This window comes from Rhizobium sp. 2YAF20 (genome assembly GCF_052114685.1).
In the GTDB taxonomy this organism is placed as follows: Bacteria; Pseudomonadota; Alphaproteobacteria; order Rhizobiales; family Rhizobiaceae; genus Rhizobium.
The window spans coordinates 456493-512677 of the sequence record NZ_JBFRFF010000001.1 but is presented as its reverse complement, the minus strand read 5'-3'; the positions used below and the strand labels follow the sequence as shown (position 1 = coordinate 512677).

Annotated in this window: 58 protein-coding genes and 1 pseudogene (2 of these 59 running past the window's edge); 30 read left to right on the top strand and 29 right to left on the bottom strand. The window is 60.5% G+C overall.

Translation table 11 applies throughout. The features are described 5' to 3' along the window. The 3 genes from AB4Z52_RS02465 to AB4Z52_RS02455 form a co-directional block, all read right to left on the bottom strand. On the bottom strand, window positions 1–1200 hold the 5' portion of the coding sequence (locus tag AB4Z52_RS02465) for a formate--tetrahydrofolate ligase (RefSeq protein ID WP_442216299.1). The gene continues 480 nt to the left of window position 1, outside the view; 1200 of the gene's 1680 nt are visible here — the first part of the coding sequence; the start codon lies at window positions 1198–1200; its stop codon lies beyond the left edge, outside the window. 157 nt (window positions 1201–1357) lie between these two features. Beyond that, window positions 1358–2383, bottom strand: a complete 1026-nt coding sequence (locus AB4Z52_RS02460) for a hypothetical protein (RefSeq protein WP_442216298.1) — start codon at window positions 2381–2383, stop codon at window positions 1358–1360. 128 nt (window positions 2384–2511) lie between these two features. Continuing rightward, window positions 2512–2646, bottom strand: a complete 135-nt coding sequence (locus tag AB4Z52_RS02455; RefSeq protein WP_442216659.1) for a hypothetical protein — start codon at window positions 2644–2646, stop codon at window positions 2512–2514. Between AB4Z52_RS02455 and AB4Z52_RS02450 the strand changes: the two are divergent. After that, window positions 2643–3048: pseudogene (locus tag AB4Z52_RS02450) on the top strand (response regulator transcription factor); the annotation flags it as partial. The gene AB4Z52_RS02455 and the pseudogene AB4Z52_RS02450 sit on opposite strands and share 4 nt — an antisense overlap. A gap of 35 nt (window positions 3049–3083) precedes the next feature. Here the strand turns inward: AB4Z52_RS02450 and AB4Z52_RS02445 are convergent. From AB4Z52_RS02445 to AB4Z52_RS02435, 3 genes are all read right to left on the bottom strand, one after another. Further along, a complete protein-coding gene (locus AB4Z52_RS02445; protein ID WP_442216297.1) occupies window positions 3084–4214 on the bottom strand; it encodes a DUF2333 family protein in 1131 nt (376 codons plus the stop codon). A 154-nt stretch (window positions 4215–4368) separates the two neighbouring features. Further along, complete coding sequence (locus AB4Z52_RS02440; protein ID WP_442216296.1) at window positions 4369–5388, bottom strand: hypothetical protein; 1020 nt, start codon at window positions 5386–5388, stop codon at window positions 4369–4371. 84 nt (window positions 5389–5472) lie between these two features. After that, window positions 5473–5859, bottom strand: coding sequence for a c-type cytochrome (locus tag AB4Z52_RS02435; RefSeq protein ID WP_442216295.1), 387 nt, complete (start codon window positions 5857–5859; stop codon window positions 5473–5475). Between the two features lie 251 nt (window positions 5860–6110). On the opposite strand from AB4Z52_RS02435, the gene AB4Z52_RS02430 reads away from it, so the two are divergent. The 7 genes from AB4Z52_RS02430 to ade all read left to right on the top strand — a co-directional run bounded on the left by AB4Z52_RS02430 (window position 6111) and on the right by ade (window position 13841). Continuing rightward, entirely contained in the window at window positions 6111–7055 is a 945-nt protein-coding gene (locus AB4Z52_RS02430; protein WP_442216642.1) for a choline ABC transporter substrate-binding protein, read from the top strand. A gap of 176 nt (window positions 7056–7231) precedes the next feature. Next, complete coding sequence (gene choW / locus AB4Z52_RS02425; protein ID WP_442216294.1) at window positions 7232–8074, top strand: choline ABC transporter permease subunit; 843 nt, start codon at window positions 7232–7234, stop codon at window positions 8072–8074. Next, window positions 8071–9126 (top strand): choline ABC transporter ATP-binding protein, encoded by a 1056-nt coding sequence (gene choV, locus AB4Z52_RS02420; protein WP_442216293.1) that lies wholly within the window; start codon window positions 8071–8073, stop codon window positions 9124–9126. Before choW ends, choV begins: the two co-directional genes overlap by 4 nt. A gap of 51 nt (window positions 9127–9177) precedes the next feature. Further along, window positions 9178–9927 carry a HugZ family pyridoxamine 5'-phosphate oxidase gene (locus tag AB4Z52_RS02415; protein ID WP_442216292.1) on the top strand — a complete coding sequence of 250 codons (750 nt, stop codon included), beginning with the start codon at window positions 9178–9180 and terminating at the stop codon, window positions 9925–9927. A gap of 34 nt (window positions 9928–9961) precedes the next feature. After that, window positions 9962–10267 carry an ArsR/SmtB family transcription factor gene (locus tag AB4Z52_RS02410; RefSeq protein ID WP_442216641.1) on the top strand — a complete coding sequence of 102 codons (306 nt, stop codon included), beginning with the start codon at window positions 9962–9964 and terminating at the stop codon, window positions 10265–10267. 307 nt (window positions 10268–10574) lie between these two features. After that, a complete protein-coding gene (locus tag AB4Z52_RS02405) occupies window positions 10575–11903 on the top strand; it encodes an aspartate aminotransferase family protein (protein ID WP_442216291.1) in 1329 nt (442 codons plus the stop codon). A 240-nt stretch (window positions 11904–12143) separates the two neighbouring features. Then, window positions 12144–13841, top strand: a complete 1698-nt coding sequence (gene ade / locus AB4Z52_RS02400) for an adenine deaminase (protein WP_442216290.1) — start codon at window positions 12144–12146, stop codon at window positions 13839–13841. 20 nt (window positions 13842–13861) lie between these two features. On the opposite strand, the gene bglA is transcribed toward ade, so the two are convergent. Further along, window positions 13862–15514, bottom strand: coding sequence for a beta-galactosidase BglA (bglA, locus tag AB4Z52_RS02395; RefSeq protein WP_442216289.1), 1653 nt, complete (start codon window positions 15512–15514; stop codon window positions 13862–13864). Between the two features lie 292 nt (window positions 15515–15806). On the opposite strand from bglA, the gene AB4Z52_RS02390 reads away from it, so the two are divergent. The 7 genes from AB4Z52_RS02390 (at window position 15807) to AB4Z52_RS02360 (ending at window position 23553) form a co-directional block, all read left to right on the top strand. Next, on the top strand, window positions 15807–17387 hold the full coding sequence (locus tag AB4Z52_RS02390; protein ID WP_442216288.1) for a peptide ABC transporter substrate-binding protein: 1581 nt from the start codon (window positions 15807–15809) through the stop codon (window positions 17385–17387). A 51-nt stretch (window positions 17388–17438) separates the two neighbouring features. Continuing rightward, window positions 17439–18362, top strand: a complete 924-nt coding sequence (locus AB4Z52_RS02385) for an ABC transporter permease subunit (protein WP_442216287.1) — start codon at window positions 17439–17441, stop codon at window positions 18360–18362. Further along, on the top strand, window positions 18359–19276 hold the full coding sequence (locus AB4Z52_RS02380) for an ABC transporter permease subunit (protein WP_442216286.1): 918 nt from the start codon (window positions 18359–18361) through the stop codon (window positions 19274–19276). Before AB4Z52_RS02385 ends, AB4Z52_RS02380 begins: the two co-directional genes overlap by 4 nt. 1 nt (window position 19277) lies before the next feature. After that, window positions 19278–20285 carry an ABC transporter ATP-binding protein gene (locus AB4Z52_RS02375; RefSeq protein WP_442216285.1) on the top strand — a complete coding sequence of 336 codons (1008 nt, stop codon included), beginning with the start codon at window positions 19278–19280 and terminating at the stop codon, window positions 20283–20285. Then, on the top strand, window positions 20278–21264 hold the full coding sequence (locus AB4Z52_RS02370) for an ABC transporter ATP-binding protein (protein ID WP_442216284.1): 987 nt from the start codon (window positions 20278–20280) through the stop codon (window positions 21262–21264). The genes AB4Z52_RS02375 and AB4Z52_RS02370 overlap by 8 nt, the downstream gene beginning before the upstream one ends. A gap of 91 nt (window positions 21265–21355) precedes the next feature. Then, complete coding sequence (locus AB4Z52_RS02365; RefSeq protein ID WP_442216283.1) at window positions 21356–22285, top strand: sugar kinase; 930 nt, start codon at window positions 21356–21358, stop codon at window positions 22283–22285. Window positions 22286–22488: 203 nt separating this feature from the next. After that, window positions 22489–23553 carry a glycosyltransferase family 4 protein gene (locus tag AB4Z52_RS02360; protein WP_442216640.1) on the top strand — a complete coding sequence of 355 codons (1065 nt, stop codon included), beginning with the start codon at window positions 22489–22491 and terminating at the stop codon, window positions 23551–23553. 24 nt (window positions 23554–23577) lie between these two features. Here AB4Z52_RS02360 and der read toward each other — a convergent pair whose 3' ends face one another. The 3 genes from der to AB4Z52_RS02345 form a co-directional block, all read right to left on the bottom strand. Continuing rightward, complete coding sequence (gene der / locus AB4Z52_RS02355; protein ID WP_442216282.1) at window positions 23578–25002, bottom strand: ribosome biogenesis GTPase Der; 1425 nt, start codon at window positions 25000–25002, stop codon at window positions 23578–23580. Between the two features lie 15 nt (window positions 25003–25017). Next, window positions 25018–25701 (bottom strand): tetratricopeptide repeat protein, encoded by a 684-nt coding sequence (locus tag AB4Z52_RS02350; protein ID WP_442216281.1) that lies wholly within the window; start codon window positions 25699–25701, stop codon window positions 25018–25020. 120 nt (window positions 25702–25821) lie between these two features. Further along, window positions 25822–26409 (bottom strand): NnrU family protein, encoded by a 588-nt coding sequence (locus tag AB4Z52_RS02345; RefSeq protein WP_442216280.1) that lies wholly within the window; start codon window positions 26407–26409, stop codon window positions 25822–25824. Window positions 26410–26534: 125 nt separating this feature from the next. Here AB4Z52_RS02345 and AB4Z52_RS02340 point away from each other — a divergent pair, with 125 nt between their 5' ends. Then, a complete protein-coding gene (locus AB4Z52_RS02340; protein ID WP_442216279.1) occupies window positions 26535–27536 on the top strand; it encodes a polysaccharide deacetylase in 1002 nt (333 codons plus the stop codon). A gap of 128 nt (window positions 27537–27664) precedes the next feature. Here AB4Z52_RS02340 and sbmA read toward each other — a convergent pair whose 3' ends face one another. Continuing rightward, window positions 27665–28930 carry a peptide antibiotic transporter SbmA gene (gene sbmA, locus AB4Z52_RS02335; protein ID WP_442216278.1) on the bottom strand — a complete coding sequence of 422 codons (1266 nt, stop codon included), beginning with the start codon at window positions 28928–28930 and terminating at the stop codon, window positions 27665–27667. A gap of 426 nt (window positions 28931–29356) precedes the next feature. Between sbmA and AB4Z52_RS02330 the strand changes: the two genes are divergently transcribed. Further along, a complete protein-coding gene (locus AB4Z52_RS02330; RefSeq protein ID WP_442216277.1) occupies window positions 29357–29929 on the top strand; it encodes a PadR family transcriptional regulator in 573 nt (190 codons plus the stop codon). A 21-nt stretch (window positions 29930–29950) separates the two neighbouring features. Here AB4Z52_RS02330 and map read toward each other — a convergent pair whose 3' ends face one another. The 6 genes from map to AB4Z52_RS02300 form a co-directional block, all read right to left on the bottom strand. Next, window positions 29951–30703 (bottom strand): type I methionyl aminopeptidase, encoded by a 753-nt coding sequence (map, locus tag AB4Z52_RS02325; protein WP_442216276.1) that lies wholly within the window; start codon window positions 30701–30703, stop codon window positions 29951–29953. A gap of 67 nt (window positions 30704–30770) precedes the next feature. Continuing rightward, window positions 30771–31808, bottom strand: a complete 1038-nt coding sequence (locus tag AB4Z52_RS02320; protein WP_442216275.1) for an LLM class flavin-dependent oxidoreductase — start codon at window positions 31806–31808, stop codon at window positions 30771–30773. 163 nt (window positions 31809–31971) lie between these two features. Further along, complete coding sequence (locus AB4Z52_RS02315; RefSeq protein ID WP_442216274.1) at window positions 31972–32430, bottom strand: DoxX family protein; 459 nt, start codon at window positions 32428–32430, stop codon at window positions 31972–31974. Further along, the gene (locus AB4Z52_RS02310) at window positions 32391–32867 is read right to left on the bottom strand and encodes an SRPBCC family protein (RefSeq protein WP_442216273.1); all 477 of its coding nucleotides are present in this window, start codon (window positions 32865–32867) and stop codon (window positions 32391–32393) included. The genes AB4Z52_RS02315 and AB4Z52_RS02310 overlap by 40 nt, the downstream gene beginning before the upstream one ends. Window positions 32868–32972: 105 nt before the next feature. Further along, complete coding sequence (locus tag AB4Z52_RS02305) at window positions 32973–34232, bottom strand: RNA polymerase sigma factor (protein WP_442216272.1); 1260 nt, start codon at window positions 34230–34232, stop codon at window positions 32973–32975. Next, complete coding sequence (locus AB4Z52_RS02300; protein ID WP_442216271.1) at window positions 34229–34603, bottom strand: YciI family protein; 375 nt, start codon at window positions 34601–34603, stop codon at window positions 34229–34231. Before AB4Z52_RS02300 ends, AB4Z52_RS02305 begins: the two co-directional genes overlap by 4 nt. 163 nt (window positions 34604–34766) lie before the next feature. Between AB4Z52_RS02300 and AB4Z52_RS02295 the strand changes: the two genes are divergently transcribed. Continuing rightward, entirely contained in the window at window positions 34767–35264 is a 498-nt protein-coding gene (locus AB4Z52_RS02295) for a cytochrome b (protein ID WP_442216270.1), read from the top strand. Between the two features lies 1 nt (window position 35265). Here the strand turns inward: AB4Z52_RS02295 and sigJ are convergent, their stop codons facing one another. Then, entirely contained in the window at window positions 35266–36135 is an 870-nt protein-coding gene (sigJ, locus tag AB4Z52_RS02290; protein WP_442216269.1) for an RNA polymerase sigma factor SigJ, read from the bottom strand. 148 nt (window positions 36136–36283) lie between these two features. Here sigJ and AB4Z52_RS02285 point away from each other — a divergent pair, with 148 nt between their 5' ends. Next, window positions 36284–36742 carry a carboxymuconolactone decarboxylase family protein gene (locus AB4Z52_RS02285; protein WP_442216268.1) on the top strand — a complete coding sequence of 153 codons (459 nt, stop codon included), beginning with the start codon at window positions 36284–36286 and terminating at the stop codon, window positions 36740–36742. A 133-nt stretch (window positions 36743–36875) separates the two neighbouring features. After that, window positions 36876–38081: a TIGR03862 family flavoprotein gene (locus AB4Z52_RS02280; protein WP_442216267.1), complete on the top strand. Its 1206-nt coding sequence runs from the start codon at window positions 36876–36878 to the stop codon at window positions 38079–38081. 59 nt (window positions 38082–38140) lie between these two features. On the opposite strand, the gene glpK is transcribed toward AB4Z52_RS02280, so the two are convergent. Beyond that, window positions 38141–39634, bottom strand: coding sequence for a glycerol kinase GlpK (gene glpK, locus AB4Z52_RS02275; protein ID WP_442216266.1), 1494 nt, complete (start codon window positions 39632–39634; stop codon window positions 38141–38143). A gap of 204 nt (window positions 39635–39838) precedes the next feature. Here glpK and AB4Z52_RS02270 point away from each other — a divergent pair, with 204 nt between their 5' ends. From AB4Z52_RS02270 to xdhC, 4 genes are all read left to right on the top strand, one after another. Beyond that, window positions 39839–40612: a 3-hydroxybutyrate dehydrogenase gene (locus tag AB4Z52_RS02270; RefSeq protein ID WP_442216265.1), complete on the top strand. Its 774-nt coding sequence runs from the start codon at window positions 39839–39841 to the stop codon at window positions 40610–40612. 41 nt (window positions 40613–40653) lie between these two features. Further along, window positions 40654–42120 (top strand): xanthine dehydrogenase small subunit, encoded by a 1467-nt coding sequence (gene xdhA / locus AB4Z52_RS02265; RefSeq protein WP_442216264.1) that lies wholly within the window; start codon window positions 40654–40656, stop codon window positions 42118–42120. Between the two features lie 148 nt (window positions 42121–42268). Then, window positions 42269–44605, top strand: a complete 2337-nt coding sequence (xdhB, locus tag AB4Z52_RS02260) for a xanthine dehydrogenase molybdopterin binding subunit (protein ID WP_442216263.1) — start codon at window positions 42269–42271, stop codon at window positions 44603–44605. 368 nt (window positions 44606–44973) lie between these two features. Then, window positions 44974–45786, top strand: a complete 813-nt coding sequence (gene xdhC, locus AB4Z52_RS02255) for a xanthine dehydrogenase accessory protein XdhC (protein WP_442216262.1) — start codon at window positions 44974–44976, stop codon at window positions 45784–45786. Here xdhC and AB4Z52_RS02250 read toward each other — a convergent pair. Further along, window positions 45762–45965, bottom strand: coding sequence for a hypothetical protein (locus AB4Z52_RS02250; RefSeq protein ID WP_442216261.1), 204 nt, complete (start codon window positions 45963–45965; stop codon window positions 45762–45764). The two genes, xdhC and AB4Z52_RS02250, sit on opposite strands and share 25 nt — an antisense overlap. 81 nt (window positions 45966–46046) lie before the next feature. On the opposite strand from AB4Z52_RS02250, the gene AB4Z52_RS02245 reads away from it, so the two are divergent. Beyond that, on the top strand, window positions 46047–46964 hold the full coding sequence (locus tag AB4Z52_RS02245) for a LysR substrate-binding domain-containing protein (RefSeq protein ID WP_442216260.1): 918 nt from the start codon (window positions 46047–46049) through the stop codon (window positions 46962–46964). Window positions 46965–46974: 10 nt separating this feature from the next. Here the strand turns inward: AB4Z52_RS02245 and AB4Z52_RS02240 are convergent, their stop codons facing one another. After that, window positions 46975–47307: a hypothetical protein gene (locus AB4Z52_RS02240; RefSeq protein ID WP_442216259.1), complete on the bottom strand. Its 333-nt coding sequence runs from the start codon at window positions 47305–47307 to the stop codon at window positions 46975–46977. A 240-nt stretch (window positions 47308–47547) separates the two neighbouring features. Between AB4Z52_RS02240 and AB4Z52_RS02235 the strand changes: the two genes are divergently transcribed. From AB4Z52_RS02235 to AB4Z52_RS02215, 5 genes are all read left to right on the top strand, one after another. Continuing rightward, window positions 47548–48789: a urate hydroxylase PuuD gene (locus tag AB4Z52_RS02235; RefSeq protein WP_442216258.1), complete on the top strand. Its 1242-nt coding sequence runs from the start codon at window positions 47548–47550 to the stop codon at window positions 48787–48789. Beyond that, on the top strand, window positions 48786–50108 hold the full coding sequence (guaD, locus tag AB4Z52_RS02230) for a guanine deaminase (RefSeq protein WP_442216257.1): 1323 nt from the start codon (window positions 48786–48788) through the stop codon (window positions 50106–50108). Before AB4Z52_RS02235 ends, guaD begins: the two co-directional genes overlap by 4 nt. 83 nt (window positions 50109–50191) lie before the next feature. Next, complete coding sequence (locus AB4Z52_RS02225) at window positions 50192–51331, top strand: alpha-hydroxy acid oxidase (protein ID WP_442216256.1); 1140 nt, start codon at window positions 50192–50194, stop codon at window positions 51329–51331. Window positions 51332–51394: 63 nt separating this feature from the next. Then, window positions 51395–51571, top strand: a complete 177-nt coding sequence (locus tag AB4Z52_RS02220) for a type II toxin-antitoxin system HicA family toxin (RefSeq protein WP_442216639.1) — start codon at window positions 51395–51397, stop codon at window positions 51569–51571. Between the two features lie 12 nt (window positions 51572–51583). After that, window positions 51584–51988 carry a type II toxin-antitoxin system HicB family antitoxin gene (locus tag AB4Z52_RS02215; protein WP_442216255.1) on the top strand — a complete coding sequence of 135 codons (405 nt, stop codon included), beginning with the start codon at window positions 51584–51586 and terminating at the stop codon, window positions 51986–51988. Between the two features lie 7 nt (window positions 51989–51995). On the opposite strand, the gene AB4Z52_RS02210 is transcribed toward AB4Z52_RS02215, so the two are convergent. The 8 genes in view from AB4Z52_RS02210 to puuE are tightly spaced (at most 32 nt apart) and all read right to left on the bottom strand, a layout consistent with a single transcriptional unit that may run on beyond the window. After that, window positions 51996–52736 carry a metallophosphoesterase family protein gene (locus AB4Z52_RS02210; protein ID WP_442216254.1) on the bottom strand — a complete coding sequence of 247 codons (741 nt, stop codon included), beginning with the start codon at window positions 52734–52736 and terminating at the stop codon, window positions 51996–51998. A 4-nt stretch (window positions 52737–52740) separates the two neighbouring features. Next, complete coding sequence (uraH, locus tag AB4Z52_RS02205) at window positions 52741–53097, bottom strand: hydroxyisourate hydrolase (protein WP_442216253.1); 357 nt, start codon at window positions 53095–53097, stop codon at window positions 52741–52743. Then, on the bottom strand, window positions 53094–53594 hold the full coding sequence (locus AB4Z52_RS02200; protein WP_442216252.1) for an ureidoglycolate lyase: 501 nt from the start codon (window positions 53592–53594) through the stop codon (window positions 53094–53096). Before AB4Z52_RS02200 ends, uraH begins: the two co-directional genes overlap by 4 nt. Before the next feature lie 6 nt (window positions 53595–53600). Continuing rightward, window positions 53601–53963 carry a HepT-like ribonuclease domain-containing protein gene (locus AB4Z52_RS02195; RefSeq protein ID WP_442216251.1) on the bottom strand — a complete coding sequence of 121 codons (363 nt, stop codon included), beginning with the start codon at window positions 53961–53963 and terminating at the stop codon, window positions 53601–53603. Continuing rightward, window positions 53960–54253, bottom strand: a complete 294-nt coding sequence (locus AB4Z52_RS02190; RefSeq protein WP_442216250.1) for a nucleotidyltransferase family protein — start codon at window positions 54251–54253, stop codon at window positions 53960–53962. Before AB4Z52_RS02190 ends, AB4Z52_RS02195 begins: the two co-directional genes overlap by 4 nt. A gap of 32 nt (window positions 54254–54285) precedes the next feature. Beyond that, window positions 54286–55305 carry an allantoicase gene (alc, locus tag AB4Z52_RS02185; protein WP_442216249.1) on the bottom strand — a complete coding sequence of 340 codons (1020 nt, stop codon included), beginning with the start codon at window positions 55303–55305 and terminating at the stop codon, window positions 54286–54288. Further along, window positions 55306–55803 carry a 2-oxo-4-hydroxy-4-carboxy-5-ureidoimidazoline decarboxylase gene (gene uraD / locus AB4Z52_RS02180; RefSeq protein WP_442216248.1) on the bottom strand — a complete coding sequence of 166 codons (498 nt, stop codon included), beginning with the start codon at window positions 55801–55803 and terminating at the stop codon, window positions 55306–55308. A 1-nt stretch (window position 55804) separates the two neighbouring features. Continuing rightward, window positions 55805–56185, bottom strand: the 3' end of a protein-coding gene (gene puuE, locus AB4Z52_RS02175) for an allantoinase PuuE (RefSeq protein ID WP_442216247.1). 543 nt of this gene lie beyond the right edge of the window; 381 of the gene's 924 nt are visible here — the last part of the coding sequence; the start codon falls outside the window, past its right edge — the gene reads right to left on this strand; it ends in the stop codon at window positions 55805–55807.

Sequence of the window (56185 nt, the reverse complement as noted above, 5' to 3'; positions counted from 1 at the left end):
TGACACATAGGCCTTGATGGCGGCGACTTCCGCCTGGGTATCCGAGGTGAAATGATTGATCGCGACCACCACGGGAACGCCGAACTTGCGGACATTGTCGATATGCCGCCCGAGGTTGACACAGCCCTCGACCAGCGCGCCGACATTCTCCTTGCCCAAATCCTCCCTTGCCACGCCGCCGTTCATCTTCAGCGCGCGTATGGTCGCGACGATAACGGCCGCGTCCGGCGAGAGACCGGCCTTGCGGCACTTAATGTCGAAGAATTTCTCGGCGCCGAGATCCGCCCCGAAGCCGGCCTCGGTCACTACGTAGTCGGCAAGCTTCAAGGCGGTGCGCGTGGCGACGACCGAATTGCAGCCATGGGCAATATTGGCAAACGGCCCGCCATGCACAAAGGCCGGATTGTTCTCCAGCGTCTGGACGAGATTGGGTTGCATTGCATTCTTGAGCAGCACCGCCATCGCGCCGTCCGCCTTGAGATCGCGGGCAAATACCGGCGTCTTGTCGAAGCGATATCCCACAATGATGGCGCCGAGCCTGCGCTCCAGGTCTTTGAGATCGGTCGCCAGGCAAAGGATCGCCATCACCTCCGATGCGACGGCGATGTCGAAGCCGCTTTCGCGCGGAAAGCCGTTGGCAGCACCGCCGAGCGAAACGACGACGTTGCGCAAGGCCCGATCGTTCATATCAAGCACCCGCCGCCAGGTGACGCGCCGCATGTCGATGTTCTGGGCGTTGCCCCAGTAGATGTGGTTGTCGATCAGCGCCGCCAGCAGATTATGGGCCGAGGTGATCGCATGGAAATCACCCGTAAAATGCAGGTTGATGTCTTCCATCGGAATGACCTGGGCATAGCCGCCACCCGCAGCTCCACCCTTTTGGCCGAAACAGGGCCCGAGCGAAGGCTCGCGGATGCAGACGACGGCCTTCTGTCCGATACGGTTGAGCCCGTCGCCAAGACCGACCGTCGTCGTGGTCTTGCCCTCGCCGGCCGGCGTCGGGTTAATCGCGGTGACGAGGATCAGCTTGCCATCTTTCCTGAGCATTTGCGCCTCGATGAATGCCGCGCTGATCTTCGCCTTGTCATGGCCGTAGGGGACCAACTCCTCCTGTGGGATACCGAGCCTTGCGCCGATCTCGACGATCGGCACCTTAATCGCCGCACGCGCTATTTCGATGTCGGATCTTGCAGTCCCCATTCGACCAGGCTCCCTCTTGCTCGGCACAACCGGCTGAGCGGGATTTACCGCAACGGCGGGGAACTGTGAATAGAACCGGCGCAAAGACACGACCGAATGTCGGATATCGCACCCCAACTCGAGCGGATCGTGACCAAGGCCAGGCAAGCCAAGGAAATTAGGCGGTCCGGGTAAATGTCCCCAGATGGCCAGCTTCTGGCATTGCCGCCTGCTGCACGGTCGGCGTCGGCATGCCGGGCTCCGGCGTATCCGGCAACGGTGGAGATTGGGGCGCAATGGTTGGCGCGGGCGGAGCAACAGGCGCCAACGGAGCAATCGGCGCAGTGCAGGTTGCAAGCGTCCTGCCAGCCGGGCACGCTTCCGCAAGCACAAGCTGGTCGGCGGTGGCCAGTTCGGTGGTCATCCCAAGATCGAGCGCCTCCGTCTGCGATAGAACGCGGATCGACTGAGGTGTCGCGCTCATCATCAGATCGAACAGTTTCGCATCGACACCCATCTTGCCGAGATAGGCGATGAGGGCTGCCTTCTGCCTTGCCCCCAGCTTCGTCGTATCGCGTTTACCGACCATCTTTCGGCCGACCTCCCGCTTGGACAGGATCCGCTTCTTGCCGTTGAGGACCTCGTATTCGGTGCGGTATTGAACCCGGACCTCGCGATAGGTCGTGGTGATCTGATGCACGCCGATCGCGGCCGAGGAACTGGCGATCCTTCTGATGCCACCGGCCAGAACCAGCGGACATGCAGAAAGACAGACGGCGCCATTCGAATAGACTTCACCGGCGAGCGAACCGTCTTTCTGCCGCGCCTCCTTGCAAAGAGGATCGCCATAGGGGCAATCACGAGCCCGGGTGCCGCCGACGGCAACCGACAGCCCCTGTCTGCGGATGATGGTTCCCATTTGCATCGCGGCAGCAACGTCGCCGCCGGGCGAACGCACCAGGATCGGCAGCTTCCTGTTGCCCAGGTGCTTGAGAAACTTCTGCAGTTTTCCCGGCGAATCGGCAAAGATCTGTCCCTCGGCAGAGATCCAGTCGGCGCAGTTGCCGTCGCTTCGACAATAGCTGCCGTCCCCATGAACCACCAGGAATTCCATCGGCCGATCGAGGACCGGCACCGCGGCGGCGTTTGCCGGCGCCATTGGCAGCAAGGCGACAAGGAACGCCGCGACCAATGGTGCCGCCAACGTCGCGCTCCGTAGCAAAAACTGTTTCAAGTACGCCCATACCATGAACTGGATAGTCCGAAAGTAACTGCAGATCCTGAATCGATAGCAACCGCCCGCGCCAATGGCAAGTAATCCGAGGCCCGGCCTCAGTCGTCTCCCATCGCGACTATGCCGGCATTGCCGCCGGCCGCCGCCGTGTTGATCGAGATCACCTGCTCGCGTGCGAAGCGTTGCAGGTAAGCCGGGCCGCCCGCCTGGAAGCCGGAGCCGGAAGGGTCCAATCCGCCGGAGGGCTGGGTGCCGACACCACGAGCTGGCGATGGGTGTCACCAGTCCGATCAATGCGACGCACGGCCAAAGGCTCGTCTTTTGGTTCCTAGGCAATCGCAGCGGCCTTACCCAGGTCGAGCTCAACGAGCTCTGGATGAACATGCTGCAGGCGCTCGATAGCTACATTTTCATCGTGCGCAGCGAAGGTGCCGTCCAGCAAGCGCTATCGCCGCGCGAATTTGAGATCGTTCGCTGGACGGCGCAGGGAAACATATCCATCGAGATCGGCCAGATCCTTTCCCTGTCGGATCAAACCGTCAACGCCTACATGACCAATGCGACCAAAAAAGCTCGACGGCGTGAACCGCACCCAGCTCGTCGCCAAGGCTATCAGGTTGAAACTGATAAACTGACGATCTCTCCAAGTCTGGTTGTCTTTGAGCCGGGACTATCTGCCGCCAAGAACCGCCCTTGTCTCCACCAGGTTGGAGCGCACCCTCAGAATATAAAAACCCATCGTCGCCAGATGGCTCGGCATGATCCAGCCGTCCTCGCGTCCGTTCGAGATGATCAGCGGCTGAATACGAAGCGCTGCCTGGAATTGCTTCATGGTATCGGTCCAGAGCGTGCCGACATTGCGCTCGGCCAGAACCTTGGAAAAATCCGATCCGGCGGCATCCAGTATCCCGTAATAACCGTAGAGCTGGCCATAGGCGAACCAGAACCGGTCGTCGGCGCGCATGTCGAACCAGCCGTAATTGTGCTTTTCCGAGCGCTCGGCCAAAACGTCCGACGTGGAACCGAGATCGTTGGTGATGCGGTCGATGAACTGGATCAGGTTGTCGGCGCGGCTGTCGAAGGTGGCACTGCACTTGCCAAGATCGGTATTGAACTTTCGAAGGCTGTTGATGGCGGCACGATAGTAGCTCGGCGTCGGCGTCTTCGGGCCAAAGGGCCGAAAACCGAAATACCAGCTGGACTCGTCGAACTGCAAATTGCCCCGGGCGCTCTGGAGATCGTTGTTGATCCCTGATGTGCCGCGAACACGACCGAGCGAATCCACCAGCTCGACCGCCGTCCGACGAACCGCCTGATTGACGCCACGCTGGAACGCGGCCTTGTTGTCGAAGAACGGTGTGCTGTCCCAGTCCATCCCGAAAAAGCCGAGCTTGAACATGAGCATGGACGAAATCCAAGCATTCTGGTTGACGTTGAAGTCGATAAGGTCCGCCGTCACGTCGACAAGTGCTGAGGGCTGACAGACCTTTGCAGCCGTCGCCTGGCTCGCGTCGACAGGTGGCAGCTCCTGCCCTGCCGGTTTGCGATCGGCGAGCTTGTAGCGGTCGATATAGTTGGGATCAAAGCCCGTCCAGGCCTGCGTCTGCCAGATGAAATAGACGTAAAGGCACCCTATCAACAGGACGAAGGCAGCAAGCGGAAGCTTGATGAACCAATTGCGCTGGCGATACCATCCATGCGCCGCGAGAAAGGGCCAGGTCGCCCAAACCACAAGCAAGCTCAAGGCGCGCCCGACGGCGCGCAACATGCGCCTGAGGAAGGCAACGATTGGATCAAGCATTAGGCATCTCCCTTTGCACGCTCGGACGGCGACGCGCTTTCGTGCAGGGGTCCGAAAATTGCGACACTTTCGGATGGAACCTGCTCCAGTGCAGATATGGGCACTCCCCGGTAAGAGCAACCAGCATTCGTGATATTTCGGGCGACAACCGCTCTCAAGCGCCGGCTATCGCTTCGTCCGCAGCGACCGCCTCCTCGGGCGGGTCATCCGGTTGCGCCCGCGCCTCCAGCCTTCGCGCAAAAGCCGCGTCGGCCGTTCGCTTGCGTTCCAACAGATCATGCCCCGCCAGCACATTGGCGTCGAACGCAGCGACAAGCGAGGCAACGGAGGCGATCGAGAGCGCCGTCGGATTGCTTAGCTGCACCTGCGCGGCCTTCAACAGTGCAATACGTTGCTCATTGTCGAGGGCAAGCTTGCCCATCATCGCGTTGACAACGCCAATATGCGTGTTCAGCGTATCGACAAAATCCTCGTAGATTGAAATCAGCCGCTGCAAGCTCTCGCGCTCCGGCTTGAATTCGAGCTCCTTTGCGTGGAGCACATCGCGATCCGCTACCAGCGCTTTCCGTTCCTCTTCGAGGGCAATGAGCGTCGCACGATTGCCGCCCGAGGCTATGCCGGCGCGTCGATCGGTTATCTGTAACGTGACCACGTCCGATTGGCGCTGAACATCCTCGATGTCGAAATCGACCCGCTGGCGCTGCTCGATGATACGCAAGAGGTGATCTTCACACTCTCTGTGACGCTTTCGCAGCTCCGGGCGGAATGCGTTCAGCATGCCGTCGAGAACGGCGCCGGCCGCCAGCTGATTTTCAAGCTCGGCTGCGATTGCTGCCGGATGAGGGTGCGTCAGGTGGACCTTGCGTTTGAGATAACCTCCGGACGGCTGCCCTGCGGTCTCGTCGAACAGCCGCGCGAATGCCAGCGTCGTATCGCCGGTCGCGGCATCAAGCCCGGTCAGCAGCGTCGCAACCTGCGACTTCCATCGCTCGAGCAGCCTGAGCGTCTCCTCGACCAGCGCCTCTTCCGCCGGGAAGTTGATCGCGCCGCGCCGAGCAGCGCCCCTCGAATGGCCCGCGAGCGCCGCATCGCTGGCGGCAAGCCCCTGCAGTGCGTTATCCAGCGTCTCGCGCGCCTTGACGGCATCGCTTTCCAACGACGGTGGCTTTGCCATAAACTCTCTCCGATTACCGACGCAGCTGAGACTAACCGCTTAAATGTGCAAAGAAAATGTTCCTCTGGTCTCGAGAAATAATTCTTATTGAGCGGCACCCGGATTTTTCAGATAGGCAATGATGTTGTCGAGATCCTTGTCGCTTTTCAGCCCCGGAAAGGTCATCCGCGTTCCCTTGACTAGAAATTGCGGGCTTGGGAGATATTTCCGCAGCAGTGCCTCGTCCCAGACCTTTCCGCCCTCGGCGAAGGCTTTCATGGCAGGCGAATAGCTGTAGGTCGCAACCGAGGCCACAGGGCGGCCGACAACGCCCATCAGCGACGGACCGACCCTGTTTACCGGCTCGGTCGCGGTATGGCAGGAGCCGCATTTCTTGAACACCTGGGCGCCTGCGACCGCATCTCCGTCAGCAAAGGCTGTCGCCGCGGACAGGACAAGGGCTGCCCCAGCCGCCAGACATTGCCATTTCATCGCGACCCCTCCCCGACCCAAAAAAAATGCGGCACCCCGCAACAACGACAGCATAGGACAGCCCGCGCACCTCTGGGCGATGACCTGATGACGCAGCCTGGCCTGTGTCAATTTTCCGTTATATCGCCCGGACGTCGCAATCGGGCCCTCGAAACCGCCGCAAATACACTGAGGTCGCTTGTAAATATAAGATATTGGTGATTGCTTGGGAACGTTAGACTGGGAGTCACGCAATGATAAAAATGAGTGCAATGACACTGACCCTGACGACAGCTCTTACCGCGCTGGCGCTAGGTATCTCCAATGTATCGGTTTCAGCTGCCGAACCGGCCAGCTGTAGCACCGTCCATTTCTCCGACGTCGGCTGGACCGACATCACCGCGACGACGGCAACTGCGTCGGTCATCCTGAAGAGCCTCGGCTACGAGCCGGACTCCAAGGTTCTTTCCGTACCGGTGACCTACACCTCGATGAAAAACAAGGACATCGACGTCTTCCTCGGCAACTGGATGCCGTCGATGGCGGCAGACATCAAGCCATTTGCCGACGACAAGTCGGTGGAGACGGTTCGCGCCAATCTCGAAGGCGCAAAGTACACGCTTGCCACCAATGAAAAGGGTGCTGCCCTTGGCATAAAGGACTTCAAGGACATCGCTGCCCACAAGGCGGACCTTGACGGCAAGATCTACGGCATCGAGCCGGGCAACGACGGCAACCGCCTGATCATCGGCATGGTCGACAAGGACCAGTTCAGCCTCAAGGGCTTCGACGTCGTCGAATCCTCGGAACAGGGCATGCTTGCCCAGGTTGCCCGCTCCAACAAGGACGGCAAGCCGATCGTCTTTCTCGGTTGGGAGCCGCATCCGATGAACACGAACTTCAAGCTGACCTATCTGTCGGGCGGCGACGACACGTTCGGCCCGAACTATGGCGGCGCAACCGTCTATACCAACGTTCGCGCCGGCTTCACGCAGCAATGCCCGAATGTCGGCACACTGCTGAAGAACCTGGTCTTCTCTCTGAAAATGGAGAACGAGATCATGGGCAAGATCCAGAACGATGGCGCCGAGCCGGACGCAGCAGCCACCGCATGGCTGAAGGCTAACCCGACCGTCGTTGCGCCCTGGCTTGCCGGCGTTACCACCAAGGACGGCGGCGACGCTGCCGCCGCGGTCAAGACAAAGCTTGGCCTCTGATCGCAACCAAGGGGGCGGACAACCGCCCCCTTTCGTTGTGACCTGCTGTTGCATGTCTCACTGGATCAAAGCAGGTCTGGTGACAAAAAATATGTTTCAGTTCAAAGTGCTACAGCATCCTCTGCCGGACCTCCTCCGGCGCTGTAACCGGTTCCTTCTAATCGCGGGCGAGAAATGTGACCTGGATAACCGATTATCGCATTCCCATCGGCGCATGGGCGAAACAATTCGTAGATTGGCTGACGACGAGCGGCGGATGGTTCTTCGACCGGCTGGCCTTTGTCCTGTCGCACGTGATCGCGGCGCTGCTGTACATTCTACAGGAGCCTAACCCGTTCATCGTCATCCTGGCCATCACAGCGGTTGCCTATTTGCTGCGGCGCTCGATCCTTGTTGCTGTGCTTACCTGTCTGGGCCTGCTCTTGATCATGAACCAGGGCTACTGGAAGGAAACGACCGAGACCCTGGCACTCGTGCTGGCCTCCACCTTCGTCAGCATGCTCGTCGGCGTGCCGCTCGGCATCGCCGCCGCGCGTCGCGCCTGGGTCTATTCCTTCATGCGACCGATCCTCGACCTGATGCAGACTATTCCGACATTCGTCTACCTCATTCCGGCGCTTATCCTTTTTGGGCTTGGCATGGTCCCGGGATTGATCGCCACCGTCATCTTCGCGATCCCCGCTCCCATCCGCCTGACCCGCCTCGGCATCATCTCGACGCCGCCATCCCTGGTCGAAGCCGCCGAATCCTTCGGCGCCACCCCGACGCAGGTGCTGCGCAAGGTCGAACTGCCGTTCGCGATGCCGCAGATCATGGCGGGGCTGACGCAGACGATCATGCTGTCGCTGTCGATGGTGGTCATTTCGGCACTCGTCGGCGCTGCCGGCCTCGGCGTCCCGGTCGTCCGGGCGCTGAACACGGTCAACGTCGCCAAGGGCTTTGAATCGGGCCTCTGCATCGTCATCTTGGCGATCATCCTAGATCGCATGTTCCGCACCTCGGCAGGAGATGGCGTATGAGCACTGCAGTCACCTTCAAGGACGTCAACATCATCTTCGGCGACCGTCCGGAAAATGCGCTGATGATGGTCGACCAGGGCAAGTCCCGCGACGAGATCGGCGCCGCGACCGGCAATGTGCTCGGCGTCGCCCATGCTTCGCTCGATATCGAGGAAGGCGAGATCCTGGTGCTGATGGGGCTTTCCGGATCGGGCAAGTCGACACTGCTGCGCGCCGTCAATGGTCTTGCACCCGTTGTGCGCGGCGAGGTTTCCGTCCAGACCGTCAACGGGGCCCAGAACCCATACAAATGCAACGCCAAAGCTCTGCGCGACCTGCGCATGCACACTGTCTCCATGGTGTTCCAGCAGTTTGCCTTGCTGCCATGGCGTACGGTCGCCGACAATGTCGGCTTTGGCCTCGAACTTGCCCGCGTTCCCGAGGCGGAACGCAAGAAGCGGGTCGGCGAACAGCTCGAGCTCGTCAACCTGACCCAATGGGCCAACCGCAAGGTCAACGAGCTTTCAGGCGGCATGCAGCAGCGCGTCGGCCTTGCCCGCGCGTTCGCAACAGGCGCGCCCATCCTGCTGATGGACGAGCCGTTCTCGGCTCTCGATCCACTGATCCGAACCCGCCTGCAAGACGAATTGCTGGAGTTCCAGCGCCGCCTGAAACGGACCATCCTGTTCGTCAGCCACGATCTTGACGAAGCCTTCCGCATCGGCAATCGCATCGCCATCATGGAAGGCGGCCGCATTATACAGTGCGGCACGCCGCAGGAGATCGTCAAGAACCCGGCCGACCAGTATGTCGCGGATTTCGTCCAGCATATGAACCCGATCAGCATGCTGACCGCACGCGATGTCATGCAGCCGGGTCTCGGCCACGCCGCCTCGGGCAATACGGTAACCGCCACGGCGCGCTCGACAACGCCGCTGATCGACATTCTCGACGCGCTCGCCCGCCAACCCGGCAGCATCGGCGTTGTCGACAATGGCGCTATCATCGGCACGATCTGCGCCCAGGACATCGTTGCCGGCCTCACCAGCCACCGGCGCAAGGAGCAGGCCTGACAGCAGTCAGGCCCGCCGCCTCTGGCTCCGTTTGATGAGACGGGGAAGGTCATGAGCGACAAACCCTCGGTGATACGCGAGACCGACGACGAGGCACGCAAGCTTGCGCGCGTGCTGCTGCGCACTGCAGGTTATGCGGCGCTTGCCGTCATCGATCCGGACAACGGATTTCCAGCGGCGAGCCGAGTTTTGCTCGGCACCGATATCGATGGCGTTCCGATCATCCTTGTGTCGGCGCTCTCCGCGCATACCAGGGCATTGTCCCGGGACCCGCGGGCATCCCTGCTGGTGGGAGAGCCCGGCAGGGGCGATCCCCTGGCGCACCCCCGGTTGACGGTTCAATGCATCGCGGAAAAAGTGGACCGCACGACGCCGACGCACGGCCGTCTCCGCGCCCGTTTCCTCAGCCGGCATCCGAAGGCAAAACTCTATATCGACTTTGCCGACTTCGCTTTCCTCCGCCTTCGTCCTCTGTCAGCCAGCCTCAACGGCGGCTTTGGAAAAGCCTATCTTTTGCCCGGCGAAGACCTGGAGATTCGTTCGCCTGCCAACGAGACCATTGCAAACGATGCCGACGCCATAGTGCGAGATTTAGTATTATGCCATTCGGACCTGCTCGCAGAATTCGCCGGCAAGTTGAATTCAGGTGCGCCGCAGAGGTGGCGTATATCGGGTGTAGATGCGGGTGGTTTCGACCTAATTACTGGAAACAAAGCCTTGAGATATGACTTTTGCTGTCATATCGAGCACTATGTTGACACAAAGTCCTACATGTCTAAAGTAACAACTTCGATACCTTAAATCTAGGTATATACAATCGTCAGGATATGTTGGCATTTTTTATCATCCGTTAAATCGCGAAGCAGCTCTGTTGTCGGCGATGGCCAATCCAAAGCGCTTGATGATTTTGTGCAGCCTCGTCCGGGGGGAAGTGCCGGTTGGCAATCTCGCCAACCATGTGGGGCTGAGCCAATCCGCTCTCTCGCAGCACGTATCCAAGCTTCGCGCTCAGAAGTTGGTGAAGACGCGCAGAGACGCCCAAGCCATTTACTATTCCAGTTCGTTCGAGCAGGTCATGATGATTCTGACGACCCTGGAAGTTATCTATTGCGACACCGAGAAAGCTAAGTCGGCGGCTTAGTAGGTCGCCAGCCCATGTTAAAAGGGCAAAAGGCTAATATTAATTACTGAGTATATTTCGACAGGCCGGGGAAGCCTCAGGTGATCGGTCAACTAAATTTTCATTCCGAAATGATTGCGCTGGAGAGGTAGGTAAACTTTAGGGTTTGCCGACCTTTCTTTTTGCACCTTCCAGTTCACATCGCTCCGGCATAATTTACGACCTTGTCTTGACGCCCCCTGATCGGCTGATAATTTGACCGGGCAGTAAATAATCAGGCGCCAAGCCGCGACCGGGAGCTGGCCCCCGCATGGCCATGGAGAAGATCATGTCCGACCGTTTGAATGCCACGCCCAACGATCTCAGGGCGTTCTGGATGCCGTTCACCGCGAACCGCCAGTTCAAAAAGGAACCGCGTCTGTTTGTCGGCGCCAAGGACATGCACTATACCACCCATGACGGCCGGCAGGTGCTGGACGGAACCGCTGGCCTCTGGTGCGTCAATGCCGGACACTGCCGTCCGAAGATCACCGAGGCGATCAGCAAACAGGCTGGCGAACTGGACTACGCGCCGGCGTTCCAGCTGGGCCACCCCAAGGCGTTCGAACTTGCGAACCGCCTCGTCGATATCGCGCCCGAAGGCATGAACCATGTCCTTTATACCAACTCCGGTTCGGAATCGGTCGAGACGGCGCTCAAGGTTGCGCTGGCCTACCACCGGGTCAAGGGCAATGGCTCGCGCTTCCGCCTGATCGGCCGCGAGCGCGGCTATCACGGCGTCAATTTCGGCGGCATTTCGGTCGGCGGCATCGTTTCCAATCGCAAGATGTTCGGCACGCTTCTGACCGGCGTCGATCACATGCCGCATACCCACATCCCCGGCAAGAACGCCTTCACCAGGGGCGAGCCGGAACACGGCGGCGATATCGCGACCGAGCTCGAGCGCATCGTCACGCTGCATGATGCCTCAACGATTGCAGCCGTCATCGTCGAACCCGTCTCGGGCTCAACCGGCGTGCTGATCCCGCCGAAGGGCTACCTGCAGAAGCTCCGCGAGATTTGCACCAAGCACGGCATCCTCCTGATCTTCGACGAGGTTATCACCGGCTTCGGACGCCTGGGCGCGCCTTTTGCCGCTCAATATTACGACGTCATTCCGGACATGATCACCACCGCCAAGGGCCTGACCAACGGCGTCATCCCGATGGGCGCCGTGTTCGTGACCTCGGAGATCCACGATGCCTTCATGCAGGGGCCGGAGCACATGATCGAATTCATGCACGGCTACACTTATTCCGGTAATCCCATAGCCTGCGCCGCAGCGCTGGCGACACTCGAAACCTATAAGGAAGAAGGCCTTCTCACGCGCGCCGCCGAGCTTTCCGACTACTGGGCTGACGGCCTGCATTCGTTGCGCGACTGCCCCAATGTCGTCGACATCCGCAACACCGGCCTCATCGGCGCCATCGAGCTCGAGCCGATCGCCGGCGAGCCGACCAAGCGCGCCTTCACCGCCTTCCTGAAAGCCTATGAAAAGGGCGTCCTCATCCGCACCACGGGCGACATCATCGCCCTGTCTCCGCCTCTCATCATCGAGAAGCACCATATCGACGAGCTGTTTGGCAAGCTCAGGGAGATTTTGCAGAACAATATCTAGGCTTACCCTCTCCTTGATGGCGAGGGTCGGCACGCAGTGCCGGGGTGGGGTGACCTCTTGCGACACCCAATGGTCACTCCCACCCGCGCGTTCCGCGCGACCTCCCCCATCAAGGGGGAGGTGGAGGGCTACGCCAATACCGCAATATCCGCAAATTCGAAGCAGTCCCCTCTCCCCGTAAAGCGAGGAGAGGGTTAGGGTGAGGGGCAACCCAGACTCACAGCGCGCCAAGGACACCCCATGACTGAAAAACTCGAGCGTCTGATCGATCAGGGTGTCGGACGCGAGCCTGCCGATATCGTCCTCAAGGGCGGGCGCTTTTTCGATCTGGTCACCGGCGAACTGGTTGCTTCCGACATCGCCATCTCAGGCGACCGCATCGTCGGCACCTGCGGCGAATATCTCGGCCGCGAGGTGATCGATATTTCCGGTAGGATCGTCGTTCCAGGTTTCATCGACACGCATCTCCACATCGAGTCCTCGCTGGTGACACCGCATGAGTTCGATCGCTGCGTCTTGCCCTATGGCGTTACCACGGTCATCTGCGATCCGCACGAGATCGCCAACGTGCTCGGCACCGAGGGGATCGAGTTCTTTCTCGACAGCGCTCGCGAGACGATCATGGACATCCGCGTCCAGCTCTCCTCCTGCGTGCCCGCAACGCATCTCGAGACTTCGGGCGCCGATCTGCCGATCGAGAAGCTGCTGCCGTATCGCCATCATGAGAAGGTCATCGGGCTGGCGGAATTCATGAATTTTCCCGGCGTGATCCACAAGGATCCGATCTGCATGGCAAAGCTCGATGCCTTCCAGGGCGGCCATATCGACGGCCACGCGCCGCTTTTGCGCGGCAACGATCTCAACGGCTATCTCTCAACCGGGATCCGCACCGAACACGAATGCACGACGGCGGAAGAAGCGCTGGAGAAAATCCGCAAGGGCATGCACATCCTGGTGCGCGAAGGTTCGGTCTCCAAGGACCTTCACGCGCTGATGCCGATCATCACAGAACGCCTGTCGCCCTTCATCGCGCTTTGCACCGATGACCGCAATCCGCTCGACATTGCCGAACAGGGCCACCTCGACTACATGATCCGTACCGCGATCGCCCATGGCATCGAGCCGCTGGCCATCTACCGAGCCGCCGCCATCTCCGCTGCCCGCGCCTTCGGCCTTCGCGACCGCGGCCTCGTGGCCCCTGGCTGGCGCGCCGACCTTGTCATTGTCGACAGCCTGGAAAACTGCAAGGCGGAGATGGTCTTTGCCGCCGGACGTCTTGTCACCGACGCTCTCTTTGCGACCCGAGGCCCGGTCGCACCCGTCGGGCTCGACAGTGTCAAGGCCCGCACGGTCAACGCCGCCGACTTTGGCGTGCCGGTGGCGGAAGGCGAAACATCAGTCATCGGCGTCATGCCGGGCAAGATCATCACCGAGCATCGGCGTTTCCGCCTGCCGGCAGAAGGCAACCAGACGACCGTCGATCTCGCCAACGACATCATCAAGGTCGCCGTCATCGAGCGCCATGGCAAAAACGGCAACCATGCCAACGGCTTCGTCCAGGGCTTCGGCCTGAAGAAGGGTGCCATCGCCTCGACCGTCGGCCATGACAGCCACAATATCTGCATCGTCGGCGTCAGCGAGGACGACATGGCCATGGCCGCCAATCGCCTCGGCGAGATCAAGGGCGGCTTCGTCGTCGTCGAGGACGGCAAGATAACAGGCGAGATTTCGCTGCCGGTCGCGGGCCTGATGAGCCTTGAGCCCTATGAAAGCGTTCGCGACACGCTGCACCGGCTGCGCAAGGCCGCATTCGCCCTCGGCTCGACGCTGGAAGAGCCATTCCTGCAACTGGCTTTCCTGCCGCTACCGGTCATCCCGCATCTGAAGATCTCGGACAAGGGCATGGTGGATGTGGATCGATTCATGCTGATTGGTTAGTGATCGGTGTCGCGATAGGATTATCCCACCCGCCCGCAAAACGCATCAAGCCCGTCGAGCTTGACGCTCCTCACCGCGGTCTGCGGGATGAAGCCGGGCATCGGCACGACCTCCTTGATCGTCACCCCCTTCGGCAACGGCACTACCACCGGTTTCCTCGCCAGGTTGAAAACGAAGAGCAGGGTCTCTCCATTTTTCTCACGAGTGAACGCAAGCACGTCCTCCTTGGTGTCGACGAAGACAAGATCGCCGTCGAAGAGGGCTGGATGATGTCTGCGGAAGGCCAGGGTATGGCGGTAGTGGTTGAGCACGGAATCAGGTTCAGCCTCCTGCTTGTCGACGGAAAGCACGGCGTGCAGATAGGGCACCGGCAGCCAGGATTTTTCAGCCGTGGTGAAGCCCGCATGTACCCTGCCCGCTTCCCAGGGCATTGGCGTGCGGCATCCGTCGCGCCCCTTGAAGGCCGGCCAGAAGCGGATGCCGTAGGGATCGCGCAGGTCCTCGAAGGCAAGATCGGCCTCGGGCAATCCGAGTTCTTCGCCCTGGTAGAGACAGATCGAACCGCGCAGCGTCGACAGCAGCGATATCGCAAGCTTGGCGACCCTCGGCCGCTCCTCTTCAGTCTTGGCAAAGCGGCTCACATGCCGATTGACGTCGTGGTTGGAGAATGCCCAGCAGACCCAGCCGTCGATGACGCTTTCCTGGAACGACCCGACGCATCGGCGGAAATGTGCAGGGGTGAATTCCGGGCCGAGCAGATCGAAGGTGTAGCACATATGCAGCTTGTCGCCGCCGCTGGTATAGGCGGCAAGCGTCTGCAGCGACCGCGCGCCGTCGCCGACCTCGCCGACGGTGGCGCGGTTCTCGTAGGTGTCGAGCAGCGCGCGCAGCCGCTTCAGGAAGCCGATGTTTTCCGGCTGCGTCTTGTCGTAGAGATGGTTCTGCATGCCATAGGGATTGCTGTCGGGCGCATCGAGCCCTCCGGCTTCTTCGCTCGGCTCGACCGGCGGATTGTCCCGCAAAAGCTTGTCGCAGAAATAATAGTTGACGGTGTCTAGCCGGAAGCCATCGACGCCCCGGTCAAGCCAGAACCGGATCGCAGACAGCACTGCATCCTGAACTTCGTGATTGTGAAAATTGAGATCAGGCTGCGAGATCAGGAAATTGTGCTGGTAATATTGCCGGCGGACGCCGTCCCATTCCCAGCCCGGTCCCCCGAAGATCGACAGCCAGTTGTTCGGCGCGGTGCCGTCGGGTTTCGGCTCGGCCCAGACATACCAGTCGGCTTTCGGATTGGTGCGGTTGGAGCGGCTTTCGACGAACCAGGGATGCTTGTCGGAGGTATGGGAAATCACCTGGTCGATGATAACCTTGAGCCCCAGCGCATGCGCGGCGGCAAGCATCTCGTCGAAATCGGCAAGCGTCCCGAAGATCGGATCGACATCGCAATAATTCGAAACGTCGTAGCCCATGTCCGCCATCGGCGACGTGAAGAATGGCGCCAACCAGATTGCGTCAACGCCGAGCGAGGCGATATGCACCAGGCGTCTGGTGATGCCCTTGATATCGCCGAGCCCATTGGCGTCGGTATCCTGAAACGATCGGGGATAGACCTGATAGATCACCGCACCACGCCACCAGTCGGCACCAACGGCCCTGCCCTCTGATTCCATGAAACAATCCGCCTTCTCTCGAATAATTCTCAAGGTGGCACACTAGCTGCCGGGCGCCAAATTACAATTCCAAAGGACGGGGTCCTCGGGTGCGTCAACACCGGCGCATGCCGTCACGGGAGGCGGTGGCGTTTGTGGACAAACCCGTGTCGCTTTGTCACTCGCTAATTTAGGGGGTTGAATGCACGGCGACTTTCAATAGGTTGCTAATTGACCTGCACGTACAGGTCATCTGCGGGAACATTGAACGACCTTGAAAACAAGGCGAACACTCCAGAAAGGTTGGGCTATCATGACATTTTTCACGAAGAGATCCCTGGCGCTAGCATTGGCCGGGACGCTGATTTCGGTCGCGGCGCACGCGACGACGCTTAATATTCACAACGGTGGCGATCCGACCTCACTTGATCCGCAGAAGGTCTCCGGCGACTGGGAAAACCGTATCGAAGGGTCGATCTTCGAGGGCCTCGTCACCGAAGACCCCAAGGACAATCCGATCCCCGGCCAGGCCGAAAGCTGGACTATCTCGCCTGATGGCAAGGTCTATACCTTCAAGCTGCGCGACGGCATCAAGTGGTCCGACGGCCAGCCGGTCACGGCGGGAGACTTCGTCTTCGCCTTCCAGCGGCTGATGGACCCGAAGACCGCGGCCAACTATGCCTATCTCCAGTTCACCATCAAGAATGCCGAAAAGATCAACAAAGGCGAAATCACGGATTTCAGCCAGCTCGGCGTCAAGGCGATCGATGACAAGACGCTCGAAATCACGCTCAACGAGTCGACGCCCTATTTCTTGAGCGCCCTCATGCACTACACGGCATATCCCTTGCCGAAGCATGTGGTTGAGGCCAAGGGCGACGACTGGGTCAAGATCGGCAATATCGTCACCAACGGCTCGTATAAGCCGACCGAATGGGTGCCCGGCTCGCACGTCACCGTCGTTAAGAGCGATCTGTACTGGGATGCGAAGAACGTCAAGATCGATACCGTTACCTTCTTTACGCTGGAAGATCAGGCGGCCGCGCTGAAGCGCTATCGCGCCGGCGAATTCGATATCCTGACGGAGTTCCCGGCCGACCAGTACGAATGGATGAAAACGAACTTGCCCGGTCAGGCGCATGTGGTGCCCTTCCTCGGCACCTATTATTACGTTGTCAACGCAACCAAGCCTCCCTTCAACGACAAGCGAGTGCGCCAGGCTCTTTCCATGGCCGTCAACCGCGAAGTCATCGGCCCGAAGATCCTCGGCACCGGCGAATTGCCAATGTATTCCTGGGTTCCGCCGGGCACCGCCAATTACGGCGAGCCCGCCTATGTGAGCTGGAAGGACGAGCCCTATGGCCAGAAGGTCGAGGAGGCAAAGAAGCTCCTGAAGGAAGCAGGGTTCGGACCGGACCATCCGCTAAAGGCCCAGCTTCGCTACAACACCAACGACAACCACAAGCGCATTGCTGCCGCGATCGCCTCGATGTGGAAGCCGCTCGGCGTGGAAATCGAACTCTACAACACCGAGACCAAGGTGCATTACGACGAAATGCAGCGCGGCAAGGTGGAGATCGGCCGCGCCGGCTGGCTTGCCGACTACAACGACCCGATCAACTTCCTGAACCTGCTATCGACCGGCGTCGACATGAACTACGGCCGGTGGAGCAATCCACAATATGACGCCCTGTTGAAAAAGGGCAGCGCAGAGACGGACCTCAAGAAGCGAGCCGAGCTGTTCAAGCAGGCGGAGCAACTTGCGCTGGACGATAGCGCCGCAATCCCGATCTACTATTACGTCTCGCGGAGCGTCGTCTCCCCGAAGATCGCCGGTTATGAGGACAACGTGCAGGATATCCACCGCATCCGTTGGCTTTCCTTCAAGCAGTAACTGGGAACAGGGACCCTTTCCAGCCATGCCGGAAAGGGTCCGTTCACGCTCATGATCAGCTATGCACTCCGTCGTCTCCTGTCGACAATCCCGGTCATATGGATTGCCCTGACAGTCTGCTTCTTCATTATGCGCCTTGCTCCCGGCGGTCCGTTCGATGGCGAAAGACCCTTGCCGCCGGCGGTTCTGCGGAACCTTGCAGCGCATTACAACCTCGACAAGCCGCTCCTCCAGCAATATGCCATCTACGTCTTCGATGTCCTGAAGGGTGATCTCGGCCCCTCTTTCGTCAACCAGGACTTCAGCGTCACGCAGCAGTTGCTAAGCGGCTTTCCCTACACGCTGACCATCGGCGGCTGGGCATTTGTGCTGGCTCTTGTAGTCGGCGTTGCCGTCGGCTGTCTTGGCGCGCTCTACCAGAACCGCAGTGCGGATTACTGGCTGGGCGGAACCCTGCTGATCGGCCTTGTCCTGCCGAGTTTCCTGATTGCGCCGATCCTCCAGCTGGTCTTTGGTATCGAGCTTGGCTGGCTGCCGGTCGGCGGCTGGGGCGATGGTTCGGCAAAATATATCGTCCTGCCAATCATCGTGCTGGCACTGCCGCATGCGGCACGCATCTCGCGCCTGATGCGCGGATCGATGATCGAAGTGATGAGCCAGAACTATATCCGCACTGCCAGGGCCAAGGGCATCGGCCCAAGGCTGACGGTCATGCGCCATGCAATGCGGCCAGCCCTTATGCCGGTTGTCTCCTATCTCGGCCCAGCGGCAAGCTATCTGCTCACCGGTTCACTGGTGGTCGAAAGCATCTTCGGCCTGCCGGGGGTTGGCCGCTATTTTATCGCCGCCGCCCTCAACCGCGATTACGGCATGGTGCTTGGAACGGTCATCTTCTATATGGGGCTCATCGTGTTCCTGAACCTGCTCGTCGACATCGCCTATGCGTGGCTTGACCCGAAAGTGAGAACGCGATGATCCTCAATCTTGCCAAACGGGAATTGCTCGAGGCGGAGCTGATCGCCGCTGAGGGGCTGGCTCCCGAAAGCCGGTCGCTCACTAAGGATGCGGTGCGACGCCTGTTGCGCAACAAGGCAGCGGCTTTAGCCCTCGTCGTCATGGCGCTGCTGCTGCTCGTTGCCATCGTAGGGCCGAGCCTCATTCCCTTCAACTACGAAGACCCGGACTGGGCAGCCTTCCGGGCAGCTCCGGATTTTGCAAGCGGCCACTATTTCGGCACGGATGCAAACGGTCGCGACTTGCTGGCACGCACCCTTTACGGCACCCGCGTCTCCCTGACCGTTGCTGCCGTTGCCACCTTCGTCGCGGTCGTCATCGGCGTCCTCTACGGCGCCGTCTCCGGATATTTCGGCGGCCGGATCGATACTGTCATGATGCGTTTCGTCGATATCATGTACGCTCTTCCCTATATCCTCTTCGTCATCCTGCTGATGGTGATCTTCGGGCGCAACGTCTATCTGCTCTTTGCCGCGATCGGTGCGCTAGAGTGGTTGACAATGGCCCGCATCGTGCGCGGCCAGACGCTCTCCCTCAAGCATCGCGAGTTCATCGAGGCGGCGCGTGCTTCCGGGCAGCGGCCGTTCAAGATCATCATCAAGCATATCGTCCCGAACCTCGTCGGCCCGGTGGTGATCTATGCGGCGCTGACGGTACCGGAAATCATCGCCACCGAAAGCTTCCTCTCCTATCTCGGCTTCGGCGTCCAAGAGCCATTGACCTCGCTCGGCACGTTGATCGCCGATGGCGCCAGCTCGATGGAGACCACGCCCTGGCTGCTGTTCTTCCCCGCGGGCTTTCTCGTCGCCATGCTGATGAGCCTGCTCTTCATCGGCGACGGTCTGCGCGACGCCTTCGACCCCAGGGATCGCTGACATGACCCAGGCACTGAAAAACGAAACTCTGCTTGAACTTAAGGACTACTCGATCACCTTCCGCACGCCCGAGGGCGAGGTCGCGGCGGTCTCGAAGATGAACCTCTCGGTCCGTCGTGGCGAACGCATCGCGATCGTCGGCGAATCCGGCTCCGGCAAGAGCCAAACCTTCCTGGGATTGATGGGCCTGCTGGCCAAGAACGGCCATACCAGCGGCCAAGCGCTGCTTGAGGGCCGCGACGTGCTGGCGCTGAAACCGCGCGAGCTCGACCAGGTCCGCGGCAAGGACATGGCAATGGTCTTCCAGGATCCGATGACGGCCTTGAATCCATCCCTGAGGATTTCCCGCCAACTGACTGAACAGCTTGAGGTTCATCGCGGGCTCACCGCACGCGCCGCCTCTGCAGCGGCGCTGGATATGCTGAAGCGCGTCGGCATTCCTGATCCTGACAGGCGCTTCAACCTCTATCCTCACGAGCTTTCAGGCGGCATGCGCCAGCGCATCGTCATCGCCATGGCGCTCCTGACCAAACCGAAGCTCTTGATCGCCGACGAGCCGACGACGGCGCTCGACGTCACGATCCAGGCGCAGATTCTCGATCTTTTCAATGACTTGACCGCGGAAATGAACACAGCACTGGTGATGATCACCCACGATCTCGGCGTTGTCGCCGGTCTCGCCGATCGCGTCGCCGTCATGTATGCCGGGCGGATCGTCGAGGAAGCGCCGGTCGACGAGCTGTTCGAAAACCCGGCGCATCCCTATACTGCAGCACTACACGCCTCGATCCCGCGCCCTGACCAGGATGTCGACGACCTCGCCGTCATCCCAGGCCGACCACCGAACCTCATGCATTTGCCGCGTGGCTGCAGCTTCTCGCCGCGTTGCGCGATAGCGCAGGACGATTGCATTGACGCCTCACCCGGGCTCGAGACGCTGGCACTTCGCCACAGTGCCGCCTGTTTCCATCCCTTTCCCCGCCGCGAGGAGGTGCTGACCCATGACTGAGCGGACGCTTCTCAAGGTCGAGCATCTGACCACCCAATTCGAGCTTCCCTCGAAATCCTTCTTCAAGCCGCCGACCTATCTGACAGCCGTCAACGATGTCAGCTTTGAGCTGAAGGAGGGGCGGACGCTCGGCATCGTCGGCGAATCCGGATGCGGCAAGTCGACGCTCGGACGCTCTATCCTGCGCCTTTTGCGGGCGCAGAAGGGCCGGATCATGTGGCAGGGCAGCGACCTTACGAAGCTCTCGGACGAAGAGATGCGCGCCGCCCGCCGCGACATGCAGATCATCTTCCAGGACCCTATCGCCTCGCTCGATCCGCGCATGACCGTCGGCGACATCATCGCCGAGCCGCTGACCGTATTCGAGCCGAAGCTGACGCGCGCTGAGCGCCAGGAGCGCGTTCGCGACATAATGACGGCCGTCGGCCTCGTGCCTGAAATGATCAATCGCTATCCGCACGAATTCTCTGGCGGGCAGGCACAGCGCATCGGCATTGCCCGCGCGGTCGTCACGAGGCCGAAGCTGATCGTCTGCGACGAACCGGTCTCCGCCCTCGATGTCTCGATCCAGGGCCAGGTGATCACGCTCCTGCGCAAACTACGCAAGGAGTTCGGCCTGACGCTGATCTTCATCAGCCACGACCTCTCGGTCGTTCGCTTGATCTCTGATGACGTGCTGGTGCTCTATCTCGGCAGGATCGTCGAGGCGGGCGATTGCGCCACCGTCTTCCAGCATCCGGCCCATCCCTATACCCAGGCGCTGTTTTCCGCTGCCCCTGTCCCTGACCCGAAGGCGGCGCGGGCGCGCCAGCGCATCCGGCTTCAGGGCGACCCGCCCTCGCCGCTCAACCCGCCGCCCGGCTGCGTCTTTTCACCTCGCTGCTGGAAGGCGACGGATATCTGTCGGACCGCGATGCCGGACATGGAGGACGTGCGTGCCGGGCAAAGGGCGGCATGCTATCATATGGACCGGCCTTAAAACTTGTCGATCGCGCGCAGCGCAAACCTTGTTTCCTTGGTTTGCATTGCGTATCACCGCATCACAGGCAGGCCTTGTGGGAGCGAACAGGTTGGGCGGGAAGTTTTTATCGATCGGCGAGTGCATGGTGGAGCTGTCGCAGGCCCATGACGGCTATCTGCGCAAGGGCTTTGCCGGCGACACGTTCAACACCGCCTGGTACGCGCGCGCCTGCCTGCCTGAGGAGTGGTCGATCGACTATTTCACCGCACTCGGCGACGATCCGATGTCAGATGAGATGCTGGCATTCATGGCCAAGGCAGGGATCGGCACCACGCAAATCCGCCGTATCCGCGGCAAGACGCCGGGTCTTTATATGATCAACCTGAAGAATGGCGAACGCTCCTTCAGCTATTGGCGCGACAGTTCTGCAGCCCGTCAGCTCGCCGTCGATGGCGATCGGCTTCGCGATGCCATCGAGGCTGCCGACGTCATTTATTTCTCGGGCATCACGCTTGCAATCCTCAGCCATGAAGACACCGAGACGTTGCTATCCGAGCTGCGGCGCGCAAGGGCCATCGGAAAGCTTGTCGTCTTCGACCCCAACCTCAGGCCGCGGCTGTGGTCCAGCTTCGATGCCATGCATTCGACGATCAGCGAAGGCGGCCGTGCATCGACGCTTGTCATGCCAAGCTTCGACGACGAGGCCAGTCATTTTGGTGACGACAGCGTCGGGGCGACCATCCATCGCTACCGCACCCTCGGCGCCCATATCGTCGTTGTCAAGAATGGCGCGGAAGGCGCAATCGTCAGCGCGGACGGAACCAGCACAGCGGTCCCGGCTGAAATGGTCGAACAGGTGGTCGATACCACCAGCGCCGGTGACAGCTTCAACGGCGCCTTCCTTGCCGAATATCTGAAGTCGCATGACCCGGTTGCCGCCGCTCATTTTGCAGCCAAGATCGCAGCCAAGGTCATCAGCGAGCATGGCGCGCTCGTGAAGCCGGAGCGGTTGGGCCTTCGCACGATCGCCCGGGCCTGACAACCCTGAACCTGAGGCCGCCGGACCACACGAGCCTTGCCAGGCAAGGTCTGTAATATTTCCATCATGGACCGCCATCACAATAGGCCGGGGTGAGAATCATTCTCGGCTGCCGCAAGGCGTTGCGCCTTCACATCAGGCGGCGTGGATGGAAGCGTTTGGACATGTTGCAACGTTTGTCGGACATCGACCACAGGACCTGGATGGAAGAGGCCACCGCGACGATTACATCAGAGCGGCTGCTCATCGTCACGGACGCCTGGCATCCGCAAGTCAACGGCGTCGTTCGCTCCATCGAAAATACCAATCGCGAGCTGGCGCGCATGGGCGTCGACGTCACGATGCTCACCCCCGAAGGCCTGCACAGCATCCCCTGCCCGACCTATCCCGAAATCCGCCTTTCGATCGCCAGCTACCGGCGCATCGCCAAGAAGATCGCCGAGGCCAAGCCGTCCTATGTCCACATCGCCACCGAAGGTCCGCTCGGCCTGACGGCGCGCCGGTGGTGCCAGAAAAACGGCATGCCGTTCTCGACGACCTATCACACCCGTTTTCCGGAATATGTTTCGGCAAGGCTGCCGATCCCCAAATCCTGGCTCTATGCCTTTGTCCGGTGGTTTCACAATGCGGGTTACGGCTGCATGGTGGCGACGCCAAGCCTTGCAAATGAGCTGAAAGCAAAAGGCATCCGCAATCTCCTGCCATGGACCCGCGGCATCGACCAGGAGCTGTTTCACCCGAGGCCGCTCGAAGACAGGCCTTTCGACCTGCCTCGGCCGATTTTCATGACCGTGGGTCGGGTGGCGCTCGAGAAGAACTTGCCTGCCTTCCTCAATCTCGACCTGCCGGGATCGAAGGTGGTTATCGGCGATGGCCCGGCCCTTGCCGAATTGAAGAAGCTCTACCCCGACGTGCTTTTCACCGGCGCCAAATACGGCGAGGAGCTGGCAAAGTCCTACGCCCAGGCGAATGTTTTCGTCTTCCCGTCAAGGACCGACACCTTCGGCAACACTATCCTCGAAGCGCTCGCAAGCGGTGTCCCGGTCGCCGCCTATCCGGTGACAGGCCCCGCCGATATTCTCGGCGGCCACGAGAAGTCCGGCGCCGTCCACCACGACCTCACGCAAGCCTGCCTGATGGCGCTGTCCTGCGATCGGGATGAAGCGAGAGCCCTTGCAATGACCTATTCGTGGGAAGCAGCAACCAAGCAGTTCATCGGCAACGTGCGCGTTGCCAATTATCGCGGACGGATGATACGCCGGACCTGAAACCCAACGTCCTTAAGTCCAAAGTCAGCGCTTCTTCTTGTTCTCGTACGGGTTTTCCGATGTCCGGAAATGGATACGGATTGGCACGCCCGGCATGGCGAAATCCTCGCGCAACCCGTTGGTGAGGTAGCGAACGTAGGACTCGGGCAAAGCATCCGAGCGTGTGCAGGAGATCATGAAGGCCGGCGGGCGGGCCTTCACCTGCGTCATGTATTTCAGCTTGATCCGGCGACCGGAGACTGCGGGTGGCGGATGCTGGATTTGCTGTGTCTCCAGCCAGCGATTGAGCTTGGCTGTCGCGATGCGCTTGTTCCACACCTTGTCGGTATCGACGATCGCCTGCATCAGACGGTCGAGCCCCTCGCCAGTCTGCCCGGCGATCGGGACGGCACGAATGCCGCGCGCCTGCGGCAGCAGCCGGTCGGTCTTTTCGCGCAGTTCGGCAAGGACGGGCTGCCGGTCGTCGATCATATCCCACTTGTTGAAGGCAAGCACAGCGGCGCGCCCTTCGCGAAGCACCAGATCGACGATCTGCAGGTCCTGCTTTTCAAACGGGATGGTGGCGTCGAAGACGATGACGACGGTTTCGGCAAACCGGATGGCGCGCAGCGCGTCGGCGACCGAAAGCTTCTCCAGCTTCTCCGTGACGCGCGCCTTGCGGCGCATGCCGGCCGTGTCGAACATCCGGACCATGCGGCCGCGCCACGTCCAATCGACCGAAATCGAGTCGCGGGTGATGCCCGCTTCCGGGCCGACCAGCAGACGATCCTCGCCCAGAAAGCGATTGATCATCGTCGACTTGCCGGCATTCGGTCGGCCGACGATGGCGATGCGCAATGGCTTGGTATCGTCGTAGGCGGGCTCTTCGTCGATCTCTTCGACGTCATCGCCGTCGGCGCGCGGAATACTGACATTGGTTTCCGCCACATCCTCGTCCTCAGGATAGGCGCGGTCCTCGCCGATTGCCTCGACGATGGCGTTGTGAAGATCAATCATTCCCTGGCCGTGTTCGGCCGAGATCGGGCATGGCTCGCCGAGACCGAGCGTAAAGGCGTCGTAGAAGCCGCCTTCGGAGCCCTTGGCTTCCGACTTGTTGGCAACGAGAACCACGGGCTTGCCGCTTCGACGCAGCAATTCGCCAAAGGTCTTGTCGAGCGGCGTCAGGCCGGATTTGGCATCAACGATGAAAAGCGTCAGGTCCGCCTCCTCGATCGCCGCTTCCGTCTGCGCCCGCATACGGCCTTCCAGCGTATCCTCGTGAGCCTCTTCGAGACCGGCGGTATCGATGATGCGGAACTTCAGACCCATCAGCCGGGCATCGCCCGGCCTGCGGTCGCGGGTGACGCCGGGCGTGTCGTCGACAAGCGCCAGCTTCTTGCCAACCAGACGGTTGAAAAGCGTGGACTTGCCGACATTCGGGCGACCGACGATGGCGACCGTGAAACTCATGGGATTGTTTTTCCTTTAGCCCTTGGCCAGTGGGGCTTTGCCGGAGGCGATGATGTTATCAAGCATCATCTGCGCGCGGTTGGCAACGTTGCGCGGCGACTGCTGGTCGTCGACGATGGCCTGATACCACTGACGAGCCTTGACGAAATCGCCCGCCTTGAAAGCGGCAAGACCGAGAACTTCACGGGCCGAATGGCGAAAGCCGTTTGCCGGCACGGCCAATTCCTCGACCTGCGCCGAGATCTGGTCGTAGGTTCCGGTATCGACCAGCAGGAATGCTGCGCGCACCCGCGCGGCATCGCGAATGACCGACGGCACGCCGGACTGTTTGCTGATTTCCGTGAAGGCGGCAACGGCGCCCGTAACATCGCCCTTCTGAGCCTGCAGCGTTGCAGCACGCATCTTGGCCAAAAGCGGATAGGAGCCGAGCCCATCCTTCTCGATGGCGCTCAACGCGGCAAGCGCTTCGTCGCTCTTGTTCTGGTCGGCAAGCGTCAGAGCGGCGATGAACTTGTCGCCGGTGCTGCCGGCCTGATTGCCGGCCCAGTAGCGGTAGGCGCTGAAGGCGGCGGTGGCAAAGACGATGAGCACGGCGATGCCAACGAAAATGCGCCCGAAGCGGCGCCATACGAACCGCAGCTGATCGGAACGAAGTTCCTCGTTGACTTCACGGATGAAGCTATCGTCGTTGAATGCCATTCTCGTCTCCGGCCCGGGCCTAACTCAATCTTTTCAAAACGGGATCACGCCAGCTGGATGCAGCGCGTGAAGGGGCCTTCTACTCCATTTTGCCGCCGATGTAAGGGGGAGTTGCCGAAATCATGTCATCGAAAGTGGCGAAACTCCGATAATCCACTCATGCAGCTTCCAGATGATCAACACCCAGAGCACAACGCCAAGGACGGCCGCGTAGAGATCGTATTTCGCAGATACGAACGGCCTCACATTGATCTCGCCGGCCCGGGCCCGCCGCTTCAACGAAATCCTGAGGATCACGCCCCAGGCGAGGAACGCCGTGAATAGCAGGACCGACGCGCTGTCGCCGTTGGCGATCAGATGTGCCAACGCCCAGATCTTTACCGAAAGCACCATCGGATGCTTCACCGCTGTCGCGATGCGGCCTGCTGGCAACAGGCTCGCGACAAGACAGATCATGGCGACGAGCATCAGGGCGATGGTGATGTGCGAAGCCCAGGCAGGCGGCGAATAGAGAACAGTCGTTGCAGTCCGCGCGACACTGAAGGCATAAACGAGGAAGACGAAAGTGACGAGGCTGGCAACCGAATAAATTCCCGTCCAGGTCGGCTTGCCAAGGCGATCGATCATCGATTGGCGAAAGCCGGGGGCAAGGGTTCGGATCAGATGGACGCCGAGAAAAAGTATGAGGCCGACGGCTAGCAATGTCATGAATGAGATCCTGTTCAAGGCTGTGTCAGCCATCAATGCCCGGTTTGGCTAAAAATTGCCACAGCGATCCCGGCTTCGCCACAATCGCAAGGCATCAAAACCCGAAGCAAATCGTCGCGGTGCCCATGTTTTCACATTCGTCTCCAATAAAGCTCTATTCTTCGGCCGTTGCCCTGTCTCTTTTGCTCTGCCCTGCGGCAAGGTCGGAAGACAAACCGAAGCAGATCGTCCTCATCTCCTTCGACGGCGCGCATGACAATGCGCTCTGGACGAAAAGCCGCGAGATCGCTACGCGCAACGGCGCCCACTTCACCTATTTCCTCTCCTGCACCTTTCTGATGAACCACGATCAGGCAAAGGCCTATCAGGGACCCGGACAGAAGCCTGGAAAGTCGAACGTCGGCTTTGCCAAGAGCGACGACGAGATCCGCACGCGCATCGCCAATATTTGGGGCGCGCATCAGGAAGGCGCCGATATTTCGAGCCACGCCTGCGGTCACTTCGACGGCAAGAAATGGACGGAGGCCGACTGGAAACAGGAGTTTATCTCCGCGCGCGTCGCATTGCGCGACGCCTGGAAGAATGCGGGCGCCGCAACCGAAGAGCCTGACGGCTGGGAGAAATTCGCCACCCACGACGTCAAGGGCTTCCGCGCGCCCTATCTCTCCACCAGCGACGGCCTGGTTCCGGCGGAGAAGGCGATTGGCTTCGAATATGACGCCAGCCTCGTAACCAGGGGGCCACAGCTGCCGCAAAGCGTCGGCGGGCTTGCCCGTTTCGGCCTGCCGCTGATTCCAGAAGGCCCGGACCACCATCTCGTGATCGGCATGGACTATAATTTCTATGTCCATCATTCGAAGGGCGTCGAGGACGCCCAGGATTCAAAATCGTTCGAAGACCGCACCTTCGATGCCTTCGAGGCTGCGTTCGACAAGGAATATGACGGCGACCGCATCCCGCTCCAGCTCGGCTTCCATTTCGTCGAGATGAATGCCGGCGCCTATTGGCACGCGCTCGACCGCTTCGTCAGCGACGTCTGCCACCGGCCGGAGGTCGCCTGCATCAGCTATTCGCAAGCCCTGCCGATGATTGCAGCCCGCGGAAAGCCGCAAGGGTCCGGGCTTTGATTGCGTCACGCTAGCTCTCGCCTTTACACCCCCTCTGTCGGCGAGGCCGACAGAGGGGGTGTCTGGCTCCGAACTTACAAAAAAGGCTCCGTCTCCGGAGCCTTCCATTTCATGTCAATCCAGGCCGCTCAAGCATCCACGTTGACGTTTTCCGCCTGCCGTTCGAGATAATACCGATCGATCGCCGGCAGTGGTTCGTCATCGATTGCAGCCTCGAAAGCCTTCAGACGCTTATGGATCGACAGCAATTCGATAATCGTTGTCCAGGAATTCACGAGATACTGGAACGAGTTGCTGACCTGTCCGAACGCGGTCGAGATCTGCTGGAATATCCCGTAAGTGATCACCCCGGCAACGATGGTCGGCACCAGCATGAAGATCACGAAAAGATTGTCGGCCTGGAGGTAGAAGTAGCGGGCAACGTTGAAATACATGTAGTGGAAATACATGCGGAAGTAGTTGCGGCGGACGTTGGAGAACAGTTCGACGACGGTGGCCGGCTGAGCCCGGTCTCCATGATCCTCACCATAGACCAGCTCCTTGCGATAGGCCGCCTCGACACGCTGGTTCTTGAAATTCAATCCTGGCAATTTGATACCCGCAAATGCCAGCAGGAACGTGCCGAACACCGACCAGAACAGTGCGAGCCAGAATAGCGAATTCGGCACCTTGCCGATAAAGGGTAGCTCGGTAACGTAGGTCGACAAGGCCAGAAGAATCGGCAGGAAGACGACCAGCGTCATGACAGAGTTGATCAGGCTGATACCGAGGCCTTCGAGCGTACTCGAAAAGCGCATCGTATCTTCCTGAACACGCTGGGAGGCGCCTTCGATATGCCGCAGCTTTTCCCACTTCGACATGTAGAAATCGTTCATCGCCGTGCGCCAGCGGAAGATGTAGTGGCTGGTGAAAAAGTCGGTCATGATCGATACGAACATGCTGAGGAAAGCGATCTGCGCAAAGACCAGCATCAAGTCGTAGAAATTCTCGACGGAAACGCCCGGCTTTTTTACCAGCGCGTTCTGCAAAAGATCCCCGAACGGACGGCGCCAGTTGTTGATCACGACTGAGATCTGCACGCCAAAATAGGTGACAAAGATGATCAGCGCCGAACCCCAGACCGACCATATTTTCCAGGGATGATTGACTGCCTTTATATGCCAGGCGCCGCAGAAGATTGCCGCGCTTAGCAGGAAGTAGCCGTAGAACCAGAGATTTTCGCGAAGCATGAAGAATGAAAGATCGATCGGCTGCTGCTCTTCCGAAACTGGCGCAAAACCATGCGCGGCGCCGAAACCGGCAGCGAACAGATACCAGCCAGCTATGGCAACCAAAGTCCAGACGATAAGCGAGGTAAAGAACAGCCTTGGCTGGGGAAAAAAGGAATGGAACACGGGCGGCGGGGCTTTCTTGGCTTGGTCGTTCGACCTTGGGCTTCGTCTTTCGACAGTGGCTGGCGACTTTTCGCGGCGAACCTAAGACAGTTCGAAAGACGCGGCAACCGGCTTCGTCCCATTGTTACGCAATTGTAACTGCGCGTGTTCGCCCGCCAACCCTCGCCACGGCCGGATAATCGACGACGCGTCATCTTCGCAATCCCCGCTCCGCCGAAAATTTTCGAACGCCAATCTTGCGGTTAATTATCTTACGATATATATCTTACGACATTACGAACGATACTGTTCGTACGAACACAAAGGATAAAAGTTATGAGAGGTTTCCATGGTGGCATGTTCGCTGGTGGCTTTCACCGAACCGAGGAGTATATCCTGCGACACGGCGAACATTACGATCAGCGCGGGTCGCGGGGGAGAGAATTCATGAGGGGTTTCAAGGGTGGCATGTTCGGCGGCGGTTTCCGCACAGGCCGGAAATTCGACGCAGCCGACCTGCAGCTCATCATTCTGGCCCTCCTTTCAGAGCAGCCGCGACACGGTTATGAATTGATCAAGATTCTCGAGGAGCGTTCCGGCGGCTTTTATGTGCCGAGCCCGGGCGTCATCTACCCAGCCCTTACCTATCTTGAGGAAACGGCGCTTGCCGAAGTCGAGGTCTCAGGCACGAAGAAGCTCTATCGCATCACCGAAGCCGGCCAGGCCCGCGTCGATGAAAACCGTGCGCTGATCGAGGTGACGCTCGCCAAGCTCGGCCACATCGGCGAGAAGATGGCCCATGTGCGGCGAATGTTCGGCTCGGAAGACGGCGGCGGCGAAGAGCGCGACGACAGCGCCTTTGATCGCGATGTCGGAGAGGTCCGGGCGGCGCGCCAGCTGCTGCGCTCGGCACTCAGGATGAAATATCCGTGGACGAAGGCCGAAGGCATCCGCATCGCCGCGATCCTCGAACAGGCAGCCGCCGACATCCTGCGGCCGAAGCCGGAAGCCTCGGAATAGGCCACGGTTTTTCGGAAAGTATCACTCGTCGGCAAGCGTCAGGATGATCGGCCCGTTGCGCGTGGCAACGACGGTGTGCTCGAACTGCACCGTCGGGGCGCGTGGGTCGCTGTAGAGCGTCCAGGCATCGTCGCCGCCTTCGGCCCAGGTGGCGCCGAGCGATAGAAAGGGCTCGACGGTAAAGACGAGCCCGTCCTGCATGACGCGCGTTTCGCTTGGATCGGCCCAGGTGGAAACCTCGGCCGGCTCCTCGTGCAGCGAGCGACCGATACCGTGGCTGGCGAGATTTGCAACGAGGGTATAGCGGTTCTTGGCCGCAAAGGCGCCGATTGCCTTGCCTATTTGCAAGAATGCGGCGTCGCTGCGCACCTGATTGAGCCCGATCCAAAGCGCCCGCTTGCCGTCGCGGCACAGGCGCTCCACCTTCGGCTTGACCGGCGGCACGGTGAAGGATGCGCCGGTGTCCGAAAAGAAACCGTCCTTTTCGGCCGACACATCGAGATTGACGAGATCGCCGGCAAGGATCACCCGCGGCCCGGGAATGCCGTGGGCCACCTCTTCATTGACGCTGATGCAGGTCGCACCCGGAAACCTGTAGCAGAATTCCGGCGCCGAGCGCGCGCCGGCATCCTCCAGCACCTTGCGACCGATCTGATCGAGCTCCAGCGTGGTCATGCCGGGCTCGAGAGCGGCGGCCATCGCCTTCAGCGCATTGGCGCAGATACGGCCGATTTCTCTGAGCTTTGTCAGTTCGTCGTCGTTGCAAATGATCATTCGCGGCTTCCGGCTCGTTCCCGGCAGCACCGGGCGGATAGGATCAAGCTGTCGCTTTCGCCTCTCCTTAGCCCTCAGTCAATGCCTTTCTAACCAGGGGCGCCACTTTCGTGCCGTAGAGTTCGATGCCACGCATGACTTGCGCATGCGGCATCAACCCGATCGCCATCTGCAGCAGGAAGCGGTCGTTCTTGAAGATGCGGTGATGCGCGACGATCTTCTCGGCCACCGTTTCGGGGTCGCCAAGGAACAAGGCGCCGTTCGGACCACGTGAAAGATCGAACTGCGCCCGGCTGGTCGGCCCCCAGCCTCGCTCCCGTCCGATCCGGTTCATCACCTCCGATTGCGGCCCGTAAAATTGATCGGCAGCCGCTTGCGTGGTGTCGGCGATAAAGCCATGCACGTTGATACTGGTCTTCAGCCTGGTCGCATCCTGATCGGCGCGGCGCGCAGCCTCGCGGTAGAGATCGAGCAAGGGCGCGAAACGGCGCGGTTCGCCGCCGATGATCGCGATCGCGACCGGTAGGCCGAAAGCACCAGCGCGCGCGACCGACTGCGGCGTCCCACCAACCGCGATCCAGACCGGCAACGGCTCCTGCAGCGGACGAGGATAGACGCCCTGGCCGTTGAGCGGCGGACGCATCGCGCCCGACCAGTTCACATGCTCACCGTCCCGGATCGCCAGCAGCAGATCGAGTTTTTCCTCGAACAGCTGGTCGTAGTCTTCCAGATTATAGCCGAACAGCGGAAACGATTCGATGAACGATCCGCGTCCCGCCATGATCTCGGCGCGACCGTTCGACAGCAGGTCGAGTGTCGAGAACTGCTGGAAGACACGAACGGGATCGTCGGAGCTCAGCACCGTGACCGCGCTGGTGAGCCGGATGTTTTTCGTTTTCACCGCCGCCGCAGCCAGGATCATCGCCGGTGCAGAGGCGGCATAGTCTGGCCGATGATGCTCGCCAAGCCCGAACACATCGAGCCCGACCTGATCGGCAAGCTCGACTTCCTCGACAAGGTCCCTGACCCGTCGCGCAGCTTCGGCACCCTTCCCGCCGGCAGGATTGGGATCGACGTCAGCGAATGTGTAAAGTCCGAGTTCCATGGTGTTTTCCCATCCTGTTATCGACAAGCAGATAAGCAGCCATGATCGGCTTCGCAAACGGGAATATTAGAAGAGTTCGTTCGAAAAAGTTGATGGGGGCAGCGATGAAGATCGGTAGGCCGCAGCCCCAACGGCATGCAATTCGATTCCAAAATCAATCACATCAGAGCTTGAACGGAATCATTCTACGAACCGCTTCATACCTTAGATAAAGGCCGCCCCAGGCGATGATGCCGAGGTAGGCGCCGAAGAGCAGATGCAAGAAGATCGGGCTGCCGCCACCCAGAAGGCCGGTCAGAAGGGTCGCTCCAAGCACCGAAGTCCTTGGAATGGCATAAAGCAGCGCGCAGGCGAGCGTAATGATACCAAGGCCGCGTGCAAGGATCGGATCGCTGGAATAGCCGAGCGCCGCCATCGTCTCGGTCACCGGCGAGATCGGGATCAGCTTGATTGCCCCGTCGAGGACCAGAAAGGCGACGATCAGGCCGCTAAAAATGCTGCCGGCATGCGCTGCGGGCGCGACACCCCGGTTGAATCGATTGGGTATGCCATGGCCGTATCCTCCTGAGCACCGATATGAAATCAGATCCTGGCGACGAGTGCCGCAAGCTGATCGGAGCACTGCCCCCAGCCCTGGTGGAAACCCATCTTTTCATGGGCCTGGCGGTCCTCTTCGCTCCAGTGCAGGACTGTTGCCGTATATCTGGTCTTGCCGCCGCCGAGGTCTTCGAGCGTGATCGTTGCGACCATGAATGGCTTTGCCGAGGGAACCCAGGCGCTGGTGAAGGCGTCGGTGAAGACGAGCTTCTCGTTCTCGACGACCTCGAGATAGACGCCGCGGTTCGGAAACTGATTGCCGTCGGGATCGCTCATGACGAAGAGGTTCGCGCCGCCCGGCCGAACATCCATTTCGACATGCGGCGTGCTCCAGGGCAGCGGAGCGAACCACTGCTTGACGAGATCGGGATTGGTCCAGGCCTTGAATATCTTGTCGCGCGGTGCATCGATCACGCGGGTGAGCGACAGTTCGAATTTCGGGGTAATGTCCTGTTCGGTCATGACTTTGGTGCTTCCTCTTGTTTGAAACGCAGCCTCTGCGGCCTGTATCCCAAGGACGCTGCGATGGCCCCCGTGTCGACAGGACTTAGGGGAAATTATCAAAAATTATTTCGCGAGAAATGCGACGGCGTCGCCTTCAAGGCGATCGAGCTGCTGGCGGATGTGTGCCGCCTCGGCGGTGGAATTTGCAAGCGCAATTGCCCGGTTGAAAGCCTCACGGGCTTCGCCATCGCGCTTGAGCTGCATCAGCAGACCGCCCCTGACGCCATGAAAATAGAAATAGGATGACAGGCGTTCTGCCAGCGGCTCGATCAGCGCCAGCGCTTCACCGGCCCCTTTGAGCTTGCAGACAGCCACGGCCCGATTGAGGGTGACGACCGGTGACGGCTGCAGGCGCTCGAGACCCTGATAGAGAAGGTCGATTTCTTCCCAGTCCGTGTCTTCGGCCCGAAGCGCCCGCGCGTGCAAAGCGGCGATGGCCGCCTGAAACTGATAGGGACCCGGCTGGCGGTGGCGGATAGCCTTGTCGAGCAGGGCTAATGCCTCGTTGATGATCTCGCGGTTCCAGCGCGAGCGATCCTGATCCTCAAGCAGGACCATCTGCCCTCGACCATCAAATCGCGCCGCCTTGCGCGAGTGCTGCAGAAGCATCAGCGCCAGAAGCCCCATCGTCTCGGGCTCAGAAGGAAAGATGCGTAGAAGCAGGCGCGCGAGCCGAATTGCCTCGTCGGTAAACGCGGATGTGTCACGCGAAACTTCGCCGCTGGAATAGCCCTCATTGAAGACGAGATAGATCATCGAGGAGACGACCGTCATGCGTTCGCTGCGCTCGACCGCACCGGGGATCTCGAAAGCAACGCCGGCTGCAGCAATCCGGGCCTTCGCCCGCGTGATACGTTGCTCCATGGCGCTTTCGCCGACCAGGAATGCCTTGGCGATCTGCGCAACCGAAAGACCGGAGACGATCCTGAGCGCCACCGCGATCTGCTGGGTCGCCGGCAGATCCGGATGGCAGCAGATGAACAGCAGCCTGAGGATATCGTCGCGATAGTTTGAGCCGTCGAGGCGTTCGGCCATCTCGGCCTCGGCGTCGCCGGTGTCCGAGAATGCGGCCTCTTCCGGCAACGCCTCGGTCTTGCTGCGGCGACGGACGACGTCGATGCCGCTGTTGCGACCAACGAGGATCAGCCAGGCGACCGTATCGCGCGGTGGCCCTTTGTCCGGCCAGGTTTTCAGCGCCCGGAGACAGGCCTCCTGGAACGCTTCCTCGGCAATGTCGAGATTTCGGAAGTAACGAAGCAATGCCCCGAGCGCCTGGGGCCTTGCCGATGTCAGTGCCTTGTCGATCCAGACAATATCGGTCATGTCGAAATAGTCCCCGGCCTGAAGACGTAAAGCGGCCGGATCTCATAGGCGCCGGCGCCAGGATTGGCGATCGCCAGCTCTCTCGAAAATTCGACAGCCTCGTCGAGCGTCTCGAAATCGGCAACGAAAAAGCCGAGAAACTGCTCCTTGGTCTCGGCAAACGGACCGTCAAGCACCAGCGGCTCGTCCTTGCCCTTGCGCAGGGTCGTCGCTGCCGTCGTCGGCATCAGCCGTGCGGTCGGCCCGAGCCTGCCTTTGTCGGCAAGCTTCTTCTCGACGGCGTGCAGCCGGGCCATGGTCGCCTCCTCCTCGTCCTTCGACCAGGCAAAGACGGCATTTTCGTCGTTGTAGCACAGGATTGCATAGAGCATCGGTAGCCTCCTCTTGATTTAAGACGAAGAAGTAGCGCCACAACCGACAGGACGCATCAAAAAATTGAGAGGCGGGCGATCAAACCGGGCGGCCCGGCAATTCAGGCTGCCGTCAGGAGCCATGGTCCATAATCCCGCCAGGTAGAATAGGGAAACGACATTCATGCGATCAGTACGACCGCTCGGCTACTCCGCCGCTCAGATATCGCTGCATTGGCTCATCGCCGCGCTTGTTATCTTCCAGCTCCTGCTTGGCGACAGCATGACCCACGTCGTCAGGGCGCGGATCCGCGACCGCATCGTCTCGTCGTTCGATGCATCGATGGGCACTGCCCACTACTGGGTCGGCATCGCAATCCTTGCCCTGGTCTGCCTCAGATTGGCCCTGCGACTGTTCGTCGGCACGCCGAAACCGGCTGGCGGGCCCGCACCGCTGGTTCTCCTCGCTCGATTTGCCCACTGGACCTTCTATGTGCTTCTGGTCGCAGTCCCGATCACCGGCCTGCTCGCCTATTATCAGCTCGGCCCTTTCGGAGGCATCCACAGCCTCGCCAAACCCATATTCATCATTCTGATCGGCCTGCATGCCGCAGCGGCGCTGTTCCACCAGTTCTTCCTGAAGGACGGTACGCTGTTGCGCATGCTGGTGCCGGCGCGCTAAATCATTCGCTCGCCAAGATCGCGTAGTCCGTTTCGCGAAGGCGTTCGGGGTCGGCAACGGCGTTTATCGCGTTGATCCGCCCGTTGTCGAACGTCAGGCGCAGCACGACGCGCAGCACACCGTGGAACGCGACGACAAGGCCCAATTCGCCGTTGACCATCGCAGCCTTCGCTCCCTGGGCTCTTCCCTTGAAGATGCCGGCCACAGCTGCCGCACCACGAACCTCGGCAAGGGCGCCCAACTGAACGCCCGCCGCATCGGACCGAAAGATCACGTCCGGATCGAGGATCGCCAGCAACCCCTCGAAATCCCCGCCTTTGGCCGCGGCAAGGAAAGCGTGGACGATTTTCCGCTGATGGGTCCGATCGGCAGCAACTGGCGGCTCACTTCCCTCGACGCGACGCCGGGCCCGGCTCGCAAGCTGCCTCACCGCCTCCGTCGAGCGCCCGACGATCGGCGCGATATCGTCGAAAGGCACGGCAAACATGTCATGCAGAACGAAGGCAAGCCGCTCAGCCGGCGCCAGCCTCTCCAGCACGACCAGCATTGCGGCGCCGACCTGATCTGCCATCGCCGCCTCCTGCTCTGCATTTTCGCCAGGAGCTACAGGCTCCGGCACGTCCGGACCCCACGGCGCCTCGCGCCGCGATCTGCGCGACCGCAACATGTCGAGGCACACCCGTCCGACGACGGTCGTCAGCCATCCGGTAAGGTTCGAGACCTCCATCGTATCGGCGCGGCTGAGGCGTAGCCATGCCTCCTGGACGGCATCGTCGGCCTCGCTTCGAGAGCCGAGCATGCGATAGGCCACCGCCCGCAAATGGCTACGATCAGCCTCGAACCGTTCAGCCAGAAATTTTTTCTCGTTCATCGGTCACATTTCCCCGTCGCGTTCCGTCATCCCTTTGACGAACGAGGCCGGCTTGATGTGACAGGAAAATCGTCCCGCCGGCCACGTCGTCAAGATTGCCGGATATCCAGCATCCGGAATTTGAAAACACACCGGAAGGAGATGAAACATGCAAGCAAGAATTAGCAACCCGGCGGTACTCGTTCCCGACGCGATGCAGGCGCTACAGGCCGTGGCGAACGTGACGAGAAACGGCGGCATTTCGACCCGCACGCTCGAGCTGATCAACCTACGGGCGAGCCAGATCAACGGCTGCGGCGTCTGTGTCGACGGGCATCCTCGCCTGGCGAAGAAGGCCGGTGAGACCGACGAACGCCTGTTCGCCGTCGCCGCCTGGCGGGACACCCCTTATTTCGACGAGGCGGAGCGCGCAGCACTCGCGCTCACCGAAGCCGTAACCCGCCTCAGCGATAGATCGGACCCCGTGCCTGACGACATATGGGAGCAGGCCGCGCGACATTATGGCGAAGCCGACCTCGCGCTCCTCGTTCTGGCAATCGCAAACATCAACCTCTGGAACCGCCTGAACGTCGCCACCCGCCAAATCGCCGGCGTCTGGAAGCCCTGAAAAGGCCGCCGGCTGGCGCAGCCGTCGCGATGACTGCGCCAGCCCCGCTCACCGGAAAGTCGACACAACCTGTTGCACGCCGTCTCGTAGCAGGCCAAGACTGCAGCAACGATTCGGGGCGTCAGGTGGGCGAGTGAACGGAAAACAGATTGCGATCATCGGCGGTGGCCCTTCGGGGCTGATGGCGGCTGAGTTCCTTGCCGAAACCGGTCATGCCGTCACGATCTACGACAGCATGCCGACAGTCGCTCGCAAGTTCCTGCTGGCCGGCAAATCCGGTCTCAACATCACCCATTCCGAGGATTACGCACTCTTTGTCAAGCGCTTCGGCGCAGCGTCGGAACACCTACGATCGGCGCTCGATGGTTTTCGACCGGAGGATATTCGCGGCTGGGCAAGAGCGCTTGACACAGAGACATTCGTCGGCTCTTCGGGTCGCGTCTTTCCAAAGGCAATGAAAGCATCGCCATTGCTGCGCGCCTGGCTGCGAAGGCTCGAGGTGCTAGGCGTCGAACTGCGTGTCCGCCATCGCTGGACCGGCTTTACTGAGGACGGCTATGTCTTCGCCACACCGGAGGGTTCGAAGATCGTTCGCTGCGATGGCGTGCTCCTGGCGCTTGGCGGCGCCAGCTGGCCAAGGCTCGGCTCGGATGCGACCTTGATGCCCTGCCTCCGCGCCAAGGGCGTCGGGATCGTGGATTTCAGGGCCGCGAATTGCGGCTTCGATGTCGACTGGAGCGCTCCGTTTCGCGAACGCTTTGCCGGTGCGCCGCTGAAATCGGTTATGGCCACCTCCGACGCCGGCAGCTTTCCGGGGGAGATGGTGGTGACGCAACATGGCATCGAGGGAAGTCTGGTCTATGCGCATTCCGCCGCCTTGCGCGATCGGCTCGAGGAGGAAGGTGCTGCCACGCTAACGCTCGACCTGATGCCCGGCCGGACGGAGAACCGGCTGTCGAAGGATCTCGCCCGCCAGACGGCGAAGGCAAGCCTTTCCACGCGCCTGCGCAAGGGCGCCGGCATCGAGGGCGTTAAGGCTGCCGTCCTGCGCGAATTGGCAGCGGCCGACCTCCACGATCCGGAGCAGCTTGCCCGCCTCATCAAGGCGCTTCCGGTTCCGCTGGTAAGGCCGCGGCCCATCGCCGAGGCGATCTCGTCGGCCGGCGGTATCGGCTGGGCGAGCGTTGACCGCAGTTACATGCTCAACGCCCTCCCCGGCGTTTTCGTCGCCGGCGAAATGCTCGACTGGGAAGCCCCGACCGGCGGCTATCTGCTCACAGCCTGCTTAGCCACCGGCCGAGCGGCCGCGCATGGGCTTAATGCCTGGTTGAATAGTTGAATGAACTTGTTGCCGCCATTGGTCAGCCCTTGACCCCAAGTCGCTGGAAAGACTCTCGATTAAGCCTCGCTCAGCGTCCTCTTCACGGCGTTCCTCCAGCCCTTCAGCTTGGCCGAGCGAAGCTTTTCATCCATCTGGGGCTCGAACCGCCGATCCCGCGCCCAGGCCTTGGCGAAAGCCTCGCGATCCGGCCAGACCCCTGCCCGACTGCCGGCAAGCCATGCGGCCCCGAGCGCGGTCGTTTCGAGGATCGTCGGCCGGTCCACCGGCGCGTCGAGCAGGTCCGCCAGCCGTTGCATCGTCCAGTCGGAGGCGACCATCCCGCCATCGACCCGAAGCACGGTGCCTTCGGCGCCGTTTCTCCAATCCTTGTGCATGGCGTCGAGAAGGTCCCGTGTCTGGTAGCAAACGGCCTCCAGCGCCGCCCGGGCAAATTCCGCCGGTCCCGTATTGCGAGTAAGGCCGAACATCGCCCCACGGGCATGGGCGTCCCAATACGGCGCGCCAAGCCCCGTGAACGCCGGCACCATATAGACCTCCTGCGTCGGGTCCGCCTGATCGGCAAGATCACCGCTGTCAGAGGCGCGCTTGATCAACCTCAGGCCGTCACGCAGCCATTGCACGGCGGCCCCGGCGATGAAGATCGAGCCTTCGAGCGCATAGGTCGTCTCGCCATCGAGGCGATAGGCGATTGTCGTCAACAGCCTGTTCTTCGAGCGCACGATATCGTCGCCGGTGTTGAGAAGCGCGAAGCACCCAGTGCCATAGGTCGATTTCATCATGCCCGGCTCAAAGCAGGCCTGGCCGATCATCGCCGCATGCTGGTCACCGGCAACACCTAGTATCGGGATCGCCGCCCCGAAGATGTCGGGCTCGGTCACACCGAAATCGGCGGCGCAATCCTTGACCTCAGGAAGTATGGCCGCAGGCACGCGCAGAATCTCGAGCAGGTCGGCATCCCATTCGTTGTCGGCGATATTGTACATAAGCGTCCGCGACGCGTTGGTGGCGTCGGTAACAAACGATTTGCCGCCCGTTAGCCGCCAGATCAGGAAGGTATCGATCGTCCCGAAGCAGAGATCGCCCTTGGCCGCCCTTGCCCGGGCACCTCTAACATTGGCGAGCATCCACGAAAGCTTGGTGCCGGAAAAATAGGGATCGAGCAGAAGGCCGGTGCGGCGTGTGAACAGTTTTTCGAGGTCCTGCCGTTTCAGCTTTTCGCAATAGTTCGCGGTACGGCGGTCCTGCCAGACGATGGCGTTCTGGATCGGCTTGCCGCTCTCGCGTTCCCAGACGACGACCGTCTCGCGCTGGTTGGTAATGCCGACCGAAGCAATATCTTTCGCCTCGATGCCGGCGGCCTTGATGGCCTTGCGGACGGTTGAGAGCACGCTCTGCCAGATATCTTCAGGATCGTGCTCGACCCAGCCGGATTGCGGATAGAGCTGCGCAAACTCCTTCTGCCCAACACCCGCGACCTTCATCCGATGATCGAAGACGATTGCCCGTGTCGACGTGGTCCCCTGGTCTATCGCCAAGACATAACCGCTCATCCCATCCTCCCCGCTGCTTGTGGCTGGCAAATCAATAGGACAGACAAACGAATGTGAAAAGAAACTAAAACGAAAATATCTTGAGAAGCATGCCGTCGGTCGGATCGCGAGCACAAAACAGAATTGCTCTTGCTCTCGATTTGGGACTAACCTTCAAGACAGTTTGCGCTGCAATAGAAGCCGGCGCGGAACATGGAGTTTCTCATGGCAAGAACAGTCGTCATCACCGGATCCACCAGCGGCATCGGCCTTGCGATCGCGACGGCCTTTGCCGCCAGGGGCGAAAATATCGTCCTCAACGGCTTCGGCAGTCCCGACGAGATCGGCACCATCAAGTCGAACCTTGAAGCCCTAGGCGGCAAGGTCATCCACCACCCGGCCGACATGACGAAACCCGCCGAAATCGCCGACCTGATCGCGACCGCGGCGAGCACCTTCGGCAGCGTCGACGTCCTCGTCAACAATGCCGGCATCCAGCATGTCGAGAAGATCGAGGATTTCCCGATCGACAAATGGGACCAGATCATCGCCATCAATCTGTCCAGTTCGTTTCATACCATGCGGGCTGCCATCCCGTTGATGAAAGAGAAGAAAGCCGGGCGGATCGTCAATATCGCCTCGGCGCATGCGCTGGTCGCCTCGCCCTTCAAGTCCGCCTATGTCGCGGCCAAGCACGGCATCCTCGGATTGACCAAGACAGCGGCTCTCGAGCTTGCCGAATTCGGCATCACCGTCAATGCGATCTGCCCCGGCTATGTGCTAACGCCGCTGGTCGCAAGGCAGATCCCGGATACCGCCAAGGCCCGCGGCATGACCGAGGAACAGGTGAAGACCGAGGTGCTGCTGAAAGCCCAGCCGACGCGCGAATTCGTCAAGGCAGAGGAAATTGCAGCGCTTGCGCTCTATCTGGCCAGCGACGATGCGAAACAGGTGACGGGCACCCATGTCTCGATTGACGGTGGCTGGACTGCGGCATAACGATTGACGGTTGAACCATAAGAATAAGCTAAGGGACCGACATGAACGACAGCATCCGCTTCATCCTGAACGGCGAGGACGTCTCGCTTTCGAGCCTGCGTCCGACGGAGACGCTGCTTGATTTCTTGCGGATCAACCGGCACCTGACGGGCACGAAGGAAGGATGCGCGGAAGGGGACTGCGGCGCCTGCACCGTGCTGGTCGGTCGCCTTATAGACGGCGGCCTGCACTACGAATCGGTCAATGCCTGCATCCGCTTTGTCGGCTCGCTGCATGCCACCCATGTCGTCACCGTCGAGCATCTCGCCGCCAAGGACGGCACTCTGCATCCAGTGCAGCAGGCGATGGTCGATTGCCATGGCTCGCAATGCGGCTTCTGCACGCCGGGCTTCGTCATGTCACTTTACGGCCTCTGGCTTTCGAACGAGAAGCCGAGCCGGGCCGAGATCGAAAAGGCCTTGCAAGGCAATCTCTGTCGGTGCACCGGCTATGAGCCGATCGTCAAAGCGGCCGAACAGGTGAGCCGGATAAGGCCGAGCACACTGTTCGACCCACTGGAGAAGACCCGTTCGAATATCAGCTCGCGCCTCTGGGCGATCGGCAATCGCGAAACCGTTACGGTTTCGTCGGGTGACGAACGGCTGATCGTGCCCGGATCGATGGCGGCACTTTCCCGGATCCTTCTCGACGAACCCACGGCGACGATCGTCGCCGGCTCTACCGATGTCGGGCTTTGGGTCACCAAGCAGATGCGGCCACTGAACCCGGTCGTCTTCATCAATCATCTGGCCGAGCTGCAGGCGATATCAGCCGGAGACAAGGGCTTTAATATCGGCGCCGGCGTCACCTATAGCCGCGCCTTCTCCGCCATGGCCGCAAAAATCCCCGCACTCGGCAACCTCATCAACCGCATCGGCGGCGAGCAGGTGCGCAACATGGGCACGATCGGCGGCAATATCGCCAACGGCTCGCCGATCGGCGACACGCCGCCGCCGCTGATCGCACTCGGAGCCACCGTCAAGCTGCGCTCCGCAAGCGGCGTTCGCAGCCTGTTGCTCGAGGATTTCTTCATCGAATATGGCAAGCAGGACCGCCGACCGGGCGAATTCGTCGAAAGCGTCTTTGTTCCCTATCCCGAAGATGGCGTGCATTTCGCGGTCTACAAGATCACCAAGCGCCGCGACGAGGATATCTCGGCGCTGTGTGGCGCTTTCCACCTGGCGCTCGATGACGCCGGCAAGGTCGCCGACATCCGCATCGCCTTCGGCGGCATGGCCGGAACCCCGAAGCGCGCCCGCACCGTCGAGGCCGAACTCATCGGCCAACCGTGGACGGAGCAGACCGCGGTTGCCGGCCGCGATGCCTTTGACGCGGACTATCAACCACTGACCGACTGGCGGGCTACGGCAGAATACCGACAGCTAACGGCGAAGAACCTGCTTCTCCGGTTCTATCTGGAAACGTCGGGCGCGCCTCAGGAGCTGAAGCGATTCGAGGAGCTGGTATGATGGTGGTGGCAATCGGCTACGAATTTGGCGCGATACCCCCCTGTGTCCTGTCGGACATCTGCCCCACAAGGGGGGAGATATCGGCCCGGCCGACAAAGCGGGGTAAGCTCTTCTGCGCAAAACCAGACAATGCCGGAGGTGCGCTCTGATGGACAAATCCACCTTCGAGGACCGCAAGAGCATCAACGGCTCGATGCATGCGTCGCTGAAGCATGATTCCGCACATAAGCACGTGACGGGTGCGGCCGACTATATCGACGACATTCCCGAACCGGCAAACCTGCTGCACGGAGCGCTGGGCTTATCCGACCGGCCACATGCCGACATTCTCGGCATGGATCTCGCAGCCGTCAGATCCTATCCCGGCGTCATCTGGGTCATCACCGGCAAGGACGTGCCCGGCATCAACGATGTCAGCTCCAACGGCAAGCATGACGAGCCGCTGCTTGCCGAGACCAAGGTCGAGTTTCACGGCCAGCCGATCTTTGCCGTCATTGCCACGACGCGCGACGCGGCCCGTCGCGCCGCCCGCCTTGCCAAGATCGACTATCGCGAGCTGCCCCATTGGAGCGACATCGACGGCGCGCTCGAAAATGGCGGGCCGCTGGTCTATGATCCGATGACGCTTCATCGCGGCGAACCGGAAACCGAGATGGAAAAGGCGCCGCGCCGGCTGAAGGGCCGGATGCGCATTGGCGGACAGGAGCATTTCTATCTCGAAAGCCATATCGCCATGGCGATCCCCGGCGAAGACGACGAGGTCACCGTCTGGTCTTCGACACAGCATCCAAGCGAAATCCAGCATATCGTCGGCCACGTGCTCAACATTCCGTCCAATGCCGTCACGGTGAACGTTCGCCGCATGGGCGGCGGCTTCGGCGGCAAGGAAACGCAGGGCAACCAGTTCGCAGCGCTGGCCGCAATCGCCGCCAAGAAGCTCAACCGCGCCGTCAAGTTCCGACCCGATCGCGACGAGGACATGGTTGCGACCGGCAAACGCCACGATTTCATGGTCGACTACGAGGTCGGCTTCGACGATGACGGCCGCATCCAGGCGGTTGATGCCACCTATGCGGCGCGCTGCGGTTTCTCCTCCGACCTCTCTGGCCCGGTCACCGATCGTGCGCTGTTCCATGCCGATTCGAGCTACTTCTACCCGCACGTCCATCTGGTTTCCAAGCCGCTGAAGACCCACACGGTCTCAAACACCGCCTTCCGCGGCTTCGGCGGCCCGCAGGGCATGGTCGGCGGCGAGCGCATCATCGAGGAGATCGGCTACGCGCTCGGCAAGGACCCGCTCGAAATCCGCAAGCTGAATTTCTACGGCCAGCCCGGCTCTGGGAGGACGCTGACGCCCTACCATCAGGAGGTCGAGGACAACATCATCGGCCGTATCGTCGAGGAGCTGGAAGCCTCGGCCGACTATCAGGCGCGACGCAACACCATCATCGAAATCAACCGCACCAGCCGCTTCATTCGCAAGGGCATAGCGCTCACTCCGGTCAAATTCGGCATCTCCTTCACCATGACGGCCTTCAACCAGGCGGGGGCGCTGGTCCATGTCTATCAGGACGGCTCGATCCACCTGAACCACGGCGGCACCGAGATGGGCCAGGGCCTCTACACCAAGGTGGCGCAGGTTCTGGCCGATGCGTTCCAGGTCGATATCGACCGCGTGAAGATCACCGCGACGACGACGGCCAAGGTGCCGAACACATCGGCCACCGCCGCCTCGTCAGGCTCAGACCTCAACGGCATGGCCGCCTTCGACGCCGCCCGACAGATCAAGGAACGTCTTGTCGCCTTTGCCGTGCAGAAATGGGATGTCGAACCCTCAGATGTCATGTTCCTGCCCAACCGCGTCCGCGTTCGAGACATCGAAATCCCCTTCCCGAATTTCATCAGGCAGGCCTATTTCGCCCGCGTGCAGCTTTCCGCCGCCGGCTTCTACAAGACGCCGAAGATCCACTGGGATCGCGCCGCCGGCCGCGGCACGCCGTTCTTCTACTTCTCCTACGGTGCCTCGGTTTCGGAAGTCTCGATCGACACGCTGACCGGCGAATACCTGATCGACCGCACCGATATCCTCCACGATGTCGGCCGTTCGCTGAACCCGGCGATCGATATCGGCCAAGTCGAGGGAGCCTTCGTCCAGGGCATGGGCTGGCTGACGACGGAGGAGCTCTGGTGGGACGCCAAGGGCCGGCTGCGCACCCATGCGCCCTCGACCTACAAGATCCCGCTCGCCTCCGACCGCCCGAAGATATTCAACGTTCGCCTTGCCGAATGGTCCGAGAACGCCGAAGCCACCATCGGCCGCTCCAAGGCGGTCGGCGAACCACCCTTCATGCTGGCGATCTCGGTGCTCGAAGCCCTCTCCATGGCCGTCGCCAGCGTTGCGGACTACAAGATCTGCCCCCGCCTCGATGCTCCGGCGACGCCGGAAAGGGTGCTGATGGCGGTCGAGCGGTTGAAGGGGATGTAATCCGTGCGGGGGGGCCTTTCACTCATAGTTCACTCCCCTTTGTCAGCTTCGCTGGAATCTCCCTCACGGCTAGGGCAATCACATACGGTGGGCGGATTGGCGGCTGGACGCTCCGGCCTTTATGGTGAGGAGGCCCGAAGGGCCGTCTCGAACCACGAGGGTTGGCCAAGATGCCCGTTGTCTGCACAGAGCAGCATTCACCGGGGCAAGCGCCCTCGCCCTTGGAGGCAATTCTTCGAATTGCACCTCAATATGCGGGCTCAACAGCCGAGCATCAACTTCCCTCACTCTTCCTATATTGGTGCTTTCCGACGGAGATCGGCTCATTGGAGCGCCGCCCGCGCCTGCGTATATCCGGGGCCACATCCATGACCCCTTCCCTCGACGCCTTCCTCAACCAAAATCTGCAAACCATCCTGATCGAGATCATCGGCACGCAGGGCTCGACCCCGCGGGAAACCGGAACCTTCATGCTTGTCACAGAGAAGGAGATCTGGGGTACTATCGGCGGTGGCCAGCTGGAGTTCATGGCGATCGGCAATGCCCGCAAGATGCATGCAGGCGGCGGCGTCGAGTTCATGGACATCCCGCTTGGCCCAGAGATCGGCCAGTGCTGCGGCGGGCGAACGCAGCTGCGGTGCCGGCCGGCAACTGCGGAAACCATTGCGGAGCTCAAGCGGCGGATGGAGGACGAAACGCGCGACTGGTCGGAAGTCTATCTGTTCGGCGCCGGCCATGTCGGCCGGGCTCTGGCCACCGCGCTGAAGCCGCTGCCCCTCGTCACCACAGTCGTCGAAACGCGACGGGAAGAGCTGAACGAGCTGCCCGTCGACACGAGAACGATGCTGATGGCCATGCCCGAGGCGCTTATTGCGGACATTCCGGCAGGCGCTGTCGTCCTCATTCTCACCCACGACCACGCGCTCGATTTCCTGATCGCCAAGGAGGCGCTTGCCCGCAGCGACCTTGCCTATGTTGGCATGATCGGCTCGGCGACCAAACGAGCGACGTTTGCCAGTTGGCTCGCCCGTGAAGGCGGCGAAAAGGCCTGGCTCGAGCATCTGACGCTGCCCATCGGCGGCGGCACCGTCAGGGACAAGCATCCCGAGGTCATCGCCGCCATGACGGCTGCCGACATCTTGACCGCGCTCGCAAACTACCGCGCCCGCTCGTCTTCGTAGCGCGGCTCGCGCCCGTCGAGAAATCCAAGATCGCGCTTCACCCTGTCCGGCATCCCATCGAGATCCAGTTTTGCAGCAGGCGCGACGCGTCTGGCAAGGAATACGAACAGCCCTTTCAAGATCGACGGATAGGCCTTCGACTTTAGTGCAGAGGGCTGCTCGGCAGCAGACATATCCATGACATCACCCGTGGCTGTTTGATCTTGTGGATTGCAGTTTCGCTCTGAAAGTGCTGAAATTCCAATCGAACAACCGTCTGCATGCATCAAGAGAGCTTATCCGTGAAGCTGTCGAAACAATTTCCGTTGAATGCCCTTCGCGTCTTCGACGCGGTCGCCAGGCATGGCAGTTTCACGAGAGCCGGCACCGAATTGGGCATGACCCAGACCGCCGTCAGCTACCAGATCAAGCTGCTGGAGGAGAATATCGGCGAACCTCTCTTTTTGCGCCGGCCGCGGCAGATCACGCTGACGGACGCCGGGGAGAAGCTGGCTCCGAAGGTCGCAGAAGCCTTCGAGATGCTAAACGAGGCCGTCGCGTCGGCAAGGCAGGCCACAGAGGAAATATTGACGATCCATTCGACCGGGACGTTCGCGCAGCAATGGCTGTCACGTCATCTCGGTTCGTTTCAATTGAAACATCCAAACATTGCCGTCAGGCTGAAAACCGCCGGAATAATCGTCGATTTCCACCGCGAGCCGGCGGATCTTGCAGTGCGCTGGGGTAAGGGCGATTGGCCGGGGCTCTTTTCTCAAAAGATCATGGAGTTGGATTTTTCACCTATGCTCAGCCCCAGGCTCGCTAAAAAGGCGGGCGGCATTCGCGAGCCGGCGGACCTGCTTAAGCTGCCGATCATCAGCGCGGGCGACCATTGGTGGCCGATATGGTTCAGTGCCGCCGGCATCGAAGACCCAGGTCTCGCAAAATTCCCGCGAAACGAACTGGAACTCCAGGTCATGGATGCAAACATCGCAATTGCCGGAGACGGCGTGGCGATCCTCAATCCCGGACATTTCAAGGAAGACGTCGCAGCAGGACGGCTCTACCAGCCCTTCGACATCATGTGCAACGACGGCCGCGACTACTGGCTCGTCTATCCGGAAAATCGGAAGAACGTCCCAAAGATCAAGGCCTTTCGAACATGGATCGTCGCCGAGATGCAAGCCGAGAATATCTGATTTCCGTCGCTTAGAAATCCATGTCCGGCGCATAGAAGCAGCGCGGCGTATCCTCATTTGGAAACAGGCAGAGATGGAAGGCACCGTCCGGCGAGCGCATCGTCTTTCGCTGCGGCATCATGAAGACATGGTTGCGGGTGATCTCCCGGTGATCGCCGGGCTCGAGCGTGATCAGGAAGCCGCCCTCGACCACCTTGACCGTCCGCGAAGGGATCATCTGACAATCGCCGGTCATGCCATCCCCGTTGCAGCAATAGGGATCGTATCTCCAACCGGTCGGTGCGTCATGCGCCTGAACGCCAAATGCAACGGCAATGACGGCAAGTATCAGAAGACTGCGCATCGGCAATTCTCCGCTGTTTGTGCCCTCACGGCGGAATTTCGTACAATTCCGACGCGCGCCGAGTGTAACCCAGTCGCCGGATTTCGCCTATCGCGCAGGAGTTGACCAAGTGAGCAGTGCGGCGCGGCGACGTAATCGCGCAGTTCCCCAGGGAAACGCCGCTTCGACCCAACTCTCCCCTTCCCTAGAAGACCAACATTTTGCAATGTCGCGAAGCGGAGGCAAAAAAAGGGGACGTGAATGTATGAATACGCCATAGCGTGGGAATGGCTGGCCTTTGCGGCCCGGTGGTTTCACGTCATCACCGCGATCGCCTGGATCGGCTCCTCCTTCTATTTCATCGCGCTCGATCTCGGCCTGGTGAAGCGTCCGCATCTTCCACCGGGAGCCTATGGCGAGGAATGGCAGGTTCACGGCGGCGGCTTCTACCACATCCAGAAATATCTGGTGGCGCCCGCTGCCATGCCGGAACACCTGACCTGGTTCAAATATGAGAGCTATTTCACCTGGCTCTCCGGCTTCCTGATGCTCTGCATCGTTTACTACGGCGGCGCAAACCTCTTCCTCATCGATCGGCATGTGCTCGATGTCGGCGTCCCGGTCGCCATCCTCATCTCGCTGGCCTCCCTTGCCATCGGCTGGATCGTCTACGACCTCTTGTGCAAATCGCCTCTCGGCAACAATACCTGGGGCTTGATGGCGGCGCTCTACGTCGTCCTCGTCTTCATGGCCTGGGGTTACACCCATCTCTTCACCGGCCGCGCCGCATTCCTGCATCTCGGCGCCTTCACCGCGACGATCATGTCGGCCAACGTCTTCTTCATCATCATGCCGAACCAGCGGATCGTCGTTGCCGACCTGATCGCCGGGCGCATGCCGGACGCGAAATACGGTGCCATCGCCAAGCAGCGCTCTCTGCACAACAACTACCTGACGCTGCCCGTCATTTTCTTCATGCTGTCGAACCACTATCCCTTGGCGTTCGGCACTGCCTTCAACTGGGTGATCGCCGCGCTCGTCATCCTGATGGGTGTCACCATCCGCCACTGGTTCAACACCATCCACGCCCGCAAGGGCCGCCCTACCTGGACCTGGATCGCCACCTTAATCCTCTTCATCCTGATCATGTGGCTATCGACAGTTCCGAAGGTACTGACCGGCGAAAGGGATGCGGAAGCTGTCGCTCCGGCCTTCCAGCAGTTTGCGTCAGACGCGCATTTTCCAGCCGTCAAGCAGGTGATTTCGACGCGCTGTTCGATGTGCCATGCAGCCGAGCCCGCCTACGAGGGTATCGCCCGACCGCCAAAGGAAGTGATGTTTGAAAACGACGCCGAAATCGCTATGCATGCGCGGGAGATCTATATTCAGGCCGGCCGCAGCCATGCGATGCCTCCTGGCAACATCACCGAGGTGACGCCACAGGAGCGCAAATTGCTGGTCGCCTGGTTCGAAAGCTCCGTCAATCAAGGCAAGCAACAATGACCATCACACTCCTGCGCGGCCGCCTGCTGTCCTTCAAGCGTGCCCCGCAAAGCGCCGCCGATGAAGACAGCTATTTCTATGAGAGCGACGGCGGTCTGCTGATCGAGGATGGCCGCATCGTTGCACGCGGCTCCTATTGGCAGATCAAGGCCGCAACACCCGCACAGGCCGTCGAAATCGATCACCGCCCGCATCTGATCATGCCCGGTTTCATCGACACGCATCTTCATTTCCCGCAGATGCAGGTGATCGCCTCCTACGCCGCCAACCTACTGGAATGGCTGAACACCTACACCTTTCCGGAAGAGTGCCGCTTCGTCGAGACCGCCCATGCCGAGCGCATCGCCGTCCATTTCTACGACGAGCTGATCCGCCACGGCACGACGACTGCCGTTGCCTATTGCTCCGTCCACAAGACTTCCGCCGATGCTTTTTTTGCAGAGGCGATGCGGCGCCACATGTGCATGGTTGGCGGCAAGGTGATGATGGACCGTCACGCGCCGCAGGGCCTGCTGGACACCCCACAGATGGGCTACGACGAGACCCGGCAGGTGATCGCAGACTGGCACGGCAAGGGCCGAAATCATGTCGCCATCACCCCCCGCTTCGCCATAACCTCGACGCCCGAGCAGATGGAGGCAACCGCAGCGCTCGTCCGCGAATTTCCGGATCTGCACATCCAGACGCATCTCTCCGAAAACCACGACGAGATCAAATTCACCTCGGAACTCTATCCGGGCGCCATCGACTATACCGACATCTACGCCCATTACGGCCTGCTCGGGAAAAAGAGCCTGTTCGGCCACTGCATTCACCTGTCCGGCCGCGAGGCGGACGCAATGAGCGATGCGGGCGCGGTAGCAGTCCATTGCCCGACCTCGAACCTGTTTCTCGGTTCCGGTCTGTTTCCGCTGAAGGCGCTGTCCCGCCGCGATAAGCCGGTGCGCATCGGCGTCGCCACCGACATCGGCGGCGGCTCCAGCTATTCCATGCTGCGCACCATGGACGAGGCCTACAAGATCCAGCAGCTGCTCGGCGAACGCCTCAACCCACTGGAGAGCTACTACCTGATGACGCTCGGCAATGCCGAAGCCCTCTTGCTCTCCGACCGGATCGGCACGCTGGAACCCGGCACCGATGCCGACCTCGTTGTGCTCCACGCCGGAGCAACGCCTGCCATGGCGCTGAAGATGGAGGTGGTCAAGACGCTTTCCGAAGAACTTTTCCTGCTGCAGACCATGGGCGACGACCGGGCAATCAGCGAGACCTATGTGGCGGGGGTGGCTCTCAAATCTGCACTCTCACACGCCCTGAAGTAGCTTCCGGAAGATAGAATTTCTCCCATTCGCCTCAAATCCATGTTATGGGCGAGTAAATCATTCACGTGTGAAGGCATTCATCAATGGCCACGCCGCTCACCATCGCAGACCTGAAAACACTAGCAAAGCGTCGCGTGCCGAAGATGTTCTTCGATTATGCCGATTCCGGCGCCTGGACCGAGTCCACCTACGACGCCAACGAGGCCGATTTCAAGAAGATCAAGCTACGCCAGCGCGTGCTCGTCGACATGACCAACCGCAGCCTGGAAACGACGATGGTCGGCCAGAAGGTCTCGATGCCCGTGGCTCTGGCGCCGACCGGCCTGACCGGCATGCAGCACGCCGATGGCGAGATGCTGGCAGCCCGCGCCGCGGAGGAATTCGGCGTCCCCTTCACGCTGTCGACAATGAGCATCTGCTCAATCGAAGACATCGCCGCAGTCACCAGCAAGCCGTTCTGGTTCCAGCTTTACGTGATGAAGGACAAGGACTTCGTCATGAACCTGATCAACCGTGCCAAGGCGGCCAATTGCTCGGCTCTGGTTCTGACCGCCGACCTTCAGATCCTCGGCCAGCGCCACAAGGACCTGCGCAACGGCCTTTCCGCGCCGCCGAAATTCACACCGAAGCACATCTGGCAGATGGCGACCTGCCCCGTCTGGTGCATGGGGATGTTGAAGACCAAGCGGCGCTCGTTCGGCAATATCGTCGGCCACGCCAAGAACGTCTCGGACCTCTCCTCGCTCGCTTCCTGGACCGCGGAACAGTTCGACCCCCGTCTGTCCTGGGATGACGTCGCCTGGATCAAGGAGCGCTGGGGCGGCAAGCTGATCATCAAGGGCATCCTCGACGTAGAAGACGCCAGGTCAGCAGCACAGACTGGAGCTGACGCCATCATCGTCTCCAACCACGGCGGGCGGCAGCTCGATGGCGCGCCCTCCTCTATCTCGATGCTGCCAAGGATTGTCGACGCGGTCGGCGACAAGATCGAGGTACACATGGACGGCGGCATCCGCTCCGGACAGGACGTATTGAAGGCCGTGGCGCTAGGCGCCAAAGGAACCTTCATTGGCCGCCCCTTCCTCTATGGCCTCGGCGCGATGGGCAAGGAAGGCGTCAGCCTGGCCCTTAGCATCATCCGCAAGGAGCTGGATATCACCATGGCGCTCTGCGGAAAACGTGACATCAACAGCGTGGATCGGAGTATTATCGCGGATGTGTAGGGCGTTGTGGCTTCTCGCCAACTCTTGCTTGTCAATACACACTCATGTGTATTATCATTGAAGATGAGGAGCGCCGATGTCATATCTACGCTGAAGCAAAATGGTTGGTATCAGGTCGGCCAGAAGGGAAGTCACGTCCAGTTGAAGAACCCCGACAAAACTGGACATGTGACTGTAGCCCATCACAAGCGCGACATTGCTTTCGGCACGATAAGCGGCACCGAAAGCAATCAGGGCTGAGGCTGGACTGAAATGCGCAATTATATCGGGTTGATCCACAAAGACGAAGATAGCGACTACGGCGTATCTTTCCCCGATTTCCCGGGGGCAATCACTGCAGGTTTGACGTTGGACGAAGCTCGCGAGATGGCGGAGGAAGCACTCGCGTTTCATGTCCAAGGTCTCATCGAAGACGGCGAAGCGCTCCCGCAGGCCTCAACGCTTGAAAGCGTCATGGCGGATCCCGCAAATCGGGACGGTGTGGCGATTCTCGTCAGCTTGAGGAGCCCGGCCCCGAAGGCCGTGCGCATCAATGTCACCCTTCCAGACGATGTTCTTTCCCGCATAGACGCCTACGCCGCGGAAAACGGACTATCCCGCTCCGGCTTCCTTGCCCGCGCTGCCCGCCACGAAATCGAGCGGGAAAACGCCGCCTGACCGGGGCCTACCGCAGCCAGCCGGTTGAAAGGCCGCTTGCCCATTCCTGCCGGCCGTTGCGCGCGGCAATATCTGCCATTGCCTGGAAATCATAGGCAACGTTGCGAAACGACGGCAGCCAGTGACCGGCTGACTTTTCAATGATCGCGTAAGAGGCAAACGGGTGCCCTGCCTCCATTTTGTGAAAATACGGAAGATCGTCGTCATAGGCCGGAGCGCCGACGCTACCGGGATTGACGACAAGGCGTCCGTCGCGCAGCCTGACCATACGCGCAACGTGGCTATGCCCGCACAGGATCAGGCGCTGATCGACACCTGCGGCAAACGCCTCGATTTCCTCGATCAACTTCAGATGCACCAAACCATCCCGAGAGACGGTTTCAAGCCAATAGGCGTTGTCATTTGTCGGAGTCGCGTGGCAGAGGTAGATCTCTTGCCTGTAGACCGCGCTGAAGGGAAGACCGCGGATCCAGTCGAGATGAGCTGGAGACAGTTGCGCGTGGGCGAAGGCGTCCGAAATGTGAAGCTTCACCGGCTCTATTTCGATCAGATAGCGATCATGATTGCCGCGAACTGTGACGGCATCGAGCCCCATCAGCAGGTCTGCCGTCTTCCCGGCTTCGAGCGGGCCGCTGAAGCAATCTCCGAGATTGACGATGTCCTCGATCCCCTGAGCGCGGATATCGGCAAGGACGGCCTCAAGCGCAAGGTGATTGCCATGGATATCAGCGATAGCGGCAAAACGCATGACTTCAGCTCCCGCGATAGGTCGAATAGCCATAGGGCGAAATCAGCAGCGGCACATGATAATGCGCCGTGACATCGGAAATGCCGAAGCGGATCGGCACGAGATCGAGAAACGCAGGATCGGTCAGAGGAGCACCGGTGCCCCTGAGATAGTCGCCGGCATAGAAAATTAGTTCGTAAGTGCCGATCCGGAAGCTCTCATCGACGAGGATCGGCCCGCCATCGACGCGGCCGTCGGCGTTGGTCGTGAGCGTCTTCAGATGCACGCGGGCGTCACCCTCAAGCCGATAGAGATCGATCTTCAAGCCTTCAGCCGGCTTGCCGATGGCGGTGTCGAGCACGTGCGTGGTGAGTCCGGTCATGACGTCGGCTTTCCGATGATATAGGGCTGGTCGAAATAGAACTCTTCAAGATTGTTGCCCGGCCCGTCGCGATCGACAACCAGAAAATCGCTGGGCGTGCCGAGCGACATCAGCGGATGATGCCAGACGTTGCGACGATAGTTCACTCCCTGATCGCCACGCGCTAGAAACACTTTCGGCCTGCCCGGCCTGCCGTCCTCATCCGCGGACACGACGACGAGAAACGGCGTTCCCAACAGCGGCGAAAAGCTCTGACTCCCCAGCGGATGCCGTTCCATCATGTTGATTTCATAGGGGAAAGCACGAGGCTGGCCACGAAACAGATTGATGATGACGCGCGCGCCATCGCCGAGCGCCTCAGTTGCCGCCAGGGCATGAAAACGCTCCGTCGTACCGCCATTGATGAAGCGCATCGACGCCGGATCGGCCTCGATGACATCGCCGAAAGGCGCGAAGACGGATTTTGTAAGGGGATGGATTTGAAGGCTGTGGGTCAAGGAATGCTACTCGCCTTCCGCCTGCCAATGACGGATGACATAGAGCTTCTCCAGGAGATCAGGAACAGCCTGTTTCGCGGTATCCCAAACAATGCCTAGATCAATGGCGAAATATCCATGAGCGATGCGATTTCGCATGCCGCGTATTTCGCGCCAGGGCAAATCGGAGTGCTCCTCGACAAATTCGGGATAGGCCTCCATAACCCGCGTTGCCACTTCCTCAACCATAAGGAGGTTCATGCCGACTGCGCGTTGTTTGACGACGTCCTTTAGGAATGCGTCCTTGTCCATTCCCTCGACAAATTGAGAGACTTCAGCGGCCGCTTGGTACATTCGATCGAGATAGCCCTTCAGGCTTTCGGGACTCATACGGGCTTTGCTTCAGCAAGGACACGTGTCCACACTTTTTCGGGAAAATCACCAGGAGTTACAAGATGAACAGGCGTGCCGCGAAGCAATTGCTCCAACTCCTCTAGCAATCCGCCGAGACTGAGGAGCGTCGACCCAGGCAGCGCATCGACAAGAATATCCAGATCGCTATCAGGTCGATCCTCACCCCGGGCGACAGATCCGAAGACGCACGGATTAGCCGCGTTGAAGCGTCCTGTCGCTTCGCAGATTGCCTGCCTGTTTTTGTCCAACGCTTCCGAGGATCTCATTGCCACGTCGCTCCTTGCGCCATGAAACTAGCTCAAGCCTTGTTTCCAAACAACCTCAGCCGCATGACGCCGCCGTCGGGGTGCATGGCAAAGCGGATATGCGTGACCGGACCGATATCGGCGAGCTCTGCGCTGCCATATTCGTGGATGTGGTCCATCTGCAGCTTCTGGCGAAAAAGCAGCGGCTTCCAGCTTTCGGATGCCGCGATTTCCGCCTCGCTGAAGCTGTCGCTATGGCCGGGCAGGTTCGCCGCGAGAATCTCGCAGGTGTCGGGGAAATTACCCTTGTAGAATGCGGTGTCGACGATGGCGCGCTTGATGATGCCGGGATGGCCGAGGCGGAAGATCGCCCAGTCGTGCCCGGGGCCGCGTCGGCGCTTGGTTTCCCAGCCGTCGCCCATGTTGAGGCCGCGGCCCGGCCCCAGCATCTTGTCGGGATGGCCGTAATGGGCGTCGGACCAGGCAAGCGACTTGGCGCCGTTGAAGATATAGGCAAGATCGATCTCGTCGGACGCCCCCACCTTCGACCAGTCGAAATAGGCAGCGCCATAGACCCTAAGGCGCGCAATGCCGCCGTCGGGATAGATGTGCAGGCGCAGATGCGTCCAGACCTTGTCCGATGCAGCCAGTTCGAAGAAATGGTGTTCGCTCGGCCCCAGCGCCGATTTTGCCAGAAGATCGCTCCATTGCGTTTCGTCAGTCGGATCACCATCCGCGACGAAGGCGGCCTCGATCGAGCAATGGGGCGGATAGTTGCCGGTGAAATAGCTGGTGTCGACGTCGAAGCCGAAGATGCGGCCGGGCATGGCGAGGCGGATGACGGACCAGTCGTGCCCCGGAACGCGCTTTCGCCGGCTTTCCCAGCCGTCCATGTACTTGCCATTGTCGTCATAGAGATCCGGATCGAAGCTCGCCGGTACGTCCTGCAGCATGCGGTCGAGCGGCGCGAAGAAATCGTCGGTCACGAAGACGCCCTTGGCGCCAAGGCGGGCCGACGCAAGGTTGATAGCGCCAACTGCGAAAGACGGCAGGGGCGAGGTATTGTCAGTCATTCAAGTCTCCGGAAGCATGGATTGCAGGCGCAGCAGGGCAATTTTCTCCACCTGCGCCATTGCGGTCGAAAATTCGGCGTCGCGGTCATTGTTGATCCGCGTTTCGAAGGCCTCGAGGATGTCATCCGTTGAAAGCCCCTTGACGGCAATGATGAAGGGAAATCCGAACTTGGCGACATAGGCCTTGTTGAGTTCAGTGAAGCGGGCGTGTTCCTGCGTGCTCAGACGATCAAGCCCGGCGCCGGCCTGCTCCAGCTTGCTGTCGGCGGTGAGCTTGCCAGCAATCGCGAGCTTGCCCGCAAGGTCCGGATGCGCCCGGAGCACTGCCAGCCGCTCGGCAGGGCTCGCGGCACGAAACATCGAGACCAGCGCGCCATGAATGCCTGTCGCCGTCAGCGGCTCGGGAATGATGCCGGCGTCGACTGCCCGCTCCGCCAGATAGGGTGAATGTTCGATGACGCCGCCAAAGCGCGTCACGAAATCGTATCGCGTGATCATCTCACAATACGTCCGGCTGATGGTGCTGGTGCCAATGCTGCGCGATTTCGATGCGCCTGGGTATCCAGACCTTGTCGTGTTTCTGCACATACTCGATAAAGCGCCTGAGCGCCGCGATCCGACCCGGACGACCAACAAGCCGGCAATGCAGTCCGACGGACATCATCTTCGGGCTTCCTTCCTTGCCTTCCTCATAGAGCGTGTCGAAGGCATCCTTCAGATAGGCAAAGAACTGGTCGCCGGAATTGAACCCCTGGGGCGTCGCGAAACGCATGTCGTTGGTATCAAGCGTATAAGGGATGATCAGGAAGGGCTTGTCGTCGACGCCCTTGACCCAATAGGGCAGATCATCGGCGTAGCTGTCGGACGAATAAAGGAAGCC

Coding starts and splice junctions, on each gene's coding strand:
- AB4Z52_RS02445 (WP_442216297.1), bottom strand. CDS start 4,214: ATGCTTGATCCAATCGTTGCCTTCCTCAGGCGCATGTTGCGCGCCGTC.
- AB4Z52_RS02440 (WP_442216296.1), bottom strand. CDS start 5,388: ATGGCAAAGCCACCGTCGTTGGAAAGCGATGCCGTCAAGGCGCGCGAG.
- AB4Z52_RS02435 (WP_442216295.1), bottom strand. CDS start 5,859: ATGAAATGGCAATGTCTGGCGGCTGGGGCAGCCCTTGTCCTGTCCGCG.
- AB4Z52_RS02430 (WP_442216642.1), top strand. CDS start 6,111: ATGACACTGACCCTGACGACAGCTCTTACCGCGCTGGCGCTAGGTATC.
- choV (WP_442216293.1), top strand. CDS start 8,071: ATGAGCACTGCAGTCACCTTCAAGGACGTCAACATCATCTTCGGCGAC.
- AB4Z52_RS02415 (WP_442216292.1), top strand. CDS start 9,178: ATGAGCGACAAACCCTCGGTGATACGCGAGACCGACGACGAGGCACGC.
- AB4Z52_RS02405 (WP_442216291.1), top strand. CDS start 10,575: ATGTCCGACCGTTTGAATGCCACGCCCAACGATCTCAGGGCGTTCTGG.
- ade (WP_442216290.1), top strand. CDS start 12,144: ATGACTGAAAAACTCGAGCGTCTGATCGATCAGGGTGTCGGACGCGAG.
- bglA (WP_442216289.1), bottom strand. CDS start 15,514: ATGGAATCAGAGGGCAGGGCCGTTGGTGCCGACTGGTGGCGTGGTGCG.
- AB4Z52_RS02390 (WP_442216288.1), top strand. CDS start 15,807: ATGACATTTTTCACGAAGAGATCCCTGGCGCTAGCATTGGCCGGGACG.
- AB4Z52_RS02385 (WP_442216287.1), top strand. CDS start 17,439: ATGATCAGCTATGCACTCCGTCGTCTCCTGTCGACAATCCCGGTCATA.
- AB4Z52_RS02380 (WP_442216286.1), top strand. CDS start 18,359: ATGATCCTCAATCTTGCCAAACGGGAATTGCTCGAGGCGGAGCTGATC.
- AB4Z52_RS02375 (WP_442216285.1), top strand. CDS start 19,278: ATGACCCAGGCACTGAAAAACGAAACTCTGCTTGAACTTAAGGACTAC.
- AB4Z52_RS02370 (WP_442216284.1), top strand. CDS start 20,278: ATGACTGAGCGGACGCTTCTCAAGGTCGAGCATCTGACCACCCAATTC.
- AB4Z52_RS02360 (WP_442216640.1), top strand. CDS start 22,489: ATGGAAGAGGCCACCGCGACGATTACATCAGAGCGGCTGCTCATCGTC.
- der (WP_442216282.1), bottom strand. CDS start 25,002: ATGAGTTTCACGGTCGCCATCGTCGGTCGCCCGAATGTCGGCAAGTCC.
- AB4Z52_RS02350 (WP_442216281.1), bottom strand. CDS start 25,701: ATGGCATTCAACGACGATAGCTTCATCCGTGAAGTCAACGAGGAACTT.
- AB4Z52_RS02345 (WP_442216280.1), bottom strand. CDS start 26,409: ATGACATTGCTAGCCGTCGGCCTCATACTTTTTCTCGGCGTCCATCTG.
- AB4Z52_RS02340 (WP_442216279.1), top strand. CDS start 26,535: ATGTTTTCACATTCGTCTCCAATAAAGCTCTATTCTTCGGCCGTTGCC.
- AB4Z52_RS02330 (WP_442216277.1), top strand. CDS start 29,357: ATGAGGGGTTTCAAGGGTGGCATGTTCGGCGGCGGTTTCCGCACAGGC.
- map (WP_442216276.1), bottom strand. CDS start 30,703: ATGATCATTTGCAACGACGACGAACTGACAAAGCTCAGAGAAATCGGC.
- AB4Z52_RS02320 (WP_442216275.1), bottom strand. CDS start 31,808: ATGGAACTCGGACTTTACACATTCGCTGACGTCGATCCCAATCCTGCC.
- AB4Z52_RS02310 (WP_442216273.1), bottom strand. CDS start 32,867: ATGACCGAACAGGACATTACCCCGAAATTCGAACTGTCGCTCACCCGC.
- AB4Z52_RS02305 (WP_442216272.1), bottom strand. CDS start 34,232: ATGACCGATATTGTCTGGATCGACAAGGCACTGACATCGGCAAGGCCC.
- AB4Z52_RS02300 (WP_442216271.1), bottom strand. CDS start 34,603: ATGCTCTATGCAATCCTGTGCTACAACGACGAAAATGCCGTCTTTGCC.
- AB4Z52_RS02295 (WP_442216270.1), top strand. CDS start 34,767: ATGCGATCAGTACGACCGCTCGGCTACTCCGCCGCTCAGATATCGCTG.
- sigJ (WP_442216269.1), bottom strand. CDS start 36,135: ATGAACGAGAAAAAATTTCTGGCTGAACGGTTCGAGGCTGATCGTAGC.
- AB4Z52_RS02285 (WP_442216268.1), top strand. CDS start 36,284: ATGCAAGCAAGAATTAGCAACCCGGCGGTACTCGTTCCCGACGCGATG.
- glpK (WP_442216266.1), bottom strand. CDS start 39,634: ATGAGCGGTTATGTCTTGGCGATAGACCAGGGGACCACGTCGACACGG.
- AB4Z52_RS02270 (WP_442216265.1), top strand. CDS start 39,839: ATGGCAAGAACAGTCGTCATCACCGGATCCACCAGCGGCATCGGCCTT.
- xdhA (WP_442216264.1), top strand. CDS start 40,654: ATGAACGACAGCATCCGCTTCATCCTGAACGGCGAGGACGTCTCGCTT.
- xdhB (WP_442216263.1), top strand. CDS start 42,269: ATGGACAAATCCACCTTCGAGGACCGCAAGAGCATCAACGGCTCGATG.
- xdhC (WP_442216262.1), top strand. CDS start 44,974: ATGACCCCTTCCCTCGACGCCTTCCTCAACCAAAATCTGCAAACCATC.
- AB4Z52_RS02250 (WP_442216261.1), bottom strand. CDS start 45,965: ATGGATATGTCTGCTGCCGAGCAGCCCTCTGCACTAAAGTCGAAGGCC.
- AB4Z52_RS02245 (WP_442216260.1), top strand. CDS start 46,047: ATGCATCAAGAGAGCTTATCCGTGAAGCTGTCGAAACAATTTCCGTTG.
- AB4Z52_RS02240 (WP_442216259.1), bottom strand. CDS start 47,307: ATGCGCAGTCTTCTGATACTTGCCGTCATTGCCGTTGCATTTGGCGTT.
- AB4Z52_RS02235 (WP_442216258.1), top strand. CDS start 47,548: ATGTATGAATACGCCATAGCGTGGGAATGGCTGGCCTTTGCGGCCCGG.
- guaD (WP_442216257.1), top strand. CDS start 48,786: ATGACCATCACACTCCTGCGCGGCCGCCTGCTGTCCTTCAAGCGTGCC.
- AB4Z52_RS02225 (WP_442216256.1), top strand. CDS start 50,192: ATGGCCACGCCGCTCACCATCGCAGACCTGAAAACACTAGCAAAGCGT.
- AB4Z52_RS02220 (WP_442216639.1), top strand. CDS start 51,395: ATGAGGAGCGCCGATGTCATATCTACGCTGAAGCAAAATGGTTGGTAT.
- AB4Z52_RS02215 (WP_442216255.1), top strand. CDS start 51,584: ATGCGCAATTATATCGGGTTGATCCACAAAGACGAAGATAGCGACTAC.
- AB4Z52_RS02210 (WP_442216254.1), bottom strand. CDS start 52,736: ATGCGTTTTGCCGCTATCGCTGATATCCATGGCAATCACCTTGCGCTT.
- uraH (WP_442216253.1), bottom strand. CDS start 53,097: ATGACCGGACTCACCACGCACGTGCTCGACACCGCCATCGGCAAGCCG.
- AB4Z52_RS02195 (WP_442216251.1), bottom strand. CDS start 53,963: ATGAGTCCCGAAAGCCTGAAGGGCTATCTCGATCGAATGTACCAAGCG.
- AB4Z52_RS02190 (WP_442216250.1), bottom strand. CDS start 54,253: ATGAGATCCTCGGAAGCGTTGGACAAAAACAGGCAGGCAATCTGCGAA.
- alc (WP_442216249.1), bottom strand. CDS start 55,305: ATGACTGACAATACCTCGCCCCTGCCGTCTTTCGCAGTTGGCGCTATC.
- uraD (WP_442216248.1), bottom strand. CDS start 55,803: ATGATCACGCGATACGATTTCGTGACGCGCTTTGGCGGCGTCATCGAA.